Here is a 54,277-nt window from a genome sequence, read left to right on the forward strand (position 1 = left end):
GAGGGCAAGGCGCATTTTTCCGTCGGCTTCGGGTGTACCGGCGGGCAACACCGTTCGGTCGCGGTGACCGAACGGGTTGCGCGCACCCTTGCAGAGCGCGGCTGGCAGGTGTCAATTAGGCATCGCGAGCTGGATCGCCGCGGCCTTGCCGCGCCGCGACCGGCAGGCGGCGGCCCAGAGACAGAACCCGGAAAGGCCCCGGAGTGATCGGAATCGTGATTGTTGCCCATGGCGGACTGGCGCGGGAATACCTCGCGGCGGTCGAGCATGTGGTGGGTGCGCAGCCCGGCATGATGGCCATCTCGATCGATGCGGATTGCGACCGCGCGGCGAAGGAGGCCGAGATCTGCATCGCGGCGGACACCGTCGACAAGGGCGATGGCGTGGTGATCGTGACGGACATGTTCGGAGGGTCGCCGTCGAACCTGAGCCTGCTCGCCTGCCGGCCGGAAAACCGCCGCATCCTGTACGGCGCCAATCTGCCGATGCTGATCAAACTGGCGAAGTCCCGCCAGAAGCCGCTATCCGAGGCGGTTCGCAGCGCGCTGGAGGCGGGCCGCAAGTATATCGATTTCCAGAACGTCGCGCCCGAGAAGGCCGCGCGACCCTGACTCATTCGCTCAGAAAGACCGTTTCGCCATGACGACATCCGTGCACCGCGTATTGAAGATCATCAACGAAAAGGGCCTGCACGCCCGCGCCTCGGCCAAGCTGGTGGAAGTGGTCGAGGGGTTCGACGCGACGGCAGAGGTGTCGCGCGACGGTTTGTCGGCCTCGGGCGACAGCATCATGGGGCTTTTGATGTTGGCAGCTTCCAAAGGAACCTCTATTGAAGTGCAGACATCCGGACCGGACGCCGAGGCGCTGGCAGACGCTCTCGAGGCGCTGGTGGCCGACCGGTTCGGCGAGGGGTGTTGAACGCGCGCGCCGGGGAGGCGGCGGGCGCGTCGGGACACGAAGCGAGGAACCGGTTGGGATGGTGGACAGTTCCCGAGCCACGACGGGTGCGCCCGGTGTCACGGCGCCGCAACCGGTGCCTTATGACAAGCGCAAGCTGAGCTACGCCAACACCTTCACCAATCCATGGAAGTCGAACACGATCCGGGCGCTGGAATGGGCGACCGGCAAGCTGACGCTGCTGCGCATGGTGCGGCGCTTCGAGCGCATGGGACCGGCCGACGGCCAGGCGTTCTGGGCGCAGGCCCTGGACATCATGGGCATCACGCTGGAGACGCCGCCCGACCAGATCGCCCGCATCCCCGCGAAGGGGCCGGTGGTGATCGTGGCGAACCATCCGCACGGGCTGATCGACGGGATGGTTCTGGCCGAACTGATCGGCCGGGTGCGCACCGATTACAAGATCCTGACCCGGTCGCTGCTGACCGGTGTCGAGGAGATCGAGGAATTCATGATCCCGGTGCCGTTCCCGCACGAGGCGGACGCGCGCGAGCAGGGGCTGGAGATGCGCGCCCGCGCGATGGCGCATCTGAAAAAGGGCGGTGTGATCGTGCTGTTCCCGTCGGGTGTCGTGGCGTCGAGCGACACGCTGTTCGGCCCGGCCGTCGAGCGGGGATGGAACCCGTTCACCGCCAAGATGATCCTGCGCTCGGGCGCGACGGTGGTGCCGGTGTTCTTTCCCGGGCAGAATTCGCGCGCCTACCAGATCGCCAACCGGGTTTCGGCGACCGTGCGGCAGGGCTTGCTGCTGCACGAGGTGGTGCATGCCTGTCATCGTCCGCAGAGGCCCGTGGTGGGCGCGGCGATCACGCCGGACGAGGTGCGCAAGCGGGCCGAGAACCAGCGCGAATTCGTGGCCTGGCTGCGCGAGGTGACGCTGGGCCTGGGCAGGGGCTGAGCCGATCGAGCGCTGCCGCGCGCTTTATCCCGCCTGTGGCGCGGCGACGCGCCTGCCGGGCCGTTGCGCCCGAGGCGGTGCGGGGCAGCGTATTTTCGAAAGAGAAGAAGGGCGGACCTAGCGCGTCGGCACCGGGGTTTCGCCGCGGTAATCGTAGAAGCCGCGCTTGGTCTTGCGACCCAGCCAGCCGGCCTCGACATATTTGGTCAGCAGCGGGCAGGGACGGTACTTGGTGTCGGCCAGACCGTCATGCAGAACGTTCATGATGGCGAGGCAGGTGTCGAGCCCGATGAAATCGGCCAGTTCCAGCGGCCCCATCGGGTGGTTGGTGCCCAGTTTCATCGCCATGTCGATCGAGGTCACGTTGCCGACGCCTTCGTAGAGCGTGTAGACGGCTTCGTTGATCATCGGCATCAGGATGCGGTTGACGATGAAGGCGGGAAAATCCTCGGCGCTGGCGGCGGTCTTGCCCAGCCGCTGCACCACGGCAAGGCAGGTGTCGTAGGTGTCCTGGTCGGTGGCGATGCCGCGGATCAGTTCGACCAGCTGCATCACCGGCACCGGGTTCATGAAGTGGAAGCCCATGAACCGTTCCGGCCGGTCGGTGCGCGAGGCCAGCCGGGTGATCGAGATCGACGAGGTGTTCGAGGTCAGGATGGTGTGCGGCAGCAGGTCGGGCTGGAGGCTTTCGAAGATCTTGTTCTTGATGTCCTCGCGTTCGGTCGCGGCCTCGATCACGAGATCGGTCGCGGCGGTGTCGGCGATGGCGAGCGAGGTGGAGATGCGCGCCATGGCGGCGTCGCGGTCGTCGCCCGAGACCATGTCCCGCGCGACCTGTCGATCGATGTTCCGGGCGATCCGGGCGACGGCGTCGTCCAGCGCATCCTGGCTGATGTCGTTGAGCACGACTTCGTAGCCCGCCAGGGCCATGACATGGGCGATGCCGTTGCCCATCTGCCCCGCTCCGACAACGCCGATCCGTTTGATTTCCATGGCCGATCCCCTTGAACGCGCCGCCACTTTAGGCGCGGGCGAAGCCGGGCCGCAAGCGGGATAGATCGCATTTTCGCTTTAGCGAATTGGCAAGTGCTATGGGTCACGCTGTTCCCGGGTGAGTTTGAAACCGGATGGGTGAGATGACCTTTGCTGCCGCGGGCCGCATGGCCCTGGAATACTATCCGTGCCGGTATGGTGCCAGCCGCACGGATTTTCGTGGCCCGCGACGGCCGCTGGAGGGCACTTTCGTGGCCTGCATCGGCGGAACGGAAACCTATGGCCGCTTCATGCCCGAACCGTATCCGGTTCTGCTGGAGCGGGCGACGGGCAGGCCTTGCGTGAATTTCGGCGGGATCAATGCCGGGCTGGACCTGTACCTGAAGGATCCCGCGATCCTGGGCGTGCTTGCGGGGGCGCGGGTGGTGGTCATGCAGGTGATGGGCGCGCAGAACATGTCGAACCGGTTCTACGCGGTGCATCCGCGCCGCAACGACCGGTTCCTGCGCGCCTCGGAGCGTCTGCAGGAGCTGTTTCCGGAGGTGGACTTTACCGAGTTCCATTTCACCCGCCACATGCTGGTGCGGCTGCACGATCTGTGCCCGGCGCGGTTCGGCACGCTGGTGGAGGAGCTGCGCCTGTCCTGGGTGGCGCGGATGAAGCACCTGTTGGCGATGTTGCCCGGATCGGTGGTGCTGGTCTGGCTGGCCGATCACCTGCCGGGTTCCGGCGATGGCGTGGAAGCGGGCGATCCGCTGTTCGTGACGCCGGAGATGCTGGAGACGGTGCGGCCGCGGGTGAGCGACCTGGTGACGATCGTGCCGGCGGCGGAGAGCCGGCAGGCGAACCGGTCGGACCTTGTCTTTACCGAGTTCGAGGCAGCCGCCGCGGCCGAAATGCTGGGCAGCGCGGCGCATGCGCAGGCGACCGAAGCGCTGGCGGATGTGATCAGACCGCTGCTGACGATGCCGAAGACATGAAAAAGCCCGCCGGGGGGCGGGCTTTCACGAGGTCGTTTCGCGCCGGTCAGCCCAGCTTTTCGGTCAGTTCCGGCACCGCGGTGAACAGGTCGGCGACCAGGCCGAAATCGGCGACCTGAAAGATCGGCGCCTCTTCGTCCTTGTTGATCGCGACGATGATCTTGCTGTCCTTCATGCCGGCGAGGTGCTGGATCGCGCCCGAGATGCCGACCGCGATATAGAGGTCCGGCGCCACGACCTTGCCGGTCTGTCCGACCTGCCAGTCATTGGGCGCGAAACCGCTGTCGACCGCCGCACGCGAGGCGCCGACGGCGGCGCCCAGCTTGTCGGCCAGTTTCTCGATCAGGGCGAAATCCTCTTCCGAGCCCACGCCGCGGCCGCCGGACACGACGATGCCGGCCGAGGTCAGTTCGGGGCGGTCGGATTCGGCCACCTTGTCCTCGACCCATTCCGACAGCGCCGGGTTGTCGCCCGCGCCGATGGCCTCGACCGCGGCCGAGCCGCCGGTGGGCGCGGCGTCGAAGGTGGAGGTGCGGAAAGTGATGACCTTGGTCGCGTCGCGCGACTTGACCGTCTGGATCGCGTTGCCGGCATAGATCGGGCGTTCGAAGGTGTCGGCGTCGATCACGGCGCTCACATCGGTCAGCACCATGACGTCCAGAAGCGCGGCGACGCGCGGCAGGATGTTCTTGGCGTCGGTGGTGGCAGGCGCGACGATATGGCTGTAATCGCCCGCCAGCGAGGCGATCAGCGCCGCGACCGGTTCGGCCAGGCGGTGACCGTAAAGCGCGTCTTCGGCGACCAGCACCTTGGCGACGCCGTCGATCGTGGCGGCTTCGTCGGCGGCGGCCTTTGCGGATGCGCCGGCGGCCAGCACGGTCACGTCACCCAGGGCCTTGGCGGCGGTGACGGTCTTGGCGGTGGCGTCCATCGACAGCGCGCCATCGGTAATCTCGGCAATCAGAAGTACGGCCATCTTACACAGCTCCCGCTTCTTTCAGTTTCGCCACGAGCTCGTCGACCGAGCCCACCTTGATGCCGGCGGCGCGTTCGGCCGGTTCGGTCGTCTTGACGATTTCCAGCCGCGGCGCGACGTCGACGCCGTAATCGGCGGCAGTCTTTTCATCCAAAGGCTTTTTCTTGGCCTTCATGATGTTGGGCAGCGAGGCGTAGCGCGGTTCGTTCAGGCGCAGGTCGGTCGAGATGATCGTGGGCATCCTGACCTTGACGGTCTGCAACCCGCCATCGACCTCGCGGGTGACCACGGCGTGATCGCCCTCGACGTCGACCTTGTTGGCATACATGGCTTGCGACCAGCCCAGCAGCGCCGACAGCATCTGGCCGGTGGCGTTCATGTCGTTGTCGATCGCCTGCTTGCCGCAGAGCACCAGGCCCGGGTTTTCTTCCTTGACGACGGCGGCGAGGATCTTGGCCACGGCCAGCGGTTCGATGTCGGTGTGCACGTCATCGGCGGCCACCACCAGGATGGCGCGGTCGGCACCCATCGCCAGCGCGGTGCGCAGGGTTTCCTGGGATTGCTTCACGCCGATCGACACGACGACGATCTCTTCGGCCTTGCCGGCTTCCTTCAGGCGGATCGCCTCTTCGACGGCGATTTCGTCGAAGGGGTTCATCGACATCTTGACGTTGGCGAGATCGACCCCCGATCCGTCCGCCTTGACGCGAACCTTCACGTTGTAGTCGATCACGCGTTTGACGGGCACAAGCACCTTCATCTGCGTCTCTCTCCTCGTTTCCGGCGCGAAGAATGCCGCACCGCATCAATTCCTCTGGATGCTGGATAGCGGAGCATGGCCCGGCGCAACAGGCCAAAATCGTCGCGTCACGGTCTTTCGACGTCGCGTTTTTCGTTGAATGCCCGGGCCAGCTGCGGGTGTTCCAGCGGGAAATCAGTCGCAGACCCGTTTGAGCGCGCCCCATTGCGGGGCATCCAGCAACGGGCGCGTTGCGAATCCGTCGGGCGTTGCGGCGCGGGCTGCGGCGATCCTGTCACCAAGCGCGGGGTGGGCCATGAAATGCTGGACCATACCTTCGGCATCGCCGTCCATGTCGCGGAAGCGTTCGAACATCTCGGCCAGAGCGGCGGGCGACAGTCCGGCGTCCAGAAGCATGCGGTGCGAAAACGCGTCGGCGGCGGCCTCGGCTTCCTGGCTGTAGCGGGCATCGATCAGCCGTTCGGCCAGGAACAGCACCACGGTGCCGCCGGCGAAATCGCCGAACAGCAGCCCCAGCACGCCGATCGACCCGGCCGAGCGCAGGGCATGGCGGGTGGGATCGCGGCTGACGACATGCCCCACCTCGTGTGCCAGAACCGCGGCCAGTTCCTCGGGTGCACCGGCGGCATCGATCAGCCCGTCGAACAGCACGACATGGCCGCCGGGCAGGGCGAAGGCATTGACCATCTCGTGGTTCAGGATGTGCACGGTCAGCGGCGTTTCCAGATCGTGCCGTTCCAGCAGCCGGTCCTGCATCGCGGCCAGCGCCGCCAGCCCGTCGGGGTTTTCGCAGAACGGCACCGGTTGCAGACCGGTCTGGTCCAGCGCGTCGCGGATCTGGTTCAGCGTGACCTGGCCAAGGGCGCGTTCGCCTTCGGGCGGGATGTATTCGGCCAACTGGTCGGCCATGACCGGCACCAGGACGAAGACGATCAGCGCGACCGAGGCGACGGCGGCGGCGGCCCAGGCGAAAAGCCGTCCGCGCCGCGTGACGGGGGCGCGGCGGCGTGCATGGGGCAGGCGCGGGGCCAGCGCGCGGTCGAGCAGCATCAGGCGTTGCAGCGGATCGTCGGCGCGGCGCAGCATGTAAAGATCGCCGCCGGCCTGGTCGGGCAGTTCGCGGATCGCCGCCAGCGGCCAGGCCTGGCGGCCGTCGGGCGTGTCGATCAGCAGGGTCTGCAACGCCTCGTCGATCCACAGGCTGGCTTCTTGCGGGACGGGCGAGATGCCGTCGAGAAAGAAGCCGCGGGCCTCGAACGCGGGCGGCCGGGCGCCGACATGCAGAAGCGTGCTCATATCGAGGCCCCCACATCCAGCGCTTCGGCAAAGCCTTCGGCCTCGATATGTTCGTCGCGCGGGCGCTGGCGGATGGACCGCAGGCCTTCGGTGCCATCGATGCGCAGGGTTTCGGCGTAGTGCCGGGTGACGGGCATCGTGATCAACGCGTGGGTCAGCGCCGACCACAAAAGGAAGACGGCGAAGTAGACGGCGACGCTGAACGCGATGATGACCCAGCGGTCGATGCCGGACAGCACCGCGAGATCACCGTCGACCCCCATATGCGACAGCGTGTCGACCGATTGCGCGGCGACCAGCACCAGGCCGAGAGCGCCCAGCGGGATCGACGCGGCCAGACCGGCCAGCAGATAGCCGAAGACATGGATGAACAGGATGCGGCGCGGGCTGGGATCGACCGTCAGGCGCAGGTCGCCCAGCCGTTTCGTCGCGGTCAGCCTCCGCAGGGTTTCGACGCGGTAATAGACCAGGCCATAGGCCAGCACGGCGGCGGCGGCGAAACCCAGACCGAAGCTCATGCGGAGATTGCCGGATACCGCGGCGCCGGCGGTGGCCGCGGCGAGGGCGAAACCGAGGAACAGCCATTTGGTTGCCGGATAGAGCATCTGCCAGCGGCCGTCCTGCACCAAGCGCTCGGTGCCGTAGGAGGTGCGGTCCGTGCGGTATTTCTCGAGCCAGAAGGTCATCCGCGGCCAGAGCAGCCCGGCGGTCAGGATGGTCAGCGCCCAGTGCCACAGCGCCCGGGCCGCATAGCCCCAGGCACCCGGTTCCAGCCCGAAGCGCAGGCCGCGCCAGCGGGTGCGCGCCAGCACGTAGCGCCGGGCCCGGTATTGCGCGTAGAACCAGAGCGGAACGACCCCCGCGAGGCTGACCAGATAGGCGATGGTGTTGCCCTGGAACAGCGAGAAGCTGGCGAACATCAGAAGCAGGTTCACGATACCGATATAGAAAGCCAGGATCACCACCGCGATCAGGAAACCCAGCAGTTTTTCGATCGGGTCGCCCACGTATTCCAGCGGCGTGCCGCCGATGCGGATCGCCGACCAGTACCAGCGCCGCAGCCGGGTTTTCATCCAGAACCGGTAGAGACCGAGCGTGATGACGGTCAGGAACCCGGTGCGCAGAGCCAGGGCAAAGAGCGTGGCGCGCCGCCCGACGAACCGGCCCGCGCCGGGATCAGGTGAAGCGGTTGTCGCGGGGGAAGCCGCGGGGGGCCATGCGCCCGGCGCTGGCGCGCTTGCCGATCCATTCGTCGAGTTCGGTTTCGGTTCTTGTTCGTCCGGCCGGGTCGCGCCAGGAGAGGCCTTCGCCCAGGGTGAAGGTCGTCGCATCGCTCAGGCCTCCGTCCTTGTATTTCTGTAGCCGAACGCCCTTACCGCGCCCCATCTCGGGCAGTTCGTCAAGCATGAAGACCAGAACCTTGCGGTTTTCGCCGACCACTGCCACGGCATCGCCCTGAACCGGTGCGCAGACGCGCGCCTTGACGTCGTCGCGCACGTTCAGCACCTGCTTGCCGGCGCGGGTCTGGGCCACCACGTCATCCTCGGGCACGACGAACCCGTCGCCGGCGGACGAGGCCACCAGCAGCTTGCCGCCGGGGCGGTGGATGAACAGATCGACGATCTCGGCCTCGTTGGGCAGGTCGACCATCAGCCGCAGCGGTTCGCCCATGCCGCGCCCGCCGGGCAGGTTCGCGGCGGAGAGCGTGTAAAAGCGCCCGTTGCTGCCGAAGACCAGCAGCTTGTCGGTGGTTTCGGCGTGAAAGATGAAGCGCGGGCTGTCGCCGTCCTTGAATTTCAACTCGCGGGTCAGGTCGATATGGCCGGTCATGGCGCGGATCCAGCCCATCTGCGAGCAGACCACCGTGACCGGTTCGCGTTCGATCATCGCCTCGAGCGGCACGTCTTCGGCTTCGGCCGCCTCGGCGAAGGTGGTCAGCCGCTGACCGCGGTCGTAACCCTTGGTGAAGGTCTTTTTCACCGCGCGCAATTCATCGGTGATCGTGTCCCATTGCAGCCCGGGCTGTTCCAGCAGGTCCTCGAGCCCGGCGCGTTCCTCCATCAACGCGTCGCGTTCGGCGACCAGTTCCATTTCCTCGAGCCGCCGCAGCGACCGCAGGCGCATGTTCAGGATCGCCTCGGCCTGAACCTCGGTCAGGCCCATCGCGTCCTCGTCCGCGACCGGCGGGGGCGAGACGTAGTCGGATTCGTCGGTGGCGCGGGTGAAATCGCGGCCCCAATCCTCGCGCATGAGCGCCGCCTTGGGGTCATCGTCGTATCGGATGATGTCGATGACGCGGTCAAGGTTCAGAAAGGCGACGATGAGCCCTTCCAGCACCTCCAGCCGGTGGTCGATCTTTTCCATCCGGTGGGTCGAGCGCCGGATCAGCACGTCGCGGCGGAAGTCGAGGAAGGCGCGCAGCACTTCCTTGAGCGAGCAGACCTTGGGCGTGACGCCGTCGATCAGCACGTTCATGTTCAGCGAAAAGCGGATTTCGAGGTCCGAGTTCCTGAACAGCATGTTCATCAGGATGTCGGGATCGACATTCTTGGACTTGGGTTCCAGCACAAGGCGGATGTCGTCGGCGGATTCGTCGCGGACATCGGCGAGAATCGGCAGCTTTTTCGTCTGGATCAGTTCGGCGATCCGTTCGACCAGCTTGGATTTCTGCACCTGGTAGGGGATTTCCGTGACCACGACCTGCCAGGTGCCGCGGCCCAGGTCCTCGACCTGCCATTTCGCCCGCAGCCGGATCGAGCCGCGGCCGGTGCGATAGGCCTGGGCGATGTTCTCGGCCGGTTCGACGATAACACCGCCGGTCGGGAAATCCGGGCCGGGCACGTAGTTGAGCAGCGTGTCGTCGCGGGCGTCGGGTGTCTTGATGAGATGCAGGCAGGCATCGATCAGTTCGCCGATATTGTGCGGCGGGATGTTGGTGGCCATGCCCACGGCGATGCCCGCCGCGCCGTTGGCCAGCAGGTTGGGATAAGAGGCGGGCAGCACGACCGGTTCTTCCAGCCGGCCGTCGTAATTGGGGCGGAAATCGACGGCGTTCTCGTCCAGCCCGTTGAGCAGGGCTTCGGCCATCACCGTCATCCGGGCTTCGGTGTAGCGGCTGGCGGCGGGGTTGTCGCCGTCGATATTGCCGAAATTGCCCTGGCCGTCGACCAGCGGGTAGCGGATGGTGAAATCCTGCGCCAGCCGTGCCATCGCGTCATAGATCGCCGCGTCGCCGTGCGGATGGAAATCGCCCATCGTGTCGCCGCTGATCTTGGCCGACTTCAGGAATCCGCCGGTCGAGGACAGCCGCAGCCGTCGCATTGCATAGAGAATCCGCCGGTGCACCGGCTTGAGCCCGTCGCGCGCATCGGGCAGGGCGCGGTGCATGATCGTCGACAGCGCGTAGGTCAGATACCGTTCGCCGATCGCCCGCCGCAGCGGTTCCGCCAAGTTGCGGGGGTTCATGTTGGGGTCGACGACGGGATCATCCATAGATGCTGTGATACCGTTGCGCTTGCGCACCGGCAAGCGGCGGGCCGGGAAATTTTCCGGCAATTTCCCTTCGTGCAACACGGCGATTGGGTTAATGATGAATCCTGTCCGCATTTCTGCACGCGGACCAAGTCAAGATTTTCGGTGGGGGGAACAGCCATGTTTCGGCTGGTGGTCATTACTTTTGGTGTATTGGGGTGGTCCTGGTTCGAGTTGTCGGGCGGGACGGATTTCGAACCGGGCGAGAACGGTGTGACGTTGCTGGCGCGGGTCGACGCGCCGGAAATCGCCGACGAGGTGCCGCAGGTCGCACGCGCGACAGGAGCCGAGGGGCTGACCGCAATAGCCGGCGCGGCTCCGGCCAAGCTGGTTTTCCCGTCCAGTGTCAAGCATCTCAGTGCACAAACGCTGCCCGCCGCTTCCGCCGACAAGCTGGCGCCGCTGGCCGGCGAAGAGATCGAGATCGAGATCGTCGCGGCACGCGTCGTGACGTCGGCCGCGATTGCCGGGGTGACAAGCGCCGACGCCGAACCCGATCTGCGCCTGATCACCGGCAGCCGCGTCAACATGCGCAACGGCCCGGGTACGGATTATTCCGTTGTCGGGCGCCTGGTGCGTGGCGACCAGGTCGAGATCCTGCAGAATTCCGGGGACGGTTGGGTCAAGCTGCGCGCGCTCAAGGGCAACCGGGTGGGCTGGATGTCGGCGCGGTTCGTGACGGCGGCGAACTGATCTTTCCCTCGACCGCGCGACGCGCTATCTGCCGCGAATGACGGCGCGGTCCATCCTCATCACGGGTTGTTCCTCGGGCATCGGGCTGGATGCGGCCCGCGGGTTGCGCGACCGTGGCTGGCGGGTTTTCGCGGCCTGCCGCAAGCCGGGCGATTGCGCGGCGCGCAGCGCCGAAGGGTTCGAGGCGCCGCGGATGGACTACGCCGATCCGGGCAGCCTCGAGTCGGGACTGGCCGAGGTGCTGAACGCCACCGGCGGCAGGCTGGACGCGCTGTTCAACAATGGCGCCTTCGCCACCCCCGGCGCGGTCGAGGACCTGCCCGCCGACGCGCTGCGGGCGATCTTCGAGACTAATGTCTTCGGCTGGCACGACCTGACCTGCCGTGTCATCCCGGTGATGCGGGCGCAGGGGCATGGGCGGATCGTCAATCATTCCTCGGTCCTGGGGATGGTCACGATGCCCTGGCGCGGTGCCTACAACGCCACCAAGTTCGCCACCGAGGGTCTGACCGACACGCTGCGGATCGAGATGCGCGACACGCCGATCCGGGTCATCACGCTGAACACCGGCCCGGTCACGTCGATGATCCGGCAGAATTCGATCCCGCATTTCGAACGCTGGGTGAACTGGAAGGCGTCGGCCCGTGCCGCGCAATACGAGGCGCAGTTGCTGAAGCGGCTATACGAGGATCGCGGCCCGGACGCGTTCGAGCTTCCGCCCGGCGCGGTGACGAAAAAGCTGATCCATGCGCTGGAATCGCGTCGGCCCCGGGCGCGCTATTACATCACCACGCCCACCTACCTGATGGGCGCCGCGCGGCGATTGCTGCCGACACGCGGGCTGGACTGGCTGCTGTCCAGGGGCTGAAGCGCAATCGCCATTCGCTTTTGCGGCAAACCCCGCTATGTCGGCGTGGACGCACAGGAGGTGACATGGCCAAGGATCCGCTTTTCATCGTCATGGCGATTGCCATGTTCGTCGTCGTCGGCGTTTTGCTTTTCGGCATCGGGTCGTTTGCCAAGGGCGGCGAATTCAACAAGAAATATGCCAACAAGGCGATGCGCTGGCGCATCATCGCGCAATTCGTGGCGGTGATGCTGATCCTGCTGTTCGTCTGGCTGCGACGGGGGGCATGACATGGTCGTTCTGAACAAGATCTACACCAAGACCGGCGATGCCGGGGAAACCGCTTTGGGCAACGGTGCGCGGGTGGCGAAATTCGCCAAGCGGGTCGAGGCCTACGGCACCTCGGACGAGCTGAATTCGGTGGTCGGCCTGGCCCGGCTTCATGCGACCGGCGAGATGGACGCGCGTTTGTCGCGCATCCAGAACGACCTGTTCGATCTGGGCGCCGATCTCTGCGTGCCTGACATGGACAAGGATGCCGAGGCGGAATACCCGCCGCTGCGGATGGTGGCGGCCCAGGTAACGCGGCTGGAACGCGAGATCGACGCGATGAACGAGGTGCTCGAACCCCTGCGCAGTTTCATCCTGCCGGGCGGGTCGGTGCTTTCGGCGCATCTGCACCAGTGCCGGACGGTGGCGCGCCGGGCCGAGCGGCTCGCGGTGGAACTGGCGACGGTCGAGGCGGTGAACGCCGAAGCGGTGAAGTACCTCAACCGCCTCAGCGACTGGTTCTTCGTCGCCGCACGCATCGCCAACGACGACGGCAAGGCCGACGTGTTGTGGGTTCCGGGCGCGAACCGGTGAAACCGGCGGCGCGTCCAGCGGACGCGTCGGTGCCCGGAAGGGCGAAGCCCCGGCCCGAGAGGGCGGGCGCGAACCGGTGAAACCGGCGACGCGTCCAGCGGACGCGTCGGTGCCCGGAAGGGCGAAGCCCCGGCCCGAGAGGGCGGGCGCGAACCGGTGAAACCGGCGGCGCGTCCAGCGGACGCGTCGGTGCCCGGAAGGGCGAAGCCCCGGCCCGAGAGGGCGGGCGCGAACCGGTGAAACCGGCGGCGCGTCCAGCATTTCCGCCGACCAGAAACCGGCCAAGCTTCTGATCACCCTTCATCTTGCCCGATAAACTCCGGGGTGAATTGGCCGCTCGCGGCCAAGAGGGGCTGGCCCCTTACAGCGGTTTGGCTTCCAGCCAGACGCCGCCTTCGGGGCGCAGGGTCAGGATCATCACCGGTTCGGGGCTGCGGCCCGGGATCGCGTCAAAGCGGTGATTGGCCAGCAGCGAGGCGAGGATGATCACCGCTTCCTGGATGGCGAAGGACATGCCGATGCAGATCCGCGGCCCGTCGCCGAAGGGCAGGTAGGCATAGCGGTCGGGCCTGGTCTTGTCCCAGCGATCCGGCCGGAAGGCGTCCGGGGCGTCCCAAAGCAGATGATGGCGGTGCAGCGCGTAGATCGGAACGATCACCGTGTCGCCGGGGCGGATTTCGCGGCCGCAGAGTTCGTCCGCCTCTTGCGCGGTGCGCGAGATCATCCCCGCGGGCGGGTAGAGCCGCAGCGCCTCGTCGATGACGCGCCGCACCAGCGGCAGTTTCGCCACGTCCGCACCGGTGGCGATGCCGCCCTTTCCGACGACGCTCAGAACTTCGTCGCGGGCGGCAGACTGGATGTCCTGGTCGAAGGCCAGCAGATAGAGCGACCATGCCAGCGTCAGCGCCGTCGTCTCGTGCCCGGCCACGATGAAGGTCAGCAGGTTGTCGCGCAGCTCGGCGGTGTTCATGGTGCGCTTGGTTTCGGGGTCTTCGCCGGCCAGCAGCAGGTCGAGCAGGTCGGGCACGCCGTCATGGCCGCGCCTGGCACGGGCCTCGATGGCGCTGTCGGCGACCTTCTTCATCTCGGCTACCCCGCCCGCCGACAGGATGCGCCCGGGCCGCGGCACCCAGTCGGGAAAGCCCAGGATGTCGAACAGCGAGATCTTTCCGGCCTCCGCGATATAGGCGTCGATGGCGCCGTGTACCGCGTCGCGGTCAAAGCCTTCGTCGCCGGAGAAGGTCACGTCCGAGATGACGTCGAAGGTGGTGGTCACCATCTCGGCCAGGAAATCCACGGCGCGCGGCCCGGCCTGGGCGATCCGCGCAACCGACCGTTCGGCGGCGCCGGACATGACCGGCGCGAGGTTCATCACGTTGCGCTGCGAAAAGACCGGCGCAGCAGCGCGGCGCTGCCAGCGCCAATGCGCGCCTTCGGCGATGAAAAGCGATTCCCCGATCGCCGGTTTCAGCAGGTTCTTGGTGACGACGGATTTGGGGTAGTTGTCCAGTTTCTCGAGAAGCATGCGCCGCAAGGCACCGGGATCCATCACCATGTGCCAGCGCTTGCCGGTCTTGCCCGACACCATGGGTTGGCGCGTGGCGATGTCGGGGATGATCGACAGCACGTTGCGGCGGCTGGCCTGCAGGCTGGCCCAGATCCCCATCGGCTGCGTGACCAGAGGCACGCGGACGGGCAGGGCGGGGTCGATGGGGCGGTGTTCGGTCATGACGGCCTCGGTTCTCGGCTCGCTTCACCAAGATAGGTGTTTTGGCGGTCGCGGCAAAGCCCGCGCAGCCGATTGCACCGCACTGCACGCTGCGCTATCCCGGTCGGGCTGCCCAAGAGGACTTGTCATGCTGCGCGTGTTTGCCGTTCTGTCGCTGGTTCTGGCCCTGGCCAATTGCACCAACGCCACCGCCGATCTGGAGGGTCCGACCGAGCCGCTTGGGGATTTCAGGCTGGGCCATGTCGGGGTGGTGGCGCCGAACCTGCAAAAGCTGCTGGTCTCGCGCGATGCCACCCAAGAGGAATGGATCGCCGCCGTCGGGGGCGCGCTCGAGACCCGGTTCGAGCGGTTCGAAGGCGACAAGTTCTATCATCTCGGCGTCAGCGTCGAGGCCTATTCGCTGCCGCCGCCGGTGGTGCCGGGCAAGTCCGCGCTGTCGCTGCGCGTGACGGTCTGGGACGATGCGGCGCAGGCCAAGCTGAACGACGAAAGCGAGGTCATCAACGTGATCCGCGTCTTCGAATCCCGCCTGACGCAGACCCGTGAAACGCAGATGCAGGCACTGGTCGACGAGGCCGCCAAGGCGGTCGAGGACTGGCTGCGCGAAAGGCAGGCAGAACAGGGCTGGTTCGGTGGTGTGCCGGCCGACGCGCCCGCCGCCGAACCCGCCGCCGCGCCCGCCGCTGTTGCCGTCGAAGCGCCGCCTGCGCCGGATGCGGTTTTTTCCGGCGAATGACCCCTTGCAGCACCATGGCGGGCGTCAATCCGGCGCTTGATTTTCCCGGTCCAAGCCGATAATCGGCCCGCGATGTGGAACCGGGCCGGTTTGGTCCCATAACGCGAGGCATCTGGACGGATGGCAAAGGAAAAGTTTTCGCGGTCGAAGCCGCACTGCAACATCGGCACGATTGGTCACGTTGACCACGGCAAGACGACGCTGACGGCGGCGATCACGAAGTATTTCGGTGATTTCAAGGCGTATGACGCGATCGACTCGGCGCCCGAGGAGAAGGCGCGGGGGATCACGATCTCGACGGCGCATGTGGAATACGAGACCGACGCGCGGCACTATGCGCATGTCGATTGCCCGGGCCACGCGGACTATGTGAAGAACATGATCACGGGTGCGGCGCAGATGGACGGCGCGATCCTGGTGGTGAACGCCGCCGACGGCCCGATGCCGCAGACCCGCGAGCACATCCTGCTGGGCCGCCAGGTCGGCATCCCGGCGATGGTGGTGTTCCTCAACAAGGTCGACCAGGTCGACGACGAGGAGCTTCTGGAGCTGGTCGAGATGGAAGTGCGCGAGCTTCTTTCGGCCTACGACTTCCCGGGCGACGACATCCCGATCATCGCGGGTTCGGCGCTGGCGGCGCTGGAAGGCCGCGATCCGGAGATCGGCGAGAACAAGATCCGCGAGCTGATGCAGGCGGTTGACGATTACATCCCGCAGCCGGCGCGGGCGGTTGACCAGCCGTTCCTGATGCCGATCGAGGACGTGTTCTCGATCTCGGGGCGCGGCACGGTCGTGACCGGCCGTGTCGAGCGGGGCGTGATCAACGTGGGCGACGAGATCGAGATCGTCGGCATCCGCGACACCAAGAAGACGACCTGCACGGGTGTCGAGATGTTCCGCAAGCTGCTGGATCGCGGCGAGGCGGGCGACAATATCGGCGCGCTGCTGCGCGGCGTCGAGCGTGACGGTGTCGAGCGCGGCCAGGTGCTGTGCAAGCCGGGTTCGGTGACGCCGCACACCAAGTTCGAGGCCGAGGTCTACATCCTGACCAAGGAAGAGGGCGGCCGCCACACGCCGTTCTTCGCGAACTACCGCCCGCAATTCTACTTCCGCACGACGGACGTGACGGGGACGGTGGAACTGCCGTCGGGCACCGAGATGGTGATGCCGGGCGACAACCTGAAGTTCACCGTGGAACTGATCGCGCCGATCGCGATGGAAGACGGCCTGCGCTTCGCCATCCGCGAAGGCGGCCGCACCGTCGGCTCCGGCGTCGTCGCCAAGATCCTCGAGTAAGCCGACAGCGCGGTCCGTGCAGTTGCCGCGGACCACGGGATCACGGACAGTGGAGAAGGGCGTCCTTGCGGGCGCCCTTCTTGTATCGACGGTCGGACGAGGGGCCGACCCCGGCGTCAGTTGAGGATCGACCGGATCTGGCCGCTTTTCTCGCTGTTGGTGTCGCCGGAATGAACGATCGAATTGATCGTGGCGACTTGTGCGTTGCTCAGGCCGGAGAAGTCGGCGCTCGGCACCAGCAACTGCGCTTCGGGCGACACTTCGGTCTGGGTCATTGCCTGGGCTGCGCCGGTCAGGGTGGCAAGGGCGATCGCGGTGATTGCGAGGGTCTTTTTCATCTGGTGGTCCTTTCTGTGTGTGGTGCGGGCAGCGCCCGCCTTGTGATGTCTTGGCTGTCTGGCTGTTGCCGACACCAGACAAGCTAGGAAGGCGACCCGGCAGTTTGAAATCACGGAAACTCGCATCCGGCTCACACGGATTTGCCCTTGAATTTGAACGTTGAACGCCGGGAGTTGTGCGGAATTTCACAACCTTGGTGCGGCTCAAGCCGGCAAGCCGATTTCGCCGGCGGCGGCGGTCCGGCGTCCGTGCATCCGCGCGACCCGAACGCCGTCATTTCGCACGGTCAACAGTTTGTGACCCGGATTTTTCGGGCCGATGTTTCAGCGGCCTCGCCGGCGCGTGAACCGACCGGATGCGATCCGCGGGCGAAGGCGGCGCAAACTGTGCCGCGAACCGGGGGAAATACCCGTCGGGGATGGCGCGAAACGGCTCTTGATTTCACCGCGCCCATGGCTTAGGCCACGTCTCGGCCTTAGGGGTATAGCTCAGCTGGTAGAGCGACGGTCTCCAAAACCGTAGGTCGCGGGTTCGAGCCCTGCTGCCCCTGCCACCGACCTTCCGAAAGGAGGCGGACCATGCCGTTTCCACAGCCTGACGAAATGCATCCCGTTCAACTGGTCGGCGGCGGTCGCCACAAGGGCACGGTCTTTTTGAAAGCCGTTTTGAACCATCCCCGGATAGCCGTGGGCGACTACACGTACATGTCGGCCCATGACGATCTTTGCGACCCCGATCAGATCGCGGCGCGGCTGGCGCCTTATCTGTTTGCCTTTTCGCCCGAACGTCTCGTCATCGGCAAGTTCTGCCAGATCGCCGACGGCGTCCGGATCATCACCGCCAGCGCCAATCACCGGCGCGACGGGCTGTCGACCTTCCCTTTCGCCATCTTCGATGGCGGTGCCGCGGATGGGAGGCCCAGCATGCCGGCACCCGGTCCGGACACGATCATCGGCAACGATGTCTGGTTGGGGGCCGGCGCGACCGTGATGCCGGGTGCGCGGATCGGAGATGGGGTGATCGTCGCAGCGGGCGCCGTCGTGACGGGCAGTGCCGCGCCCTACACGGTCATCGGCGGAAACCCTGCGCAGGTAATCCGCCGCCGATTGCCAGCGACCGCGGCTGCGCGCATGCAGGCGCTGGCCTGGTGGGATTGGCCGATCGATCATATCCTCGAGCATGAAGCCCTGATCTGCGGCACCGATCTGGACGCCCTCGAAGCCGCCGCGCCCCGCCGCGCTTGAAATCCCGCGGTGCTCCGGTTATCTCGCTCGCAACACAACAGCGGAACCCAGACATGGCAACCACCAATCCCCTTCAGTTCATCCAGCAGGTTCGCGCCGAGGTTTCCAAGATCGTCTGGCCGACCCGCCGCGAGGTGGTGCTGACCACGGTCATGGTGTTCATCATGGCGACACTGACGGCGATCTTCTTTGCCCTGGTCGATCTGCTGATCCGCTCGGGGCTGCAGGGCCTGCTGACGATGTTCGGCTGATGCGCCCCGGCCTCTTGCAATGCGGGCGGGCCGGCTGTAAGACACCACCGATCATGACCGGGCGTGCAGCGTAAATGCTGCACGCCGGTTTTCTTTCAGGCGGGCGGAATCGGCGCCCCGGCACACGACAAGACAACAAGGGTGACGGCACCATGGCAAAGCGCTGGTATTCGGTGAGCGTGCTTTCGAACTTCGAAAAGAAGATCGCGGAGCAGATCCGGCAGGCGGTGGAAGAGCAGGGCTTGCAGGACCAGATCGACGAGGTCCTGGTGCCGACCGAGGAAGTCATCGAGGTGCGTCGCGGCAAGAAGGTCACGACCGAGCGCCGCTTCATGCCCGGCTATGTTCTGGTGCACATGGAGATGTCCGACCAGGGCTATCACCTGGTGAATTCGATCAACCGGGTCACCGGGTTCCTGGGGCCGCAGGGCCGCCCGATGCCGATGCGCGATGCCGAGGTCGAGGCGATCCTGGGCCGGGTTCAGGAAGGCGAAGAAGCGCCGCGCATGGAGATCCGCTTCGAGGTCGGCGAAAAGGTCAAGGTCACCGATGGCCCGTTCGAGGGTTTCGACGGCATGGTCGAAGGCGTCGACGATGCCAGCCAGCGCCTGCGCGTCAGCGTGTCGATCTTCGGCCGCGAAACGCCGGTGGAACTGGAATACACGCAGGTGTCCAAGGAAATCTGACGCCTTGCCCCGGTGCACGGCCGGGCCTTGCTGCAGCGCTGTGGTTGCCGAGAATATCGGCAGCCACTCGTGATCGGATGGTGTTCCGGGTAAACCTGCCCATGTGGGGGTGTTGCCCCGATCGAACCGGCTGCGCGTTACGCATCGCCGCGAATTCTGACCGGCATGGGCAAAATTGCTCAATCCGCCCGACGCTGCCTTCCCTAACGTTACCCCGTGACGAAGAAGGAAGGGAGATTTCCCAATGACCAGAGGTTTGAAAACACTTGCCGTGTCGGCGCTTGCGGCATCGATATGTGCCGGTTCCGCGGCATCCGCACAAGGGATCGACATCGTCTTGCCGGTTCTGACTTTCCCGGAGCAAGGCGCATTCACCGCGCAGGCCGAGAACGGTTGTACGCTGTGGCGTTGCGGCGCGGCCGTCGAGGTCACCCGGAACACGACGGTTTCTCCTTTGGCGACCAGTGGAGACGACCAGTGACGCGCCTGGTTCCCGCACTTCTCATGACGGTCGCGGCTACGGCCGCCGCTGCCGGCGGCACCTATGACATGGCGGCGACCGGCCAGGGCATGACCGAACGCGAGGTTTTCCCGATCGCCGACGGGTTCATGGCGGCTAGCCTGAAATCGACGATGCAGACCAGCAACCTGGGCGATGGTCACCCTTTCAGCGGCATGGACGGCCATTGTTCCGGCCATCTTGTCGTGCGGGTGCCCGCGGCATCCGGGTCGGGTGTGTGCCACTATGTCAATGCGGCCGGCGACACTGCGGTGATCCAGTATGTCGTGCATGGCCTGACACAGGACGGCGGTATGCACGGGGCCTGGCTGGCGCTTGGCGGCACCGGCGCGATGAGCGGTGTCCAGGGCGGAGGAAGCTGGATCAATTCCGCCGTCAGCGACGCCGGCGCATTCGACCAGTCCGTTTCCGGGGCCATCACCTTGCCTTGACAACGATAGCGCCTGTCGCGCCTCACTGTCGCGGCAGGCTTCTGGGGCGGAAAAGATAGGGATCGTCGCTGTCGAACATCGCGCCTACGGTGCGGAAGACCGAAAGAGCTTCGGCCAATTCGCGGTTCGAATTGACGCCGATCTTGTCGTAGACGGACTGGATCTGGTTGCGGATGGTCTTTTCGGCCCGACCGGAGCGATCGGCGATCTGCGCCGGGCTGCGTCCGGTCACCATCGCCGCGCAGATTTCTGCTTCGCGGTCCGTCAACTGGAAGACATCCCGCAAAAGCCCCGCGTTGAGCCGGAATGCGCCATGCGTTCCAGCAAAGATCGCCAAGAGCTGTTCACAGTCGAAGACATCCCGTTCCGACATCAGGTGGGTCGACATGGCGGGATGGAATGGCGCGACGCACAGCGAAACCTCGCCATCGTGATGATCGATGCGAAACCCATGCGGACCGTCGTCCTTTCGAACCGCCCGCAGCACGGAATAAAGGCCTTCGGAACCGTCCGGGTCCACCATGGACAAACGTCCATGCGCCGTCAGTTTCAGCAACTCGCCGCGTTCGAGAAGCCGCAGCCCCGCGGAATTCGCGGTTTGCAGAATGCCGTCGCGGTCGGTGATCATCAGTGGCAGTGCTATGGCGTCGAGAAATCCCTTGTAGGTCTCGGCGGCTTCTTTCGCCATGTGCAAGGCACGAGCGATCCGCGTTGCCCGGACGACATGGGGCGACAGTGTTTCCAACAGGGATCGCAGACCGGCGGCGTCCTTTTCGGCCGGGTCGTCGTCGATTTCGAAGAACAGGAACGCGGCCAGCCGCGCGCCGTTCAGGGCGAACAGCAGCGACGTCCAGTGGCCGGTTCCGCCCGGCTCCATGAAAATCCTGCTGAACTCGGATTGCCGGTATTCTTCGTCCGTGTACCAGTCGCGCGAGCTGCGGACGCGTCCGAGTGTCGGCGGATCGCGGCGCAGAATCTCGGCCCGCTCGGTGGCATAGTCGGCCTGGTCGCCGATGAAGTGCCCGTCATACCAGTTTTCGTCGTATTCGGCCTTGAACCGTTCGGTGACAAAGCCCGAAGGTGTATAGAGACCGACGAAATGCGGTCCGTCGAACGTGCCGGTAATCGCCATGTGGCCGGGGAACAGATCGCAGATACCTTCCAGCAGCCTGCGCCACTGGTCCGTCTCCAATGCCGAGTCGTAGACCAGCCCGATCAAGTCGCTGAGCACACGCGTATGGTCGAAATGCGGCTGCACCGGAAACCGGTCCTTTGGTGGTGAGCGGAAGAAATGGATTGAACTGAATACGCCCCCACCCTACGCCGCGCCGGGACGTCCCGGCAAGTTGCGGCGCCGAGAGGCGTCTGTTCGGCGGGGTCGACTTCGCGGCCAAGACAGCGAATGCCCGGTTTTCCGGGCCTGTGCGGGCCGCGCACTGGACCCTTGCATCGCGCTGCACTTCTCGTGTATCGCACCGCATCCGCGCAATGCGGATTCCCATGTGGGAGGCGAGGGTCACGCGTGATCCGGACCGCACCACATCCAAATCACGCCGCGGGGACGCGCCCTGCGGCCGGACAAAGGAGACAGCCGATGGCCAAGAAGCTTGCCGGCAAGATGAAGCTGCAGATCCCTGCAGGTAAAGCCAACCCGTCGCCGCCCGTGGGCCCCGCCCTGGGTCAGCGCGGCATCAACATCATGGAATTCTGCAAGGCGTTCAACGCCAAGACGCAGGACATGGAGCCCGGCGCGCCGTGCCCGACCGTGATCACCTACTACCAGGACAAGTCCTTTACCATGGACATCAAGACGCCGCCGGCGTCGTACTACCTGAAGAAGGCCGCAGGTCTGAAGCCGGTGGGCAAGCGCAACCGTCCCAAGGGCGCCGTGCTGCCGGGCCGTGAAACCGCGGGCACCGTGACGATCAAGCAGGTGCGCGAGATCGCCGAAGCGAAGATGAAGGACCTCTCGGCCAATGACGTCGAGGCGGCCATGCAGATCATCCTTGGCTCGGCCAAGTCCATGGGCATCGAGGTGAAGTAAGATGGCAAAGCTCGGAAAACGTACCCGCGCCGCGCGCGAAGCCTTCGCCGGCAAGGAAAACATCAGTGTCGAAGAGGCCGTGGCCCTGATCAAGGCAAACGCCAACGCCAAGTTCGACGAGACCGTCGAAATCGCGATGAACCTGGGCGTCGATCCGCGCCACGCCGACCAGATGGTTCGCGGCGTGGTCGGCCTGCCCAACGGCACTGGCAAGACGGTGCGCGTGGCGGTCTTTGCCCGCGGCGCCAAGGCCGAAGAAGCTCAGGCCGCAGGGGCCGACATTGTCGGTGCCGAAGACCTGATGGAGATCGTGCAAGGCGGCAAGATCGAGTTCGATCGCTGCATCGCGACCCCCGACATGATGCCGATCGTCGGCCGCCTGGGCAAGGTTCTGGGGCCGCGCAACCTGATGCCGAACCCCAAGGTCGGCACGGTGACGATGGACGTCAAGGAAGCCGTCGAGGCGGCCAAAGGCGGCCAGGTGCAGTTCAAGGCCGAAAAGGCAGGCGTGGTCCATGCCGGTGTCGGCAAGGCGTCGTTCGACGAGGCAAAGCTGGTGGAAAACATCCGCGCCTTCGTTTCGGCGGTGTCGGCGGCCAAGCCTTCGGGCGCCAAGGGCACCTACATGAAGAAAATCGCGCTCAGCTCGTCGATGGGCCCGGGCGTGTCGATCTCGGTCGAAAGCGCAACCGGCAACGCCTGAAGCGTACGGAATGCACATTCGGAAAGGGCGCCGTCACGGCGCCCTTTTTCGTTTCGCCACTGCATGGCGTCGCCATCCGTTCGTGCGAAGGCGCGCTTCGCAATCCCGCACGCTCAGCGCCTCGCGCGCCAGCGGGCCGTAGCCCCGACCGGGGTTCTGCACCAGCCGCGCCACGGTACGCATGAGATCGGCGCATTCGGCGTCGGGCAACATGTGCAGCGCCATGACGCCGGGATAGAAGGACTCGGCCGCCACGCCGTTGGCGATCAGGATACCGTGGCGGTCGAGCAGGACGTGGTGATAGGTGACGCGGCGTTTGCCGCGCATCCGGCGCACGCGGGGCAGCGCCAGCAAAGCCTTGGCCGGAGCCAGGACGCCCCTTTCGGCGACATGGCCGCGCAGCATCGGTGCCGGCAGCAAGATGCGGTGATTGGGCGACACCGCCAAGGGTAGCGTCGGTTGGCCGGGGCCCAGGGCGTCCACGCCGAAGCGGATCGGTTTGTCGGCGTCGCGCAGTTGGTTGCCCGTCAGTGTCTTGGCGCCGACCCAGCGGATGATCTGCGCGCCGCGGTCCAGCGTCATCACGGCGTCGCCGACACGCAGGGTTTCGACCGGACGGTCGCCCTGCGGCGTTCGGATCAGCGTGCCCGACGCATAGCAGACGATGCCGTTGTAGGATTGCGAGGACGATCCGTAGCCGGCCGAACTGTCGGCCGGATCGCCGTCCAGCCCGTGCGCCGGCGTGAAGGTCTGTCCGGTGCTGGGCGCATCGCCGAGGGCATAGGTGAAACCCACGTTGACCCCGTTGATGGCGACGACGAAAACCTGGTTGCCGGCAGCGTCGACCATCGAGAATTCGTTCTGCACCACCGATCCGGCGGTGTAGAGCGTGCCGTTGATGGTGACATCGCTGGTCAGCGTCTGGGCGGCGCCGGTTTCGACATAGCCGTCTTCGAACACGCCGTCGTCGTCGGTGATGTCGATTTGCGTGGGCGTGCCGCCGTTGAAGGTGAAGGTTTCACCGATCCAGGTGGGGTTGGCGGACTGATAGTCGGGCGCGTCCGGGGCATTGGCATGCGTGTCGCCCTCGATATTCGCGAAGGGAAGGCCGGCGGGCAGGGTGAACATCGACCAGTCGTATATGGCAATGAAGGGCATGCGATGCGCTGGTCCGGTTCCGCGGGCTGTCTTACTGATGCTCACTTATCAGCCGGCAAAGGTGGATTTTCGGCTAAAACGTGGAGATATTGTGCTATCCAGGCCCTGCGGTTCGGGAGCCGCAGGCCAAAAGCCGCGAGAAATCGGATTTCGTGAATTTGACGGTTGCCCCCACCGGCGATCCCACATAAACCGCAGTTCGCAGACCAGCGTGCGATTCGTCGTGCGCTGTTTTGCGTTCGTCCGAGACGGTGGGTGACCCTTGTGGTCATAAATCCTGCCCGAGACGGGAAGAGACATCTCTCCGGCGTGGCATTCACGGCGGTCTGGCGATGCGACGACCCGATCGGACCTTGTGGTTCAGGCCTGTGCCTGGGCCGGAAAGAGCCGGAGGGGTCGCCCCCTCCATCAACTGGAGTAAAACTGTGGATAGAGCCCAGAAAGAGAAAGTGGTCGAGGAACTCGGCCAGATCTTCGAAAGCTCTGGCGTCGTGGTGGTTTCCCGCTACGAAGGTCTCACGGTTGCCGAGATGCAGGACCTGCGTGGGCGCGCCCGCGCCAACAACACGTCGGTTCGCGTCGCCAAGAACAGGCTCGCCAAGATCGCGCTCGAGGGCAAGGAATGCGCCAGCATCGCCAAGTTCCTCGAGGGCATGACCGTTCTCACCTTCTCCGAAGACCCGGTGGCCGCGGCCAAGGTCGTCGAAGACTTCGCCAAGGACAACAAGAAGTTCGAAGTCCTGGGCGGGGCGATGGGTGGAACGTTCCTGGATCGGGCCGGTGTCGAGGCCGTGTCGAAAATGCCGTCGCGCGAGGAGCTCATCGCTTCGATCGTCGGCTGCATCGGCGCACCCGCTTCGAACATCGCCGGTGCGATTGGCGCCCCTGCTTCGAATATCGCCTCCATCCTGTCGACCATCGAGGAAAAGGCGGCGTAACGCGCAACCCGTGACCCGCGTGGGGTTGATCCCGCGACGTTGGAACACATCTAGAAAACGGAAAGAGTCTCAAAATGGCTGATCTGAAAGCACTTGCCGAGCAAATCGTCAACCTGACGCTGCTTGAAGCACAAGAACTGAAAACCATCCTCAAGGACGAATACGGCATCGAACCCGCCGCTGGTGGCGCGGTGATGATGGCCGGCCCCGCAGGCGGTGACGCCGGCGGCGCAGCCGAAGAGGAAAAGACCGAATTCGACGTGATCCTCAAGTCGGCTGGCGACAAGAAGATCAACGTGATCAAGGAAGTCCGCGGCATCACCGGCCTGGGCCTGAAAGAAGCCAAGGACCTCGTCGAGGCCGGCGGCAAGGCCGTGAAGGAAGGCGTCTCGAAGGACGAGGCCGAGGAAATCAAGAAGAAGCTCGAAGAGGCAGGCGCCGAAGTCGAGCTCAAGTAATCCGGCAGGCATTCCGGGTCGTCCGACCCGGAATGCCGTCGGCACTTGTCAGGCTGGACCGGAAAACCCGGTCCAGCCGAACCTGTCTCAGAGAGCCCCTTTGCGAAGGGGCTCCCTCGGACAAGGTTCGCGGATCGGGCGGTTTCCGGTGGGACGGAAACCAGGAATGGATCGCGGACAAGCCGTCACTGAGGGATGCACCGCCGACCCCCCGCGGAGGTCGTGTCCCGCCGAGATGTTCGAAAGGTGACAACTATCATGGCGCAAAGCTTCCTTGGCCAGAAACGTCTTCGTCGTTACTACGGCAAGATCCGCGAAGTGCTGGAAATGCCGAACCTCATCGAGGTTCAGAAATCCAGCTACGAACTGTTCCTGAAATCCGGCGACCAGCCCCAGCCCAGCGACGGCGAGGGCATCAAGGGCGTGTTCCAGTCGGTCTTCCCGATCAAGGATTTCAACGAGACCGCGGTTCTGGAGTTCGTCAACTACGAACTGGAGAAGCCGAAATACGACGTCGAAGAATGCATGCAGCGCGACATGACCTACAGCGCGCCGCTGAAGGTCACGCTGCGGCTGATCGTGTTCGACGTGGACGAGGATACCGGCGCCAAGTCGGTCAAGGACATCAAGGAACAGGACGTCTTCATGGGCGACATGCCCCTGATGACCCCGAACGGAACGTTCATCGTGAACGGCACCGAACGGGTTATCGTGTCCCAGATGCACCGTTCGCCCGGCGTGTTCTTCGACCATGACAAGGGCAAGACCCATTCCTCGGGCAAGCTGTTGTTCGCCTGCCGGATCATTCCCTATCGCGGGTCGTGGCTGGATTTCGAATTCGACGCCAAGGACATCGTGTTCGCCCGCATCGACCGGCGCCGGAAGCTGCCGGTGACGACGCTGCTTTATGCCCTGGGCCTGGACCAGGAAGGCATCATGGATGCCTATTACGAAACCGTCACCTATCGCCTGCGCAAGGGGGAAGGCTGGGCGACGAAGTTCTTCCCGGAACGGGTCCGCGGCACCCGCCCGGCCTTTGATCTGGTCGACGCCGACAGCGGCGAAGTGATCGGCGAGGCCGGCAAGAAGGTCACGCCGCGCGCCGTGAAGAAACTGATCGACGAAGGCAAGGTCAAGAACCTGCTGGTGCCTTTCGAACAGATCGTGGGCAAGTTCGCTGCCAAGGACATCATCAACGAAGAAAACGGCGCCATCTATGTCGAGGCGGGTGACGAACTGACCTGGACCGTCGACAAGGACGGCGACGTGACGGGCGGCAGCCTGAAGGAGCTGATCGACGCCGGCATCACCGAGATCCCGGTTCTGGACATCGACAACATCACCGTCGGCGCCTACATGCGCAACACGATGGCGCAGGACAAGAACATGAACCGCGACACCGCGCTCATGGATATCTACCGCGTCATGCGCCCCGGCGAACCGCCGACCGTCGAAGCGGCCTCGGCGCTGTTCGACACGCTGTTCTTCGACAGCGAACGCTATGACCTGTCCGCCGTGGGCCGGGTCAAGATGAACATGCGCCTGAATCTGGACAAGCCGGACACGCAGCGCACGCTCGACCGCGAGGATATCGTGGCCTGCATCAAGGCGCTGGTCGAACTGCGCGACGGCAAGGGCGATATCGACGACATCGACCACCTCGGCAACCGCCGGGTGCGGTCGGTCGGCGAACTGATGGAGAACCAGTATCGCGTCGGCCTGCTGCGCATGGAGCGCGCCATCAAGGAGCGGATGTCCTCGGTCGAGATCGACACGGTGATGCCGCAGGACCTGATCAACGCCAAGCCGGCGGCGGCCGCGGTGCGCGAATTCTTCGGCTCGTCGCAGCTGTCGCAGTTCATGGACCAGACCAACCCGCTGTCGGAAGTCACGCACAAGCGGCGCCTGTCGGCGCTTGGGCCGGGCGGCCTGACCCGCGAACGCGCGGGGTTCGAGGTGCGCGACGTGCACCCCACCCACTATGGCCGCATGTGCCCGATCGAGACGCCGGAAGGCCCGAATATCGGTCTCATCAACTCGCTGGCCACGTTTGCCCGCGTGAACAAGTACGGCTTTATCGAAACGCCGTATCGCGTGGTCAAGGAAGGCCAGGTCACGGACGAAGTGCACTACATGTCCGCGACCGAGGAAATGCGCCACACGGTGGCGCAGGCCAACGCCACGCTGGACGAGGCGGGCAAGTTCGTGAATGACCTGGTGTCGACCCGCCAGGCCGGCGACTACACCCTGGCGCCGCGCGAAAACGTCGACCTGATCGACGTGTCGCCGAAACAGCTGGTTTCGGTGGCGGCTTCGCTGATTCCGTTCCTGGAAAACGACGACGCCAACCGCGCCTTGATGGGCTCGAACATGCAGCGTCAGGCCGTGCCGACGCTGCGCTCCGAGGCGCCGCTGATCGGCACCGGCATCGAAGAGATCGTGGCGCGCGACTCCGGCGCTGCGGTGCTGGCCAACCGCGCCGGCATCATCGACCAGGTCGACGCCCAGCGGATCGTGATCCGGGCGACGGAGGATCTCGATCCCGGCGATCCGGGCGTCGATATCTACCGGATGCGCAAGTTCCAGCGATCCAACCAGAACACCTGCATCAACCAGAACCCGCTGGTGAAGGTGGGTCAGATGGTCGAGAAGGGCGAGGTCATCGCAGATGGCCCGTCGACGGATATGGGGGAACTGGCGCTCGGCAAGAACGTGGTCGTCGCGTTCATGCCGTGGAACGGCTACAACTACGAGGACTCGATCCTGATCTCGGAACGCATCGCCCGCGATGACGTTTTCACGAGCATTCACATCGAGGAATTCGAAGTGGCCGCCCGCGACACCAAGCTGGGGCCGGAAGAGATCACCCGCGACATCCCGAACGTCGGCGAGGAAGCGCTGCGCAACCTCGACGAGGCGGGCATCGTCTATATCGGCGCCGACGTGCAGCCGGGCGACATCCTGGTGGGCAAGATCACCCCCAAGGGCGAAAGCCCGATGACGCCGGAAGAAAAGCTGCTGCGCGCGATCTTCGGCGAAAAGGCCAGCGATGTGCGCGACACTTCGCTGCGCGTCAAGCCGGGCGATTACGGTACGGTGGTCGAGGTGCGCGTGTTCAACCGCCACGGTGTGGACAAGGACGAACGCGCCCTGCAGATCGAGCGCGAAGAGGTCGAAAGCCTGGCGCGTGACCGCGACGACGAGCTGGCGATCCTGGACCGCAACATCTATGCGCGTCTGAATTCGATGATCATGGGCAAGGTGGCCGTGAAGGGCCCCAAGGGCATCAAGCCGAATTCCGAGATCACCGAAGAACTGCTGCAATCGCTGACCCGCGGTCAGTGGTGGCAACTGGCACTGGAAGACGAGCAGGACGCCAAGAACGTCGAAGCGCTGCACGACCAGTACGAGGCGCAGAAGCGTGCGCTGGATGCGCGGTTCGAGGACAAGGTCGAAAAGGTCCGCCGTGGCGACGATCTGCCCCCGGGTGTCATGAAGATGGTCAAGGTCTTCATCGCGGTGAAGCGCAAGCTGCAGCCGGGTGACAAGATGGCCGGCCGTCACGGCAACAAGGGCGTGATTTCCAAGGTGGTGCCGATGGAGGACATGCCGTTCCTCGCGGATGGCACGCCGGTCGATTTCTGCCTCAACCCGCTGGGCGTGCCGTCGCGCATGAACGTCGGCCAGATCCTTGAAACCCACATGGGCTGGGCCGCGCGCGGCCTGGGTCTGAAGATCGACGAGGCGCTGAGCGAGTACCGCCGGTCGGGTGACCTGACCCCGGTGCGCGAGGCGATGAAGATCGCCTATGGCGACGAGGTCTACGAGGAAGGCATCAAGGGCATGTCCGAGGACCAGCTGGTCGAGGCGGCCGGCAACGTGGTCAACGGCGTGCCGATCGCGACGCCGGTCTTCGACGGCGCCAAGGAGGCCGATGTCAATGACGCGCTGACCCGCGCGGGCTTTGACACGTCGGGCCAGTCGATCCTGTTTGACGGCCGCACCGGCGAGCAATTCTCGCGCCCCGTGACCGTGGGTGTGAAATACCTGCTCAAGCTGCACCACCTGGTGGACGACAAGATCCACGCGCGGTCGACCGGGCCCTACAGCCTGGTGACGCAGCAGCCGCTGGGCGGCAAGGCGCAGTTCGGCGGTCAGCGCTTCGGCGAGATGGAGGTCTGGGCGCTGGAAGCCTACGGCGCCGCCTACACCCTGCAGGAAATGCTGACGGTGAAGTCGGACGACGTGGCGGGCCGGACCAAGGTCTACGAGTCGATCGTCAAGGGCGAGGACAATTTCGAGGCCGGGGTGCCGGAATCGTTCAACGTTCTCGTCAAGGAGGTCCGGGGTCTGGGCCTCAACATGGAACTCCTGGATGCGGAGGAGGATGAGTGACGGGGCAAGCTGTGCGTGCAAGCACGCACCCTACCCCGATGCCCGCAGGGTGCGTGCTTGCACGCACCTGCCTCCCCCGCTTCCCTCTGAATTCGTGAGGACAGAATGAACCAGGAACTGACCAACAACCCGTTCAACCCGCTGACCCCGCCCAAGGTGTTCGACGAGATCCGTGTGAGCCTCGCGAGCCCGGAGCGGATCCTGTCGTGGTCCTTCGGCGAGATCAAGAAGCCGGAAACCATCAACTACCGCACGTTCAAGCCCGAGCGTGACGGCCTGTTCTGCGCGCGCATCTTTGGTCCGATCAAGGATTACGAATGCCTGTGCGGCAAGTACAAGCGCATGAAGTATCGCGGCGTCGTCTGCGAGAAATGCGGCGTCGAAGTCACGCTGCAGAAGGTCCGCCGCGAGCGCATGGGCCATATCGAGCTGGCCGCGCCCTGCGCGCATATCTGGTTCCTCAAGTCGTTGCCCTCGCGCATCGGCCTGATGCTGGACATGACCCTGCGCGATCTGGAACGCATTCTCTATTTCGAGAACTACGTGGTGATCGAGCCGGGCCTGACCGACCTGACCTATGGCCAGCTGATGAGCGAAGAGGAATTTCTCGACGCGCAGGACCAGTTCGGCATGGACGCCTTTACCGCCAATATCGGCGCCGAGGCGATCCGTGAGATGCTGGCCAATATCGATCTCGAAGCCGAGGCCGAGCAGCTGCGCGCCGACCTCAAGGAAGCCACCGGCGAGCTGAAGCCCAAGAAGATCATCAAGCGGCTGAAAGTGGTCGAGTCGTTCCTGGAATCCGGCAACCGTCCGGAATGGATGGTGCTGACCGTAATCCCGGTCATCCCGCCGGAACTGCGCCCGCTGGTGCCGCTGGATGGCGGCCGGTTCGCGACGTCGGACCTGAACGACCTCTATCGCCGGGTCATCAACCGCAACAACCGCCTCAAGCGACTGATCGAGTTGCGCGCGCCGGACATCATCGTCCGCAACGAAAAGCGGATGCTGCAGGAAGCGGTGGATGCGCTGTTCGACAACGGTCGCCGCGGCCGCGTCATCACCGGCGCCAATAAGCGCCCGCTGAAATCGCTGTCGGACATGCTCAAGGGCAAGCAGGGCCGGTTCCGGCAGAACCTGCTGGGCAAGCGCGTCGACTTTTCCGGCCGCTCGGTCATCGTGACCGGGCCGGAGCTGAAGTTGCACCAGTGCGGCCTGCCCAAGAAGATGGCGCTCGAACTGTTCAAGCCGTTCATCTATTCGCGGCTGGAGGCCAAGGGTCTTTCGTCGACGGTGAAACAGGCCAAGAAGCTGGTCGAAAAGGAACGCCCCGAGGTCTGGGACATCCTGGACGAGGTGATCCGCGAGCACCCGGTTCTGCTGAACCGCGCGCCGACGCTGCACCGTCTGGGCATCCAGGCGTTCGAACCGATCCTGATCGAAGGCAAGGCGATCCAGCTGCATCCGCTGGTCTGTTCGGCCTTCAACGCCGATTTCGACGGCGACCAGATGGCCGTGCACGTCCCGCTGAGCCTCGAGGCGCAGCTGGAAGCGCGCGTGCTGATGATGTCGACGAACAACGTTCTGTCGCCCGCCAACGGCGCGCCGATCATCGTGCCGTCGCAGGACATGATCCTGGGGCTTTACTACACCTCGATCCAGCGTGACGGCATGAAGGGCGAGGGCATGAAATTCGCCTCGATCGAAGAGGTGGAACATGCGCTGACCGCCGGCGAAGTGCATCTGCACGCCAAGATCGAGGCGCGGATCAAGCAGATCGACGCCGAGGGCAACGAGGTGTTCAAGCGTTACGAGACGACGCCGGGCCGGGTGCGGCTGGGCGCGCTTCTGCCGCTGAACGCCAAGGCGCCGTTCGAGCTGGTCAACACGCTGCTGCGCAAGAAGGACGTGCAGCGCGTGATCGACACCGTCTACCGCTATTGCGGCCAGAAGGAATCGGTCATCTTCTGCGACCAGATCATGTCGATGGGTTTCAAGGAAGCGTTCAAGGCCGGCATCTCCTTCGGCAAGGACGACATGGTGATCCCCGACGACAAATGGGGCATCGTCGACGAGACCCGCGACCAGGTGAAGGATTTCGAACAGCAGTACATGGACGGCCTGATCACCCAGGGTGAAAAGTACAACAAGGTCGTCGATGCATGGTCGAAGTGCAACGACAAGGTCACCGATGCGATGATGGCCACGATCTCGGCCGCCCGCAAGGACGAGACCGGCGCCGAGATGGAGCCGAACTCGGTCTACATGATGGCGCATTCCGGTGCGCGGGGCTCGGTCACGCAGATGAAGCAGCTGGGCGGGATGCGCGGCCTGATGGCCAAGCCGAACGGCGACATCATCGAGACGCCGATCATCTCGAACTTCAAGGAAGGCCTGACCGTTCTCGAGTACTTCAACTCGACCCACGGCGCCCGCAAGGGTCTGTCGGACACCGCGCTCAAGACGGCGAATTCCGGCTACCTGACCCGCCGCCTTGTGGACGTGGCGCAGGATTGCATCATCCGCATGCTGGATTGCGGCACCGACAGGGCGATCACCGCGGAACCGGCGGTCAACGATGGTGAAGTCGTGGCATCGCTGGCCGAGCGTGTGCTGGGCCGCGTCGCGGCCGAGGACATCGTGCATCCGGGCACCGAAGAGGTGATCGTGCGCGAGGGCCAGCTGATCGATGAACGCATGTCGGACGCGATCGACGAGGCGGGTGTCGCCACGGCGCGCATCCGTTCGCCGCTGACCTGCGAGGCCGAAGAGGGCGTCTGCGCCAAGTGCTACGGCCGCGACCTGGCGCGCGGCACGATGGTGAACACCGGCGAGGCCGTGGGAATCATCGCGGCGCAGTCGATCGGCGAACCCGGCACCCAGCTGACGATGCGGACGTTCCACATCGGCGGCGTGGCCCAGGGCGGCCAGCAATCGTTCCTGGAATCCTCGCAAGAGGGCAAGGTGGTGTTCGACAGCGCCTCGACTCTGCAGAACGCAGCGGGCGAGATGCTGGTGATGGGCCGCAACATGAAGCTGCGGATCGTCGACGAGAATGGCAACGAGCGCGCCAGCCACAAGCTGGGTTACGGCTCCAAGCTGTTCGTGGCCGAGGGCGACATGGTCAAGCGCGGCCAGAAGCTGTTCGAGTGGGATCCCTACACCCTGCCGATCATCGCCGAGGCCGACGGTATCGCGCGGCATGTCGACCTGGTGAACGGCGTGGCCGTCCGGGACGAAACCGACGATGCCACCGGCATGACCCAGAAGATCGTGATCGACTGGCGTGCCGCGCCCAAGGGCAACGAGCTGAAACCGGAAATCATCCTGCAGGATGCCGATGGCGAGCCGGTCCGCAACGCGGCCGGCAACCCGATCACCTACCCGATGTCGGTTGACGCGATCCTGTCCTGCGAAGACGGGCAGGAGATCAAGGCCGGCGACGTCGTGGCGCGGATCCCGCGCGAAGGTGCCAAGACCAAGGACATCACCGGCGGTCTGCCGCGGGTGGCGGAACTGTTCGAGGCGCGCCGCCCCAAGGATCACGCGATCATCGCGGAAATCGATGGCTATGTGCGGTTCGGCAAGGACTACAAGAACAAGCGCCGCATCACCATCGAACCGGCCGACGACACGCTTGAGCCGCGGGAATACATGATCCCCAAGGGCAAGCACATCCCGGTGGCCGAAGGCGATTACGTCCAGAAGGGCGACTACATCATGGACGGCAACCCCGCACCCCACGACATCCTGTCGATCATGGGGATCGAGGCGCTGGCCAACTACATGATCGACGAGGTGCAGGACGTCTATCGTCTGCAGGGCGTGAAGATCAACGACAAGCATGTCGAGGTGATCGTGCGCCAGATGCTGCAGAAATGGGAGATCCTGGACAGCGGCGACACCACGTTGCTGAAGGGCGAACACGTGGACAAGGCCGAGTTCGACGCGGCGAACCAGAAGGTCGAAAAGAAGGGTGGCCGCCCGGCCAAGGGCGAACCGATCCTCTTGGGCATCACCAAGGCCTCGCTGCAGACCCGGTCGTTCATCTCGGCGGCGTCGTTCCAGGAAACCACCCGCGTGCTGACCGAAGCTTCGGTTCAGGGCAAGGTGGACCGCCTGGTCGGCCTCAAGGAGAACGTCATCGTCGGCCGCCTGATCCCGGCGGGTACCGGTGGCGCGACCCAGAAGGTGCGCCGCATCGCCCAGGATCGCGACAATGTCGTGATCGAGGCACGCCGCGAAGAAGCCGAGGCCGCCGCTGCCCTGGCCGCGCCCGAGGCCGACCCTTCGGCCAACGACGTGGTTGGCGGCGACGAGTTCGATACGCTGATCGTGGACACGCCGGAAAGCCGCGAATAACCGGCCAAAGATCGTGCAAGACAAGGGCCCCTGCGCAAGCGGGGGCCTTTTTCGTTTGGGGGCGGCTTCCGGCGCTCTCGGCGTCCATTCAGGATCGTTCGCGAACCGCATATGCGCATGGCAGCGGCCCTTTCCGGGGTCTGGCGCACGCCGCGATTGCCTGCTACGCGCGGCGCATGACACCGCTATCCGACAATACCAAAGGTGCGTTGCTGATGATCGCCAGCATGGCGGCGTTCACCTTTGGCGATGCCTGCGTCAAGGGGCTGGGCGGGGTGCTGCCGTTGTCGCAGATCCTGACGTTGCGGGGAATCGTCGCCAGCCTGTTCATCGCCGGGTTGGCGATCGCTCTTGGGCATGTCCGGTTCGACTTTCCGCGCAGTGACTGGCGGTTGATCGCGTTGCGGTCGCTGGCCGAACTGGGTGCGGCCATCACCTTTTTCTATGCGCTGTTCAACATGAAGCTGGCCAATGTCACGGCGCTGTTGCAGATGCTGCCGTTGACCGTGACGCTGGGTTCGGCGCTGTTCTTTCGCGAACCGGTGGGTTGGCGGCGCTGGCTGGCGATCGGAATCGGGTTCTGCGGGATGCTGCTGATCGTCAGGCCCGGCTCCGAAGGGTTCAACGCCTTCACGCTATCGGCACTTGGAACGGTGGTCTGTGTCACCGTGCGCGACCTGGTCACGCGGCGGATGTCGCGTGCGGTGCCGTCGCTTCTGGTGACGCTCTGTGCCTCGCTGACGGTGGTGGTGTTTGCCGCCACCTGGTCGCTTTGGCAGGACTGGCAGCCGCTGGAGAGCCGTTCGGCGCTGTTGCTGGGTGGGGCGAGCCTGTTCATCATCGGGGGCTACACGTTCAGCGTTCTGGTCATGCGCGTGGGCGAGGTGGGATTCGTCGCACCTTTCCGGTTTACCGGGCTGGTCTGGGCCCTGCTGCTGGGTTGGCTGTTCTTTGCCGAATGGCCCGAGACGCTGACCCTGGTCGGCGCGGTGACCATCGTCGCCACCGGCTTTTTCACCCTGTGGCGCGAAACCCGCGCGAAACGGCGTCAGGCAAAGACCTGACGCACGATTTCGTCGGTGATGCCGAACCTCTCGCGCAGCGCTGCCGCGGTTTCGGCGGACGGGCGCGGCAAGTGGATCGGTTTGACGTGTTTCTTCTGCCGCGAGTCGTTGAAGTCGTTGTGCCCGCGCACATACATCGGCGCATCGGTGAAGGTCACGGTCGGCATGAACTGCGCCACCTTGCCATGGGCGAAATTCATGATGCTCTGTCCGCATCCGCCCTGCACCACCATCGCCATGCCCATCGGGTAATAGGGCAGCACGCATTCCTCGGCGCGGATGCCATCTGCGCCGGGGCGCAGCAGGTAGCCGCGGTTGTAGTCGATCACCACCAGCTTGTTCTGTGCGCATAGCGGGGCGAGTGTTTCGGCGTCGTGTCGGACCCGCGCGACGAAATCGAAGGACACCGAGTCGTCGTCGTCCATGCGGAACTGGATGCAAGGCGAATCCGGATCGTGTCGCGCGGCGTTCAGCACCGACTTGCAGACCGGCCTGTGCGGGCCGGGCGGCCGGGCCACGATCACCGCCTGCGGCATTTCCGCCACCAGCGAAAAAAGCCGTTCCGCGAAAGGTTCGGGCAGGTCTTCGCCGATCAGGATCACGAAGGTGAAATCGGGGTCCGTCTGACCGCGCAGGCCGGGCAGGGTGATGGCCTCGAAGGTGCGAAACCGCTCTTCCATCCGTTCTGGCGCGTAGAGATAGGCGGCGCGCGCTTGGGCATCGGCATGTTCCACCTGGAAACCGCCCTCGGCGGGGTAAGAGAACCGGCACAAACCGATGACTTGCATGGGGCACCTGGTGCGGATACGTAGCTTGTTCCTGCTTGGCACCGCGAACCGCGACTGTCCAGCCGGAGCGGCTGTTGACAAGGTTTGCGACTCCCCATATACGCGCGACCAATTCGCAGGGTGCAGAGCCCCTGCCGGAGCTTAAAGAACTGAAGCGGTCACGATCCGGGCCCAGCCGCCCCGATCCTCTGGACACCCACCGCGTCGTCCCGGATTTGGGGCGCATGCGGTTTTTTGCGTCGTCCTGGTATGACGCCGAACCGGTTCGCAGCGGACGCGCCGCGGGCCAAATGACAGAACCTTAGGCATGAGGTGGCTCCTCGTGCACCACATATGTGAGAGAGACGGGGAAGATACCGGATGCCCACGATTCAACAGCTGATCCGCAAGCCGCGGCAGCCCAAAGTCAAGCGCTCGAAGTCGCAGCACCTCGAGCAGTGCCCCCAGAAGCGCGGCGTTTGCACCCGCGTCTACACCACCACCCCGAAAAAGCCGAACTCGGCCATGCGGAAGGTGGCCAAGGTGCGTCTGACCAACGGCTTCGAGGTGATCAGCTATATCCCCGGTGAAAGCCACAACCTTCAGGAACACTCGGTGGTCCTGATCCGTGGCGGCCGTGTGAAAGACCTTCCCGGTGTGCGCTACCACATCCTGCGCGGCGTGCTGGATACCCAGGGCGTCAAGGATCGCAAGCAGCGCCGTTCGAAATACGGCGCCAAGCGCCCGAAATAAGAGGATCAACAGATGTCCCGTCGTCACGCCGCCGAAAAACGCGAAGTCCTGCCCGACGCCAAGTATGGCGACCGGGTCCTGACGAAGTTCATGAACAACCTGATGGTCGACGGAAAGAAATCCGTCGCCGAGCGCATCGTCTACAACGCGCTGGACCGGGTTGAATCCAAGGTCAAGCGCGCACCCGTGGAACTGTTCCACGAGGCGCTGGACAACATCAAGCCGTCGGTCGAGGTCCGTTCGCGCCGGGTTGGTGGCGCCACCTACCAGGTGCCCGTCGAAGTGCGCCCCGAGCGCCGCGAAGCCCTGGCGATCCGCTGGCTGATCAACGCCTCGCGCGCCCGCAACGAGAACACGATGGAAGAGCGCCTCGCCGGCGAGCTTCTGGATGCCGTGCAGTCGCGCGGTGCCGCCGTGAAAAAGCGGGAAGACACCCACAAGATGGCCGACGCGAACAAAGCGTTCAGCCATTACCGCTGGTAAGAGGAACAGGCACAATGGCACGCGACTATCCGCTGACGCGCTACCGCAACTTCGGGATCATGGCGCATATCGACGCCGGCAAGACCACCACGACCGAGCGCATCCTCTACTACACCGGCAAGTCCCACAAGATCGGCGAAGTCCATGACGGCGCCGCAACGATGGACTGGATGGAGCAGGAGCAGGAGCGCGGCATCACGATCACGTCGGCCGCGACGACGACGTTCTGGCAGCGCCAGATCGACCCGACCGCTGACGGCACGTCGGACACCAAGTTCCGCTTCAACATCATCGACACCCCCGGCCACGTCGACTTCACCATCGAGGTCGAGCGTTCGCTGGCGGTTCTGGACGGCGCCGTCGCGCTGCTGGACGCCAATGCCGGCGTCGAGCCGCAGACCGAGACCGTCTGGCGCCAGGCAGACCGCTACAAGGTTCCGCGCCTGGTGTTCGTCAACAAGATGGACAAGATCGGCGCCGACTTCTTCAACTGCGTGAAGATGATCAAGGACCGCACCGGCGCGACGCCAGTTCCGGTCAACTTCCCGATCGGCGCCGAGGATCAGCTGGAAGGCATCGTCGACCTGGTCACCATGGAAGAGTGGACCTGGAAGGGCGAAGACCTGGGTGCATCCTGGACCCGCCAGCCGATCCGTGACGAACTCAAGGACCTGGCCGACGAATGGCGCGCCACGCTCATCGAGAATGCCGTCGAAATGGACGACGATGCGATGGAAGCGTATCTCGAAGGCGAAGAGCCCGACGTGGACACGCTGCGCAAGCTGATCCGCAAGGGCACGCTGTCGCTGTCCTTCGTTCCGGTCCTGGGCGGTTCGGCCTTCAAGAACAAGGGCGTGCAGCCGCTGCTGAACGCGGTGGTCGACTATCTGCCCGGTCCGCTCGACGTGCCGGCCTATGTCGGCTTTGCCCCGGGCGACGAAACCGAAACCCGGAACATCGAGCGTCACGCCAATGACGACGAGCCGTTCTCGGCGCTGGCGTTCAAGATCATGAACGACCCCTTCGTCGGTTCGCTGACCTTCACGCGCATCTATTCCGGCGTCATCAAGAAGGGTGACGCGATGCTGAACTCGACCAAGGGCAAGCGCGAGCGCGTCGGCCGGATGATGATGATGCACTCCAACAACCGCGAGGAAATCGAAGAGGCCTTCGCGGGCGACATCATCGCGCTGGCGGGTCTGAAGGAAACCACCACGGGCGACACGCTGTGCGACCCGCAGAAGTCGGTGGTTCTGGAAACCATGACCTTCCCCGATCCGGTGATCGAGATCGCGGTCGAGCCCAAGACCAAGGGCGACCAGGAAAAGATGAGCCAGGGTCTGGCGCGTCTGGCAGCCGAAGACCCGTCCTTCCGCGTCGAAACCGATCTGGAATCGGGTCAGACGATCATGAAGGGCATGGGCGAACTGCACCTCGACATCCTGGTCGACCGTCTCAAGCGCGAGTTCAAGGTCGAAGCCAATATCGGTGCGCCGCAGGTGGCCTATCGCGAAACCATCGGCCACGCGATCGAGCACACCTATACCCACAAGAAGCAGTCGGGTGGTTCGGGCCAATACGCCGAGGTCAAGCTGGAAATTTCCCCGACCGAACCGGGCGAGGGCTATTCGTTCGAAAGCCGCATCGTCGGCGGCGCGGTTCCGAAGGAATACATCCCCGGCGTCGAAAAGGGCATCAAGTCGGTGATGGACAGCGGTCCGCTGGCCGGCTTCCCGGTGATCGACTTCAAGGTCGCGCTGGTGGACGGCAAGTTCCACGACGTCGACTCGTCGGTCCTGGCCTTCGAGATCGCTTCGCGGATGTGCATGCGCGAAGGCCTCAAGAAGGCCGGCGCCAAGCTGCTCGAGCCGATCATGAAGGTCGAAGTGGTGACGCCCGAGGAATATACCGGCGGCATCATCGGCGACCTGACCTCTCGCCGGGGCCAGGTGACCGGACAGGAGCCGCGTGGCAACGCCGTCGCGATCAACGCCTTCGTGCCGCTGGCCAACATGTTCGGCTACATCAACAACCTGCGCTCGATGTCCTCGGGCCGCGCGCAGTTCACGATGCAGTTCGACCACTATGACCCGGTCCCGCAGAACATCAGCGACGAGATCCAGGCGAAATACGCATAACGGGATGGCGGGGTGAACCCCGCCCTACCCACCACCGTAGGGCGGGGTTCACCCCGCCGCCCACAAGAAAAGAGGGAGCCTTACCATGGCAAAGGAAAAGTTTTCGCGGTCGAAGCCGCACTGCAACATCGGCACGATTGGTCACGTTGACCACGGCAAGACGACGCTGACGGCGGCGATCACGAAGTATTTCGGTGATTTCAAGGCGTATGACGCGATCGACTCGGCGCCCGAGGAGAAGGCGCGGGGGATCACGATCTCGACGGCGCATGTGGAATACGAGACCGACGCGCGGCACTATGCGCATGTCGATTGCCCGGGCCACGCGGACTATGTGAAGAACATGATCACGGGTGCGGCGCAGATGGACGGCGCGATCCTGGTGGTGAACGCCGCCGACGGCCCGATGCCGCAGACCCGCGAGCACATCCTGCTGGGCCGCCAGGTCGGCATCCCGGCGATGGTGGTGTTCCTCAACAAGGTCGACCAGGTCGACGACGAGGAGCTTCTGGAGCTGGTCGAGATGGAAGTGCGCGAGCTTCTTTCGGCCTACGACTTCCCGGGCGACGACATCCCGATCATCGCGGGTTCGGCGCTGGCGGCGCTGGAAGGCCGCGATCCGGAGATCGGCGAGAACAAGATCCGCGAGCTGATGCAGGCGGTTGACGATTACATCCCGCAGCCGGCGCGGGCGGTTGACCAGCCGTTCCTGATGCCGATCGAGGACGTGTTCTCGATCTCGGGGCGCGGCACGGTCGTGACCGGCCGTGTCGAGCGGGGCGTGATCAACGTGGGCGACGAGATCGAGATCGTCGGCATCCGCGACACCAAGAAGACGACCTGCACGGGTGTCGAGATGTTCCGCAAGCTGCTGGATCGCGGCGAGGCGGGCGACAATATCGGCGCGCTGCTGCGCGGCGTCGAGCGTGACGGTGTCGAGCGCGGCCAGGTGCTGTGCAAGCCGGGTTCGGTGACGCCGCACACCAAGTTCGAGGCCGAGGTCTACATCCTGACCAAGGAAGAGGGCGGCCGCCACACGCCGTTCTTCGCGAACTACCGCCCGCAATTCTACTTCCGCACGACGGACGTGACGGGGACGGTGGAACTGCCGTCGGGCACCGAGATGGTGATGCCGGGCGACAACCTGAAGTTCACCGTGGAACTGATCGCGCCGATCGCGATGGAAGACGGCCTGCGCTTCGCCATCCGCGAAGGCGGCCGCACCGTCGGCTCCGGCGTCGTCGCCAAGATCCTCGAGTAAGCCGACAGCGCTCGACCAAGCCAATCACGGGTGGCCCCGGCCACCCGCACGGGTTCGACGAGGGGGCGGGACGGTCCCGCCTCCCTCCTCTCAACCCCAACGCCAATGAAGGCAAAGACCGATGCAAAGCCAGAACATCCGGATCCGGCTCAAGGCGTTCGATTACCGCGTGCTGGATGCCAGCACCCAGGAGATCGTGAACACCGCCAAGCGGACCGGCGCGCAGGTGCGCGGACCGATCCCGCTGCCGAACAAGATCGAGAAATTCACCGTTCTGCGTGGTCCCCACGTGAACAAGAAATCCCGCGACCAGTTCGAAATCCGCACGCACAAGCGGCTTTTGGACATCGTCGATCCGACCCCGCAGACCGTGGACGCGCTGATGAAGCTCGACCTCGCGGCCGGCGTGGATGTCGAGATCAAGGTGTAAGGGAGGGCTGTCCGATGCGTTCAGGAGTGATCGCAAAGAAGGTCGGCATGACCCGTCTTTTCATGGAAGACGGCAAGCAGATCCCCGTCACCGTGCTGCAACTGGACAACCTTCAGGTTGTTGCGCAGCGCACAGCGGACACGCATGGTTATTCGGCGGTTCAGCTGGGCTGCGGCACGGCCAAGGCCAAGCGCACGTCGAAGGCAATGCGCGGCCATTTCGCCGCCGCCAAGGTCGAACCCAAGCGCAAGGTGGCCGAATTCCGCGTCGCGCCGGAGAACATGATCGACGTGGGTGAGGAAATCACCGCCGATCATTACTTCGCCGGCCAGTACGTGGACGTGTCGGGCACGTCGATCGGCAAGGGTTTTGCCGGTGCGATGAAGCGGCACAATTTCGGTGGTCTGCGCGCCTCGCACGGCGTGTCGATCAGCCACCGTTCGCACGGCTCGACCGGCCAGTGCCAGGAACCCGGCAAGGTGTTCAAGGGCAAGAAGATGGCGGGCCACATGGGCGCCGTCCGCGTCACCACGCAGAACCTGCAGGTGGTCAAGACCGATGCCGATCGCGGCATCATCATGATCAAGGGCGCGGTTCCCGGTGCCAAGGGCGGCTGGGTCACGATCAAGGACGCGGTGAAAAAGCCGTTGCCCGAGAACGTCATCCTGCCCGCCGCGCTGCGTTCGGCCGCGGCCGAAGCCAAGCGTCTGGCCGAAGAAGCCGCCGCTGCCGCCGAAGCCGAAGCCAAGGCCGCCGAAGAGGCACGCCTGGCCGAGGAAGCCGCACAGCAGGCCGCCGCAGAAGCCGAAGCCGAAAAGGCGGGCGACGATGCATCGGATGCCCCCGAGAACAAGGAAGGTGAGTGAGATGAAATTCGACGTCATCAAGCTCGACGGCGGCAAGGCCGGGTCGGTCGACCTGACGGACGAGATCTTTGATCTCGAGCCGCGCGCCGACATCCTGCACCGCGTCGTGCGTTGGCAGCGCAACAAGGCGCAGGCCGGCACGCACAAGGTCAAGACCCGTTCGGAAGTCAGCTACTCGACCAAGAAGATCTATCGCCAGAAGGGCACCGGCGGCGCACGCCACGGATCGCGCAAGGCACCGATCTTCCGCAAGGGCGGCATCTACAAGGGTCCGACCCCGCGCAGCCACGCCCACGACCTGCCCAAGAAGGTCCGCGCGCTTGGCCTCAAGCACGCCCTGTCGGCCAAGGCCAAGTCGGGCGCTCTGGTGGTCATCGACATGGCGGAATCGGACGGCAAGACCGGCGCCTTGGCCAAGCAGATCGCCAAGCTGGGCTGGAAGCGCGCGTTGATCATCGATGGCGCTGCGGTGAACGAGGGCTTTGCCCAGGCCGCGCGCAACATCGAAGGTCTGGATGTGCTGCCCAGCATCGGCGCAAACGTCTATGACATCCTTCGCCGTGACACGCTTGTGCTCACCAAGGCGGGTGTCGAAGCACTGGAGGCTCGACTGAAATGAGCGCGAAGCCCGAACATTACGACGTGATCCGCAAGCCGCTGATCACCGAGAAAACCACCATGGCGTCGGAAAACGGCGCGGTGGTCTTCGAAGTGGCCATGGACGCCAACAAGCCGCAGATCAAGGAAGCGGTGGAAACGCTGTTCGGCGTCAAGGTGAAGGCGGTCAACACCGCCATCGCCAAGGGTAAGACCAAGCGGTTCAAGGGCACCAAGGGCAAGCGGGCCGACGTCAAGAAAGCCTATGTCACCCTTGAAGAGGGTAACACGATCGACGTGTCGACCGGTCTCTGACCGACGAGTACAAGGCGGGTCGAACCCGCCGAACGCAAACCCCGGCCCGGATCGCGGCCGGGGTTTTCGTTTTCGGGCCGGCCGACGCGTGCTGGTCAGAGCGGCACGTCGTCATAGCTGCGGGCCTGTCCGGTCTGCGCTTGTTTCAGCGCATCCCCGGTCGCTTCGGACATCATCTTGAACAGGTGCGCCGCTTCTTCCGAGTATTGCTTCATCGCGGTCTGGTAGAATTCGGACTGGATTTTCATCAGTTCCGCGGGGTTCTTGCAGCTGAGGATGGCGCGTTGCGTTTCCATGTCCTGCTGCAGCCGTTTCATCACGAATTCGGCGCTTTCGGCCATGATGTCGTACCAGGCATGCATCACCGTCGGGCTGACCGCCTTCATCGCGGCGGTCATCGCGGTGGCGCCGGTTTCGGTGTCGGTTTTCGGTTTGGTGGTCTTGTTCATGTCGGCATCTCCCTTGAAAGCCGTTTGCGGGCACGCGCGACAGCGCGACCGGAAACCGCGGGCATCATACTCCCCGAACGGGAACCGGGCCTTGATCTGGATCGTTCGGGCAGTGCACTTGACCGGGGCGAAACCCGGTCGGGTCGTGGTCTTTGCCCGAACCCCCGCGAAAGCCTTGACCCCTTGCGCCCATCCGACTACACGAGGCCATCCGTGAGGCCCCGGATTCGTCCGGGGCTTCGCTTTTGTTCGCAAGAACGCTTCTAACCGGGCACCTCCGGGGGCCTATACCACGGTCGCAAGACCCACACATAGCGGGGCAAAGGCCCTGCAAAGCTGACGGAAGACAGAAAGCATGGCACTCAAGTCGTACAAGCCGACGACGCCGGGCCAGCGCGGGCTGGTGCTGATCGACCGTTCGGAGCTGTACAAAGGACGCCCCGTCAAGGCCCTCACCGAGGGTCTGACGAAATCGGGCGGCCGGAACAACACCGGACGTATCACGGCACGCCGCCGCGGTGGCGGGGCGAAACGCCTCTACCGGATCGTCGATTTCAAGCGGAACAAGTTCGACGTGAACGGCATCGTCGTTCGTATCGAATATGACCCCAACCGCACCGCGTTCATCGCACTGGTTCAGTATGATGACGGCGAACAGGCCTATATCCTGGCCCCGCAGCGGCTGGGCATCGGAGACAAGGTCGTGGCCAGCGCCAAGGCCGACATCAAGCCGGGCAACGCGATGCCGTTCAGCGGCATGCCGATCGGCACGATCGTCCACAATATCGAACTGAAGCCCGGCAAGGGCGGCCAGATCGCACGCGCCGCGGGCACCTACGCCCAGTTCGTCGGCCGCGACGGTGGCTATGCCCAGATCCGTCTGAGTTCGGGCGAACTGCGCCTGGTGCGCCAGGAATGCATGGCCACGGTTGGCGCGGTGTCGAACCCCGACAACTCCAACCAGAACCTGGGCAAGGCCGGCCGCGTCCGCCACATGGGCAAGCGCCCGTCCGTCCGCGGTGTCGTGATGAACCCGATCGACCACCCGCATGGCGGTGGCGAAGGCCGTACCTCGGGTGGCCGTCACCCGGTGACGCCCTGGGGCAAGCCGACCAAGGGCAAGAAGACCCGCAACACCAACAAGGCCTCGCAAAAGCTGATCATCCGCTCGCGCCACGCCAAGAAGAAGGGGCGGTAATCCATGTCGCGCTCTGTTTGGAAAGGCCCCTTTGTCGATGCCTACGTCTTGAAGAAGGCGGAAAAGGCTCGCGAATCCGGCCGCAACGAAGTGATCAAGATCTGGTCGCGCCGTTCGACGATCCTGCCCCAGTTCGTGGGCCTGACGTTCGGCGTCTACAACGGCCAGAAGCACATCCCGGTCAACGTGACCGAGGACATGATCGGCCAGAAATTCGGTGAATACTCCCCCACGCGGACCTATTACGGCCACGCGGCGGACAAGAAAGCCAAGAGGAAGTAAGCCATGGGCAAGGATAAAAATCCCCGCCGCGTGGCGGACAACGAAGCGATGGCCAAGCTGCGCATGCTGCGCACCAGCCCGCAGAAGCTGAACCTTGTCGCCGCGCTGATCCGCGGCAAGAAGGTCGAACGCGCCTTGACCGATCTGACCTTCTCGAAGAAGCGGATCGCCGAGGACGTGAAGAAGTGCCTGCAATCCGCCATCGCCAACGCCGAGAACAACCACGGCCTGGACGTCGACGAACTGATCGTCGCCGAGGCCTATGTCGGCAAGAACCTGGTGATGAAGCGCGGCCGTCCGCGGGCGCGTGGCCGGTTCGGCCGGATCAACAAGCCGTTCTCGGAACTCACCATCAAGGTGCGCCAGATCGAGGAGCAAGCCTAATGGGTAACAAGACCAATCCGATCGGCATGCGCCTGCAGGTCAACCGCACCTGGGACAGCCGCTGGTACGCCGATACCAAGGATTACGGGAACCTTCTTCTCGAAGATCTCGCGATCCGCGACTTCATTCACAACGAATGCAAGCAGGCCGGTGTGGCCCGTATCATCATCGAACGCCCGCACAAGAAGTGCCGCGTGACGATCCACACGGCCCGTCCGGGTGTGATCATCGGCAAGAAGGGCGCCGATATCGAGGTGCTGCGCAAGAAGCTGGCGGCGATGACCGACAGCGAACTGCACCTCAACATCGTCGAAGTGCGCAAGCCGGAACTGGACGCGCGCCTGGTGGGTGAGTCGATCGCCCAGCAGCTCGAACGCCGGGTCAGCTTCCGTCGTGCGATGAAGCGGGCTGTGCAGAACGCCATGCGCATGGGTGCACTGGGTATCCGCGTGAACGTCGCCGGCCGTCTGGGCGGTGCCGAAATCGCACGGACCGAATGGTACCGCGAGGGCCGGGTGCCGCTGCACACGCTGCGGGCCGACATCGATTATGCCAACGTCGAGGCGACCACGCCTTACGGCATCATCGGCATCAAGGTCTGGATCTTCAAAGGCGAGATCATGGAGCACGATCCGTCGGCCCGTGACCGCAAGGCGCAAGAGCTGCAGGATGGTCCCGCCCCGCGCGGCCCCGGCGGCCCCCGCCGCGACCGCTGAGGAGTATTGAGAGATGCTGCAACCAAAGCGCACGAAATTCCGCAAGATGCACAAGGGCCGGATCCGCGGCGAAGCCAAGGGAGGGTCGGATCTGAACTTCGGCACCTACGGCCTCAAGGCGACCCAGCCCGAGCGCGTCACCGCGCGCCAGATCGAAGCCGCCCGCCGGGCCATGACGCGCCATATGAAGCGTCAGGGCCGGGTCTGGATCCGGATCTTCCCCGATACCCCGATCACGGCCAAGCCGATCGAGGTGCGGATGGGTAAGGGCAAGGGTTCAGTCGACCGCTGGGCCTGCAAGGTCAAGCCGGGCCGGATCATGTTCGAGATCGACGGCGTCGCCGAAGACATCGCCCGCGAGGCGCTGCGCCTGGCCGCGATGAAGCTGCCGATCAAGACCCGCGTCGTGGTCCGCGAAGACTGGTAACGGTCGAAAACGCGACAGCGTTTTCTGACTGGTGCGGTGTAGGCAAAATCGCAGATTTTGTCCGGGCCGCACAGAGTAGACAAAAGAACCCCCGGCCGCGCGCCGGGGGTTTTTCGTTGCGGCGCGGCGCGGTAAACCCGGCCTGACCCCCGTAAACAGGATCGCCCGGATGACCACGATGAAATCCCTCTTCGCCACCCGCCTCTACCACGCGCGCCTGAGCGATCACGGTGCGATCGACACGGCGGAATTGGAAGCCTCGTGCTATTCCATCGCCGAGGATGACGAGGCCGGGCAGGACTGGTGCGAAACCGAGGGCTATCCCGGCTATACCTCGTATGCCTCGCTGACCGATCTGCCCTGGCGGTTCCCGATCTTCGCCGATGTGGTCAAGGCGCTGGACAAGCACGTGGCCGCTTTCGCCGTGGATCTTGAATTCGACCTGGGCGACAAGGGGCTGGTTCTCGAGGATATCTGGATCAACATCCTGCCCGAGGGCGGCATGCATTCCAGCCACATCCACCCGCATTCGGTGATTTCGGGCACGACCTACGTGGCGATGCCCGACGGCGCGAGTGCGCTGAAGCTGGAAGACCCCCGCCTGCCGATGATGATGGCTGCGCCGACCCGCAACAAGGGCTGCCGCGAGGAGTTGCGCAGTTTCGTCTACGTCAAGCCGCAGGTGGGCGATGTATTGCTTTGGGAATCCTGGCTGCGCCACGAAGTGCCGATGAACATGTCCGAGGACGACCGGATCAGCGTCAGCTTCAACTACAGGTGGGACTAGACGCGTTCCTGTCTGGTCGCGGCACGCCCTTGTCTCTTTGCCACGGACAACGCGGGGATATCGACATTTCGGTGGTTCAGTCAGTCCGGCGGGCGTTCGAAGCCCAGGTCCCCCGCAAGGTGGTACGCGATTTGTACAACCGGGTTCGTTTCGGCGATCTGGCGCCGCTGTCGGACGCGGCGATTTTCGTCGATGCCGAAACCGTCGTCGACCGGTACGACCATGACCGGGCCGGTCGTCGTTTCCGGCGGCAGGACAGCGGAGCGGTGATCGGCGGCGACTGGGATCAATTCCGGTCCGATGTCGAGGCGGACACGAAGCTGGTCAGTTGCCGGATGCGGTACGAGGGCGGGGCGGAATGGGCAGACACGCCGGTCTACCAGCGCATGCTGGCCGAGATCGCGCGCGGCCATGACCCCGACGGCTGCGCGACCGAGACGGCGCTGCAGGCGCGTTATGCCGAACTGGACCGGATCTTCGAGGAAACCCGGAAACGCGGCCGCTTGTTGCGGGCAAGCGAAACACCCCAGGCGTATCGGCGGGAGCATGGCGGCATTTTCCTGCATGTCGCACGGGACGGCACCTGTTTGCGCGGCGGCGGCGGCGCACACCGCTTTGCTATCGCCAAGATCCTGCGCCTGACCGCGATGCCGGCGCAGATCGGCGTGGTCCATCCGCAGGCGGTGGTGGACGGCCAGGTCGCGCGCCTGATGGCTGCGGCGGCGTGAGCGCCGCGCCAGGCGGTGCTTTCTGCCGCGCGGGTTATTGGGGCTTGCTTTCGCCGGGTATCCGGACTAACAGGGCGCCTCATTCACGGACTCCACCGGAATTCTGGTGACCCTGCGATTCGTGGGCAGGGGCCAACCGGTGATGTTGACAGAAGGAAAAGGCGATGAACGCCAAGGAACTCCGTGACAAGACCCCGGACGAACTCCGGGACCAGCTTGTCGCTCTGAAGAAAGAGGCCTTCAACCTGCGCTTCCAGCAGGCCACCGGCCAGATGGAAAGCACCGCCCGCATGCGCTCGGTGAAGCGCGACGTGGCACGGGTCAAGACCATCCTGAACGAAAAGGCCGCAGCCGCGGCCGGCGAGAAGGCGTAAACACATGCCCAAGCGTATCCTGCAAGGCGTCGTGACCTCGACCGCCAACGCCCAGACCGTGACGGTCAGCGTCGAACGCCGCTTCAAGCACCCGGTTCTGCAAAAGACGATCCGGAAGTCCAAGAAGTACCGCGCCCATGACGAGGCCGAGAAATTCGCTGTCGGCGACACCGTGCGCATCATCGAATGCGCGCCCAAGTCGAAAACGAAACGCTGGGAGGTGATTGCCGAATAAGGCCGTCACCTTTCGGTTTGAACGAAACCCCCGGGTCAATGTCCTGAACAGGCGGTCCGGGAAGTCGGGAGAAACCAAATGATCCAGATGCAGACCAATCTGGATGTCGCTGACAACTCCGGCGCACGCCGGGTGCAGTGCATCAAGGTCCTCGGCGGCTCGCATCGCCGCTACGCATCGGTCGGCGATATCATCGTCGTCTCGGTGAAAGAGGCCATTCCGCGCGGCCGCGTGAAAAAAGGTGACGTCCGCAAGGCCGTCGTCGTGCGCACCGCCAAGGAAGTCCGCCGCGAAGACGGCACCACGATCCGCTTCGACCGCAATGCGGCCGTGATCCTGAACAATGCGGGCGAGCCGATCGGCACCCGGATCTTCGGGCCGGTCGTTCGCGAGCTGCGGGCCAAGAACTTCATGAAGATCATCTCGCTCGCCCCGGAGGTGCTGTAAGATGGCTGCAAAACTGAAAAAGGGTGACAAGGTCATCGTCCTGGCCGGCAAGGACAAGGGCAAGACCGGCGAGATCACCCAGGTCATGCCGAAAACCGGCAAGGCTATCGTCGATGGCGTCAACATCGCCATCCGCCACCAGCGCCAGACCCAGAACAGCCAGGGCGGCCGCATTCCCAAGGCGCAGCCGATCGACCTGTCGAACCTGGCCATCGTCGACAAGAACGGCAAGCCGACGCGCGTCGGGTTCAAGATGGACGGCGACAAGAAGGTTCGCTTTGCCAAGACCACGGGGGACGTGATCGATGCTTGATGCAGCCAGCTATACCCCGCGCCTCAAGGCCGATTTCCGAGGCCGTATCGCGCCTGCGCTGAAAGAAGAATTCGGCTACAAGAACGATCTGCAGATCCCCAAGCTGGACAAGATCGTGCTGAACATCGGCTGTGGCGCAGAAGCCGTGCGCGACAGCAAGAAGGCCAAGTCGGCCGTCGAAGACCTGACCAAGATCGCCGGCCAGCAGGCCGTCGGCACCAAGGCCAAGCAGTCGCACGCGCCGTTCCGCCTGCGCGAAGGCATGGTGATCGGCGCCAAGGTCACGCTGCGCGGCGACCGGATGTACGAATTCCTCGATCGTCTGATCACCGTGGCGATGCCCCGCATCCGCGACTTCCGTGGCGTGAAGCCGTCCTTTGACGGCCGCGGCAATTTCGCCATGGGTCTGAAGGAACACATCGTGTTCCCCGAGATCGATTTCGACAAGGTCGACGAAGTGTGGGGGATGGACATCGTCATCACCACCACCGCGAACACCGACGCAGAAGCCAAGGCGCTGTTGAAGCACTTCAACATGCCGTTCAACGCCTGAGAGGATCAGAACCCATGGCGAAGAAAGCAATGATTGAACGCGAGAAGAAGCGCCAGAAGCTGGTGGAGCAGTATGCCGCCAAGCGGGCCGCGCTCAAGGAAATCGCGAACGACGAAAGCAAACCGATGGAAGAGCGCTTCAAGGCCCGGCTCAAGCTGGCCAAGCTGCCGCGCAATTCCTCGCCCACCCGGCTGCACAACCGCTGCCAGTTGACGGGCCGTCCCCACGCCTATTACCGCAAGCTCAAGATCAGCCGGATCGCCCTGCGCGAACTGGGCTCGAACGGCCAGCTTCCGGGTATGGTCAAGTCGAGCTGGTAAGGAGGGTTAAGACATGAACGATCCTATCGGCGATATGCTGACCCGCATCCGCAACGCTTCGATGCGCGGAAAATCCACCGTCCTGACCCCGGCGTCGAAACTGCGCGCCCGCGTGCTCGACGTGATGGCGGACGAAGGCTACATCCGCGGCTACGAAGAAACCAAAGATGACCTCGGCCACCCGGCCTACGAGATCTCGCTCAAGTATTTCGACGGCACCCCGGTGATCCGCGAACTCAAGCGCGTCTCCAAGCCCGGCCGCCGCGTCTATCTGGGCGTCAAGGAAATCCCGCAGGTGCGTCAGGGCCTGGGCGTGTCGATCGTCTCGACCTCGCGCGGTGTCATGACCGATGCAAGTGCACGCGCTGCCAATGTTGGCGGCGAAGTGCTCTGCACGCTGTTCTGAGGAGGCCGACATGTCTCGTATTGGGAAAAAGCCGGTCGCGCTGCCCTCGGGGGTTTCGGCCTCTGTTTCGGGTCAGACGATCGAGGTGAAGGGGCCGAAAGGCACGCAGAGCTTCACCGCAACCGACGATGTGACCCTCACCGTCGGCGAAGGCCAGGTGCAGGTCGATCCGCGCGGCAAGTCCAAGCGCGCACGCCAGCAATGGGGCATGAGCCGCACCATCGTGGCCAACATGGTCCACGGCGTGACGGACGTGTTCAAGAAGGAACTGGAAATCCAGGGCGTGGGTTACCGAGCGCAGCTGCAGGGCAAGACCCTCAAGCTGAACCTCGGCTACAGCCATGATGTGGATTTCGAAATTCCCGATGGCATCACCGTGACCTGTCCGAAGCCGACGGAAATCATCGTCGAAGGCCACGATGCGCAGCAGGTGGGCCAGGTGGCGGCGAACATCCGCGACTGGCGGCGTCCCGAGCCCTACAAGGGCAAGGGCATCCGCTACAAGGGCGAATACATCTTCGCCAAAGAAGGCAAGAAGAAGTAAGGACGCAAGGATATGGCTAACAGCAAGAAAGTGTTGTTCCAGAAGCGCCGCCTGCGCGTCCGGAACAAGTTGCGGGCGGTCAATGCCGGCCGCGTGCGCCTGAGCGTGCACCGCAGCAACAAGACCATCAGCGCGCAGCTGATCGACGACGTGAAGGGTGTGACGCTTGCCGCGGCATCCTCGGCCGAAAAGGCCCTGGGCGTGGCGGGCAAGTGCAACATCGAGGCGGCCACCAAGGTGGGCGCGGCGATCGCCGAGCGCGCCAAGAAGGCCGGCGTGGCCGAGGCCTATTTCGACCGGGGCGGGTTCCTGTTCCACGGTCGGGTCAAGGCGCTGGCCGATGCCGCCCGCGAGGGCGGTCTCAAGATCTGACGGTTCGGTGCGTGCGATCACGCACCCTACGGAAAGACGAAAACAGTAGGGTGCGTGATGTCACGCACCCTCGATGATCCGGGCCCGGACCTGATCCGGCGCACCAGGATTGGACAACCGGCGCCCGGCGCCACATGAAAGGGAAAGCCTGATGGCAGACCGTGAAAACAGAGGACGCCGTGGCCGCGACCGCGAAGAAGCGGCTCCGGAATTTGCAGATCGCCTTGTCGCGATCAACCGCGTGTCGAAAACCGTGAAGGGCGGAAAGCGCTTCGGCTTTGCGGCGCTGGTCGTCGTGGGCGACCAGAAAGGCCGCGTCGGCTTCGGCAAGGGCAAGGCCAAGGAAGTTCCCGAGGCCATCCGCAAGGCGACCGAGCAGGCCAAGCGCAAGATGATGCGCGTGCCGCTGAAAGAGGGCCGCACCCTGCACCACGATATCGAGGGCCGCCATGGCGCGGGCCGCGTCGTGATGCGCACCGCCCCGCAGGGCACCGGGATCATCGCCGGTGGTCCGATGCGCGCCGTGTTCGAGATGCTGGGCGTTCAGGACGTTGTCGCCAAGTCGATCGGTTCGCAGAACCCCTACAACATGATCCGCGCCACGCTGGACGGTCTGAACCGCGAACAGAGCCCGCGTTCGGTCGCACAGCGCCGCGGCAAGAAGGTTGCCGACATTCTGCCCAAGCGCGACGACGCGTCGGCGGAAGCCGCGACCGAGGAGGCCTGAGACCCATGGCAAAGACCATCGTCGTCAAGCAGATCGGCAGTCCGATCCGCCGCCCCGCCGTTCAGCGCCAGACGCTGATCGGCCTGGGGCTCAACAAGATGCACAAGACCCGCGAGCTTGAGGATACCCCCTCGGTCCGCGGCATGATCCGCAAGATTCCGCATCTGGTCGAGATCGTCGAAGAAAAAGGCTGACGCAGCGACATCGCAGCAATGCCTGAAAACGAAAGCGCCCCGCGGCTGGACCGCCGGGCGCTTTTTTCATGTGCCGCCCGCGATGCCGAGGGCGCGGCAGATATGCGCCGGGCAACCGGGCGAGATGGCCACGTAGTCGTGCATGGGGTGTTCGGGCCGGTCGGAAAGCGCAAGCAATCGGACCGCCAGAAATGTCTTCGGCAGCCCGAACAGGCGATAACCCCGTTCGGCCAGAAATCGAAGGCTGTCGGGATAGTGCGGCGATACGGGGCGGTGCTCTTCCAGCAGCACGACATGCGGCGGCGTGGTTTCCAGCACCGTCCGCGCGCCTTTGAGCACCTCGCCTTCGAACCCTTCGACGTCGATCTTGACCAGCGTTGCCGGAGTTGGCCCGAAAGCCGCAGCCAGCCGGTCCAGGGTTTCGACGGGCACGCGCTGTCCGGCGCCTTCCGTGCCGGCCAGGCTGGCGGCCCCGGCATTGTCGGGCGGCACGTGCAGCACCAGTTCGCCGGGTTCGGCCGCAAGGGCAACCGCATGCAACACGACATGCTCCAGGCCGTTGCGTGTCAGGGACTGCAACAGGTAGCGCCTCAGACGATCTTGCGGTTCAAAGGCATGGACCCGCCCGCCGCTGCCCACGCGGTCTGCCATGCGCAGCGTCACAAGGCCGAGATTGGCGCCGATATCCAGCGCTGTGTCGCCCGGGCGCAGGCACCGATCCACCACCCACGACACCTTGCGGTCCAGATCGCCCACGTATTTCATCGCCCGCGCCACATAGTCGTTTGCGGGGACAAGCGCCGGACCGCCGATCACCCGCGCCCAGACATCGCGGCCATGACCCGCATCGATCGTCCGAAACACGACAGTGTTCGCGAAAGTTCCGCATCCGGACACAAAGGGATAAAGGCGGCCGGCCCTTTGGGCGAGGCTATCAATCAACGGCGTCATGAAAAAAACTCGACGAAAAGCGGCTTCACCCTGCCTGTCTACTCCAGCCGAACCCTCAACACCAAGTCTTGATCAGCGTATCAGACAAAGCTATACGCGCCCGGTGGCCTTCGGGCCCGATTCACAACGATCAAGAAATGCCGCGTTTGCCCCATTCGCTTCGGGGGGCATATCCGGCTTAGGAGAAGCGACATGAAACTGCATGAACTGCGCGACAATGACGGCGCAACCAAGCGCAAGAAACGCATCGGCCGCGGCCCGGGCTCGGGCATGGGCAAGACCGGCGGACGCGGCATCAAGGGCCAGAAATCCCGCTCGGGTGTGGCCATCAATGGTTATGAAGGCGGCCAGATGCCGCTGTATCAGCGCCTTCCCAAGCGCGGCTTCAACAAGCCGAACCGCAAGAGCTTTGCCGTCGTCAACCTGGGCCTGATCCAGAAATTCGTCGATGCCGGCAAACTGGACGCCAAGGGCACGATCGACGAGGACGCGCTGGTCGCAAGCGGCCTGGTGCGCCGCAAGCTGGACGGCATCCGCGTCCTGGCCAAGGGCGACGTGACCGCCAAGCTGACCATCGCCGTGACCGGCGCATCCAAGTCCGCCGTCGAGGCGGTAGAGAAGGCCGGTGGTTCGCTCACGGTGACGGCACAGGCCGCGACCGAGTAAACGCTTGTGGGCGGCGCCTGCGCCGCTTACATCAAGCACGAGCTTTCGAACGCCGCCCGAGCCGGACACGCTCTGGCGGCGTCTCAGTTGACAGAGGACCCGCATGGTATCCGCAGCAGAGCAAATGGCCGCCAACACGTCGTGGGCGGCATTGGGCAAGGCAACCGACCTTCGTCACCGCATCTTTTTCACGCTGGGTCTTTTGATCGTCTACCGCCTGGGCACCTACATCCCGGTGCCTGGGATCGACGGCGCGGCGTTGCGCGACTTCATGGAACAGGCCAGCCAGGGCATCGGCGGCATCGTGTCGATGTTCACAGGCGGCGCGCTTGGCCGAATGGGCATCTTCGCGCTTGGCATCATGCCCTATATCTCGGCCTCGATCATCGTGCAGCTGCTGACGGCCATGGTGCCGGCGCTCGAGCAGCTCAAGAAAGAAGGCGAA

The 54,277-nt window shown here is 64.5% G+C and carries 62 protein-coding genes, 1 tRNA gene and 1 pseudogene (2 of these 64 cut by a window edge); 51 read left to right on the forward strand and 13 right to left on the reverse strand.

The window, feature by feature from the left end; genetic code table 11:
- The 4 genes in view from rapZ to KUH32_RS08455 are tightly spaced (at most 58 nt apart) and all read left to right on the forward strand, a layout consistent with a single transcriptional unit that may run on beyond the window.
- Window positions 1-207: the 3' end of an RNase adapter RapZ gene (gene rapZ, locus KUH32_RS08440; protein WP_217777595.1), read on the forward strand. It extends 732 nt beyond the left edge of the window; 207 of the gene's 939 nt are visible here — the last part of the coding sequence; the start codon falls outside the window, past its left edge; the stop codon is at window positions 205-207.
- Window positions 204-611: a PTS sugar transporter subunit IIA gene (locus KUH32_RS08445; protein WP_217777596.1), complete on the forward strand. Its 408-nt coding sequence runs from the start codon at window positions 204-206 to the stop codon at window positions 609-611. Before rapZ ends, KUH32_RS08445 begins: the two co-directional genes overlap by 4 nt.
- Before the next feature lie 28 nt (window positions 612-639).
- Window positions 640-918, forward strand: a complete 279-nt coding sequence (locus tag KUH32_RS08450) for an HPr family phosphocarrier protein (RefSeq protein ID WP_217777597.1) — start codon at window positions 640-642, stop codon at window positions 916-918.
- 58 nt (window positions 919-976) lie between these two features.
- Entirely contained in the window at window positions 977-1,855 is an 879-nt protein-coding gene (locus KUH32_RS08455; protein WP_217777598.1) for a lysophospholipid acyltransferase family protein, read from the forward strand.
- Between the two features lie 117 nt (window positions 1,856-1,972).
- Here KUH32_RS08455 and KUH32_RS08460 read toward each other — a convergent pair whose 3' ends face one another.
- Window positions 1,973-2,848: a 3-hydroxybutyryl-CoA dehydrogenase gene (locus KUH32_RS08460; protein ID WP_217777599.1), complete on the reverse strand. Its 876-nt coding sequence runs from the start codon at window positions 2,846-2,848 to the stop codon at window positions 1,973-1,975.
- 143 nt (window positions 2,849-2,991) lie between these two features.
- Between KUH32_RS08460 and KUH32_RS08465 the strand changes: the two genes are divergently transcribed.
- On the forward strand, window positions 2,992-3,828 hold the full coding sequence (locus KUH32_RS08465; protein WP_217777600.1) for a DUF6473 family protein: 837 nt from the start codon (window positions 2,992-2,994) through the stop codon (window positions 3,826-3,828).
- Between the two features lie 46 nt (window positions 3,829-3,874).
- Here the strand turns inward: KUH32_RS08465 and KUH32_RS08470 are convergent, their stop codons facing one another.
- From KUH32_RS08470 to KUH32_RS08490, 5 genes and pseudogenes are all read right to left on the reverse strand, one after another.
- Window positions 3,875-4,804: an electron transfer flavoprotein subunit alpha/FixB family protein gene (locus tag KUH32_RS08470; protein WP_217777601.1), complete on the reverse strand. Its 930-nt coding sequence runs from the start codon at window positions 4,802-4,804 to the stop codon at window positions 3,875-3,877.
- 1 nt (window position 4,805) lies between these two features.
- Window positions 4,806-5,564, reverse strand: a complete 759-nt coding sequence (locus KUH32_RS08475; RefSeq protein ID WP_217777602.1) for an electron transfer flavoprotein subunit beta/FixA family protein — start codon at window positions 5,562-5,564, stop codon at window positions 4,806-4,808.
- A gap of 174 nt (window positions 5,565-5,738) precedes the next feature.
- Window positions 5,739-6,860: a M48 family metalloprotease gene (locus KUH32_RS08480; RefSeq protein WP_217777603.1), complete on the reverse strand. Its 1,122-nt coding sequence runs from the start codon at window positions 6,858-6,860 to the stop codon at window positions 5,739-5,741.
- Window positions 6,857-8,014: pseudogene (locus KUH32_RS08485) on the reverse strand (DUF898 family protein); the annotation flags it as partial. The pseudogene KUH32_RS08485 and the gene KUH32_RS08480, both read right to left, overlap by 4 nt.
- A 22-nt stretch (window positions 8,015-8,036) precedes the next feature.
- On the reverse strand, window positions 8,037-10,352 hold the full coding sequence (locus tag KUH32_RS08490) for a DNA topoisomerase IV subunit A (RefSeq protein ID WP_217777604.1): 2,316 nt from the start codon (window positions 10,350-10,352) through the stop codon (window positions 8,037-8,039).
- A gap of 159 nt (window positions 10,353-10,511) precedes the next feature.
- Here KUH32_RS08490 and KUH32_RS08495 point away from each other — a divergent pair, with 159 nt between their 5' ends.
- The 4 genes from KUH32_RS08495 to KUH32_RS08510 all read left to right on the forward strand — a co-directional run bounded on the left by KUH32_RS08495 (window position 10,512) and on the right by KUH32_RS08510 (window position 12,795).
- Entirely contained in the window at window positions 10,512-11,084 is a 573-nt protein-coding gene (locus tag KUH32_RS08495; protein WP_217777605.1) for an SH3 domain-containing protein, read from the forward strand.
- Window positions 11,085-11,121: 37 nt separating this feature from the next.
- Entirely contained in the window at window positions 11,122-11,952 is an 831-nt protein-coding gene (locus KUH32_RS08500; protein WP_217777606.1) for an SDR family NAD(P)-dependent oxidoreductase, read from the forward strand.
- A 65-nt stretch (window positions 11,953-12,017) separates the two neighbouring features.
- On the forward strand, window positions 12,018-12,221 hold the full coding sequence (locus KUH32_RS08505) for a twin transmembrane helix small protein (RefSeq protein ID WP_217777607.1): 204 nt from the start codon (window positions 12,018-12,020) through the stop codon (window positions 12,219-12,221).
- Window position 12,222: 1 nt separating this feature from the next.
- The gene (locus KUH32_RS08510; RefSeq protein ID WP_217777608.1) at window positions 12,223-12,795 is read left to right on the forward strand and encodes a cob(I)yrinic acid a,c-diamide adenosyltransferase; all 573 of its coding nucleotides are present in this window, start codon (window positions 12,223-12,225) and stop codon (window positions 12,793-12,795) included.
- A gap of 361 nt (window positions 12,796-13,156) precedes the next feature.
- On the opposite strand, the gene KUH32_RS08515 is transcribed toward KUH32_RS08510, so the two are convergent.
- On the reverse strand, window positions 13,157-14,524 hold the full coding sequence (locus KUH32_RS08515) for a cytochrome P450 (RefSeq protein ID WP_217777609.1): 1,368 nt from the start codon (window positions 14,522-14,524) through the stop codon (window positions 13,157-13,159).
- A gap of 127 nt (window positions 14,525-14,651) precedes the next feature.
- On the opposite strand from KUH32_RS08515, the gene KUH32_RS08520 reads away from it, so the two are divergent.
- Window positions 14,652-15,260, forward strand: coding sequence for a hypothetical protein (locus KUH32_RS08520; protein ID WP_217777610.1), 609 nt, complete (start codon window positions 14,652-14,654; stop codon window positions 15,258-15,260).
- A 120-nt stretch (window positions 15,261-15,380) separates the two neighbouring features.
- A complete protein-coding gene (gene tuf, locus KUH32_RS08525) occupies window positions 15,381-16,556 on the forward strand; it encodes an elongation factor Tu (protein WP_217777611.1) in 1,176 nt (391 codons plus the stop codon).
- Window positions 16,557-16,672: 116 nt separating this feature from the next.
- Here tuf (KUH32_RS08525) and KUH32_RS08530 read toward each other — a convergent pair whose 3' ends face one another.
- Entirely contained in the window at window positions 16,673-16,894 is a 222-nt protein-coding gene (locus tag KUH32_RS08530; RefSeq protein WP_217777612.1) for a hypothetical protein, read from the reverse strand.
- A gap of 478 nt (window positions 16,895-17,372) precedes the next feature.
- Here KUH32_RS08530 and KUH32_RS08535 point away from each other — a divergent pair.
- The 5 genes from KUH32_RS08535 to KUH32_RS08555 all read left to right on the forward strand — a co-directional run bounded on the left by KUH32_RS08535 (window position 17,373) and on the right by KUH32_RS08555 (window position 20,027).
- Window positions 17,373-17,448 (forward strand) — tRNA-Trp (locus KUH32_RS08535).
- A 25-nt stretch (window positions 17,449-17,473) separates the two neighbouring features.
- On the forward strand, window positions 17,474-18,139 hold the full coding sequence (locus KUH32_RS08540) for a CatB-related O-acetyltransferase (RefSeq protein ID WP_217777613.1): 666 nt from the start codon (window positions 17,474-17,476) through the stop codon (window positions 18,137-18,139).
- 53 nt (window positions 18,140-18,192) lie between these two features.
- Window positions 18,193-18,390, forward strand: coding sequence for a preprotein translocase subunit SecE (gene secE, locus KUH32_RS08545; protein ID WP_217777614.1), 198 nt, complete (start codon window positions 18,193-18,195; stop codon window positions 18,388-18,390).
- Between the two features lie 152 nt (window positions 18,391-18,542).
- Window positions 18,543-19,076, forward strand: a complete 534-nt coding sequence (nusG, locus tag KUH32_RS08550; RefSeq protein WP_217777615.1) for a transcription termination/antitermination protein NusG — start codon at window positions 18,543-18,545, stop codon at window positions 19,074-19,076.
- Window positions 19,077-19,553: 477 nt separating this feature from the next.
- Complete coding sequence (locus tag KUH32_RS08555) at window positions 19,554-20,027, forward strand: hypothetical protein (protein WP_217777616.1); 474 nt, start codon at window positions 19,554-19,556, stop codon at window positions 20,025-20,027.
- A 22-nt stretch (window positions 20,028-20,049) separates the two neighbouring features.
- Here the strand turns inward: KUH32_RS08555 and KUH32_RS18630 are convergent, their stop codons facing one another.
- Window positions 20,050-21,285: a helix-turn-helix transcriptional regulator gene (locus KUH32_RS18630; protein WP_217777617.1), complete on the reverse strand. Its 1,236-nt coding sequence runs from the start codon at window positions 21,283-21,285 to the stop codon at window positions 20,050-20,052.
- Window positions 21,286-21,621: 336 nt separating this feature from the next.
- Between KUH32_RS18630 and rplK the strand changes: the two genes are divergently transcribed.
- Complete coding sequence (rplK, locus tag KUH32_RS08565) at window positions 21,622-22,071, forward strand: 50S ribosomal protein L11 (protein WP_217777618.1); 450 nt, start codon at window positions 21,622-21,624, stop codon at window positions 22,069-22,071.
- 1 nt (window position 22,072) lies between these two features.
- Window positions 22,073-22,774, forward strand: coding sequence for a 50S ribosomal protein L1 (gene rplA, locus KUH32_RS08570; protein ID WP_217777619.1), 702 nt, complete (start codon window positions 22,073-22,075; stop codon window positions 22,772-22,774).
- Between the two features lie 33 nt (window positions 22,775-22,807).
- Here the strand turns inward: rplA and KUH32_RS08575 are convergent, their stop codons facing one another.
- Entirely contained in the window at window positions 22,808-23,932 is a 1,125-nt protein-coding gene (locus KUH32_RS08575) for a Hint domain-containing protein (RefSeq protein WP_217777620.1), read from the reverse strand.
- Window positions 23,933-24,357: 425 nt separating this feature from the next.
- Between KUH32_RS08575 and rplJ the strand changes: the two genes are divergently transcribed.
- The 5 genes from rplJ (at window position 24,358) to KUH32_RS08600 (ending at window position 35,149) form a co-directional block, all read left to right on the forward strand.
- Window positions 24,358-24,870 carry a 50S ribosomal protein L10 gene (gene rplJ / locus KUH32_RS08580; RefSeq protein ID WP_217777621.1) on the forward strand — a complete coding sequence of 171 codons (513 nt, stop codon included), beginning with the start codon at window positions 24,358-24,360 and terminating at the stop codon, window positions 24,868-24,870.
- A 74-nt stretch (window positions 24,871-24,944) separates the two neighbouring features.
- Window positions 24,945-25,328: a 50S ribosomal protein L7/L12 gene (gene rplL / locus KUH32_RS08585; protein ID WP_217777622.1), complete on the forward strand. Its 384-nt coding sequence runs from the start codon at window positions 24,945-24,947 to the stop codon at window positions 25,326-25,328.
- A gap of 258 nt (window positions 25,329-25,586) precedes the next feature.
- On the forward strand, window positions 25,587-29,723 hold the full coding sequence (rpoB, locus tag KUH32_RS08590) for a DNA-directed RNA polymerase subunit beta (protein ID WP_217777623.1): 4,137 nt from the start codon (window positions 25,587-25,589) through the stop codon (window positions 29,721-29,723).
- Window positions 29,724-29,828: 105 nt separating this feature from the next.
- Window positions 29,829-34,085, forward strand: coding sequence for a DNA-directed RNA polymerase subunit beta' (rpoC, locus tag KUH32_RS08595; RefSeq protein WP_217777624.1), 4,257 nt, complete (start codon window positions 29,829-29,831; stop codon window positions 34,083-34,085).
- Between the two features lie 176 nt (window positions 34,086-34,261).
- Complete coding sequence (locus tag KUH32_RS08600) at window positions 34,262-35,149, forward strand: DMT family transporter (protein WP_217777625.1); 888 nt, start codon at window positions 34,262-34,264, stop codon at window positions 35,147-35,149.
- Here KUH32_RS08600 and KUH32_RS08605 read toward each other — a convergent pair.
- Complete coding sequence (locus KUH32_RS08605) at window positions 35,134-35,937, reverse strand: putative rhamnosyl transferase (RefSeq protein ID WP_217777626.1); 804 nt, start codon at window positions 35,935-35,937, stop codon at window positions 35,134-35,136. The two genes, KUH32_RS08600 and KUH32_RS08605, sit on opposite strands and share 16 nt — an antisense overlap.
- 360 nt (window positions 35,938-36,297) lie before the next feature.
- Between KUH32_RS08605 and rpsL the strand changes: the two genes are divergently transcribed.
- The 8 genes from rpsL to KUH32_RS08645 all read left to right on the forward strand — a co-directional run bounded on the left by rpsL (window position 36,298) and on the right by KUH32_RS08645 (window position 42,759).
- Window positions 36,298-36,669, forward strand: coding sequence for a 30S ribosomal protein S12 (gene rpsL, locus KUH32_RS08610; protein ID WP_008883423.1), 372 nt, complete (start codon window positions 36,298-36,300; stop codon window positions 36,667-36,669).
- A gap of 12 nt (window positions 36,670-36,681) precedes the next feature.
- A complete protein-coding gene (rpsG, locus tag KUH32_RS08615; RefSeq protein WP_217777627.1) occupies window positions 36,682-37,152 on the forward strand; it encodes a 30S ribosomal protein S7 in 471 nt (156 codons plus the stop codon).
- A 14-nt stretch (window positions 37,153-37,166) separates the two neighbouring features.
- The gene (gene fusA, locus KUH32_RS08620; RefSeq protein ID WP_217777628.1) at window positions 37,167-39,290 is read left to right on the forward strand and encodes an elongation factor G; all 2,124 of its coding nucleotides are present in this window, start codon (window positions 37,167-37,169) and stop codon (window positions 39,288-39,290) included.
- An 85-nt stretch (window positions 39,291-39,375) separates the two neighbouring features.
- The gene (tuf, locus tag KUH32_RS08625; protein ID WP_217777611.1) at window positions 39,376-40,551 is read left to right on the forward strand and encodes an elongation factor Tu; all 1,176 of its coding nucleotides are present in this window, start codon (window positions 39,376-39,378) and stop codon (window positions 40,549-40,551) included.
- A gap of 121 nt (window positions 40,552-40,672) precedes the next feature.
- A complete protein-coding gene (gene rpsJ, locus KUH32_RS08630; protein WP_007792792.1) occupies window positions 40,673-40,981 on the forward strand; it encodes a 30S ribosomal protein S10 in 309 nt (102 codons plus the stop codon).
- A 14-nt stretch (window positions 40,982-40,995) separates the two neighbouring features.
- On the forward strand, window positions 40,996-41,847 hold the full coding sequence (gene rplC, locus KUH32_RS08635) for a 50S ribosomal protein L3 (protein WP_217777629.1): 852 nt from the start codon (window positions 40,996-40,998) through the stop codon (window positions 41,845-41,847).
- A gap of 1 nt (window position 41,848) precedes the next feature.
- Complete coding sequence (rplD, locus tag KUH32_RS08640; protein ID WP_217777630.1) at window positions 41,849-42,466, forward strand: 50S ribosomal protein L4; 618 nt, start codon at window positions 41,849-41,851, stop codon at window positions 42,464-42,466.
- Window positions 42,463-42,759 (forward strand): 50S ribosomal protein L23, encoded by a 297-nt coding sequence (locus tag KUH32_RS08645; protein ID WP_217777631.1) that lies wholly within the window; start codon window positions 42,463-42,465, stop codon window positions 42,757-42,759. Before rplD ends, KUH32_RS08645 begins: the two co-directional genes overlap by 4 nt.
- Window positions 42,760-42,854: 95 nt before the next feature.
- Here the strand turns inward: KUH32_RS08645 and KUH32_RS08650 are convergent, their stop codons facing one another.
- Entirely contained in the window at window positions 42,855-43,208 is a 354-nt protein-coding gene (locus KUH32_RS08650; RefSeq protein WP_217777632.1) for a phasin family protein, read from the reverse strand.
- A 355-nt stretch (window positions 43,209-43,563) separates the two neighbouring features.
- Between KUH32_RS08650 and rplB the strand changes: the two genes are divergently transcribed.
- The 18 genes from rplB (at window position 43,564) to rpmD (ending at window position 52,215) form a co-directional block, all read left to right on the forward strand.
- A complete protein-coding gene (rplB, locus tag KUH32_RS08655) occupies window positions 43,564-44,406 on the forward strand; it encodes a 50S ribosomal protein L2 (RefSeq protein ID WP_217777633.1) in 843 nt (280 codons plus the stop codon).
- Window positions 44,407-44,409: 3 nt separating this feature from the next.
- A complete protein-coding gene (gene rpsS, locus KUH32_RS08660; RefSeq protein WP_217777634.1) occupies window positions 44,410-44,688 on the forward strand; it encodes a 30S ribosomal protein S19 in 279 nt (92 codons plus the stop codon).
- A 3-nt stretch (window positions 44,689-44,691) separates the two neighbouring features.
- Window positions 44,692-45,072: a 50S ribosomal protein L22 gene (gene rplV, locus KUH32_RS08665; RefSeq protein ID WP_217777635.1), complete on the forward strand. Its 381-nt coding sequence runs from the start codon at window positions 44,692-44,694 to the stop codon at window positions 45,070-45,072.
- Entirely contained in the window at window positions 45,072-45,788 is a 717-nt protein-coding gene (gene rpsC / locus KUH32_RS08670) for a 30S ribosomal protein S3 (protein WP_217777636.1), read from the forward strand. The genes rplV and rpsC overlap by 1 nt, the downstream gene beginning before the upstream one ends.
- Window positions 45,789-45,801: 13 nt before the next feature.
- Window positions 45,802-46,215, forward strand: a complete 414-nt coding sequence (gene rplP, locus KUH32_RS08675) for a 50S ribosomal protein L16 (protein ID WP_217777637.1) — start codon at window positions 45,802-45,804, stop codon at window positions 46,213-46,215.
- A 169-nt stretch (window positions 46,216-46,384) separates the two neighbouring features.
- A complete protein-coding gene (locus tag KUH32_RS08680) occupies window positions 46,385-47,002 on the forward strand; it encodes a 2OG-Fe(II) oxygenase family protein (protein ID WP_217777638.1) in 618 nt (205 codons plus the stop codon).
- A 119-nt stretch (window positions 47,003-47,121) separates the two neighbouring features.
- A complete protein-coding gene (locus tag KUH32_RS08685) occupies window positions 47,122-47,730 on the forward strand; it encodes a hypothetical protein (protein WP_348541098.1) in 609 nt (202 codons plus the stop codon).
- Window positions 47,731-47,894: 164 nt separating this feature from the next.
- Window positions 47,895-48,104 (forward strand): 50S ribosomal protein L29, encoded by a 210-nt coding sequence (rpmC, locus tag KUH32_RS08690; RefSeq protein ID WP_217777639.1) that lies wholly within the window; start codon window positions 47,895-47,897, stop codon window positions 48,102-48,104.
- Window positions 48,105-48,108: 4 nt separating this feature from the next.
- Window positions 48,109-48,339: a 30S ribosomal protein S17 gene (gene rpsQ, locus KUH32_RS08695; protein ID WP_217777640.1), complete on the forward strand. Its 231-nt coding sequence runs from the start codon at window positions 48,109-48,111 to the stop codon at window positions 48,337-48,339.
- Window positions 48,340-48,417: 78 nt separating this feature from the next.
- Window positions 48,418-48,786, forward strand: a complete 369-nt coding sequence (rplN, locus tag KUH32_RS08700; RefSeq protein WP_217777641.1) for a 50S ribosomal protein L14 — start codon at window positions 48,418-48,420, stop codon at window positions 48,784-48,786.
- Between the two features lies 1 nt (window position 48,787).
- Window positions 48,788-49,099 carry a 50S ribosomal protein L24 gene (gene rplX, locus KUH32_RS08705; protein ID WP_217777642.1) on the forward strand — a complete coding sequence of 104 codons (312 nt, stop codon included), beginning with the start codon at window positions 48,788-48,790 and terminating at the stop codon, window positions 49,097-49,099.
- Entirely contained in the window at window positions 49,092-49,652 is a 561-nt protein-coding gene (rplE, locus tag KUH32_RS08710) for a 50S ribosomal protein L5 (protein WP_217777643.1), read from the forward strand. The genes rplX and rplE overlap by 8 nt, the downstream gene beginning before the upstream one ends.
- A gap of 14 nt (window positions 49,653-49,666) precedes the next feature.
- Entirely contained in the window at window positions 49,667-49,972 is a 306-nt protein-coding gene (gene rpsN / locus KUH32_RS08715; RefSeq protein WP_217777644.1) for a 30S ribosomal protein S14, read from the forward strand.
- A gap of 13 nt (window positions 49,973-49,985) precedes the next feature.
- Entirely contained in the window at window positions 49,986-50,378 is a 393-nt protein-coding gene (rpsH, locus tag KUH32_RS08720; RefSeq protein WP_217777645.1) for a 30S ribosomal protein S8, read from the forward strand.
- Between the two features lie 10 nt (window positions 50,379-50,388).
- Entirely contained in the window at window positions 50,389-50,922 is a 534-nt protein-coding gene (gene rplF / locus KUH32_RS08725) for a 50S ribosomal protein L6 (RefSeq protein WP_217777646.1), read from the forward strand.
- A gap of 12 nt (window positions 50,923-50,934) precedes the next feature.
- On the forward strand, window positions 50,935-51,294 hold the full coding sequence (rplR, locus tag KUH32_RS08730; protein WP_217777647.1) for a 50S ribosomal protein L18: 360 nt from the start codon (window positions 50,935-50,937) through the stop codon (window positions 51,292-51,294).
- A 151-nt stretch (window positions 51,295-51,445) separates the two neighbouring features.
- The gene (rpsE, locus tag KUH32_RS08735) at window positions 51,446-52,021 is read left to right on the forward strand and encodes a 30S ribosomal protein S5 (RefSeq protein ID WP_217777648.1); all 576 of its coding nucleotides are present in this window, start codon (window positions 51,446-51,448) and stop codon (window positions 52,019-52,021) included.
- Window positions 52,022-52,026: 5 nt separating this feature from the next.
- The gene (gene rpmD / locus KUH32_RS08740) at window positions 52,027-52,215 is read left to right on the forward strand and encodes a 50S ribosomal protein L30 (protein WP_217777649.1); all 189 of its coding nucleotides are present in this window, start codon (window positions 52,027-52,029) and stop codon (window positions 52,213-52,215) included.
- 66 nt (window positions 52,216-52,281) lie between these two features.
- On the opposite strand, the gene KUH32_RS08745 is transcribed toward rpmD, so the two are convergent.
- Entirely contained in the window at window positions 52,282-53,079 is a 798-nt protein-coding gene (locus KUH32_RS08745) for an FkbM family methyltransferase (protein WP_217777650.1), read from the reverse strand.
- Window positions 53,080-53,358: 279 nt separating this feature from the next.
- On the opposite strand from KUH32_RS08745, the gene rplO reads away from it, so the two are divergent.
- Together rplO and secY are read left to right on the forward strand one after the other, a co-directional pair.
- Entirely contained in the window at window positions 53,359-53,832 is a 474-nt protein-coding gene (gene rplO / locus KUH32_RS08750) for a 50S ribosomal protein L15 (RefSeq protein WP_217777651.1), read from the forward strand.
- Between the two features lie 103 nt (window positions 53,833-53,935).
- Window positions 53,936-54,277 carry the 5' end (the start) of a preprotein translocase subunit SecY gene (gene secY, locus KUH32_RS08755; RefSeq protein WP_217777652.1) on the forward strand. The gene runs 1,026 nt beyond the window's last position, so 342 of the gene's 1,368 nt are visible here — the first part of the coding sequence; its start codon is at window positions 53,936-53,938; its stop codon lies beyond the right edge, outside the window.

Source organism: Thalassococcus arenae (assembly GCF_019104745.1).
Taxonomy (GTDB): domain Bacteria; phylum Pseudomonadota; class Alphaproteobacteria; order Rhodobacterales; family Rhodobacteraceae; genus Thalassococcus_B; species Thalassococcus_B arenae.

Excerpts from the sequence above, each read along its gene's own strand:
- KUH32_RS08530 (WP_217777612.1), bottom strand. The coding sequence starts at position 16,894 with ATGAAAAAGACCCTCGCAATCACCGCGATCGCCCTTGCCACCCTGACC.
- rplX (WP_217777642.1), top strand. The coding sequence starts at position 48,788 with ATGGCTGCAAAACTGAAAAAGGGTGACAAGGTCATCGTCCTGGCCGGC.
- KUH32_RS08455 (WP_217777598.1), top strand. The coding sequence starts at position 977 with ATGGTGGACAGTTCCCGAGCCACGACGGGTGCGCCCGGTGTCACGGCG.
- rplV (WP_217777635.1), top strand. The coding sequence starts at position 44,692 with ATGGGCAAGGATAAAAATCCCCGCCGCGTGGCGGACAACGAAGCGATG.
- tuf (WP_217777611.1), top strand. The coding sequence starts at position 39,376 with ATGGCAAAGGAAAAGTTTTCGCGGTCGAAGCCGCACTGCAACATCGGC.
- rpsE (WP_217777648.1), top strand. The coding sequence starts at position 51,446 with ATGGCAGACCGTGAAAACAGAGGACGCCGTGGCCGCGACCGCGAAGAA.
- rplN (WP_217777641.1), top strand. The coding sequence starts at position 48,418 with ATGATCCAGATGCAGACCAATCTGGATGTCGCTGACAACTCCGGCGCA.
- KUH32_RS08510 (WP_217777608.1), top strand. The coding sequence starts at position 12,223 with ATGGTCGTTCTGAACAAGATCTACACCAAGACCGGCGATGCCGGGGAA.
- rpsS (WP_217777634.1), top strand. The coding sequence starts at position 44,410 with ATGTCGCGCTCTGTTTGGAAAGGCCCCTTTGTCGATGCCTACGTCTTG.
- rpsG (WP_217777627.1), top strand. The coding sequence starts at position 36,682 with ATGTCCCGTCGTCACGCCGCCGAAAAACGCGAAGTCCTGCCCGACGCC.
- rplR (WP_217777647.1), top strand. The coding sequence starts at position 50,935 with ATGGCTAACAGCAAGAAAGTGTTGTTCCAGAAGCGCCGCCTGCGCGTC.
- KUH32_RS08520 (WP_217777610.1), top strand. The coding sequence starts at position 14,652 with ATGCTGCGCGTGTTTGCCGTTCTGTCGCTGGTTCTGGCCCTGGCCAAT.
- KUH32_RS08500 (WP_217777606.1), top strand. The coding sequence starts at position 11,122 with ATGACGGCGCGGTCCATCCTCATCACGGGTTGTTCCTCGGGCATCGGG.
- rplB (WP_217777633.1), top strand. The coding sequence starts at position 43,564 with ATGGCACTCAAGTCGTACAAGCCGACGACGCCGGGCCAGCGCGGGCTG.
- secE (WP_217777614.1), top strand. The coding sequence starts at position 18,193 with ATGGCAACCACCAATCCCCTTCAGTTCATCCAGCAGGTTCGCGCCGAG.
- rpsJ (WP_007792792.1), top strand. The coding sequence starts at position 40,673 with ATGCAAAGCCAGAACATCCGGATCCGGCTCAAGGCGTTCGATTACCGC.
- rpsQ (WP_217777640.1), top strand. The coding sequence starts at position 48,109 with ATGCCCAAGCGTATCCTGCAAGGCGTCGTGACCTCGACCGCCAACGCC.
- KUH32_RS08605 (WP_217777626.1), bottom strand. The coding sequence starts at position 35,937 with ATGCAAGTCATCGGTTTGTGCCGGTTCTCTTACCCCGCCGAGGGCGGT.
- rplC (WP_217777629.1), top strand. The coding sequence starts at position 40,996 with ATGCGTTCAGGAGTGATCGCAAAGAAGGTCGGCATGACCCGTCTTTTC.
- rplD (WP_217777630.1), top strand. The coding sequence starts at position 41,849 with ATGAAATTCGACGTCATCAAGCTCGACGGCGGCAAGGCCGGGTCGGTC.
- KUH32_RS08460 (WP_217777599.1), bottom strand. The coding sequence starts at position 2,848 with ATGGAAATCAAACGGATCGGCGTTGTCGGAGCGGGGCAGATGGGCAAC.
- KUH32_RS08645 (WP_217777631.1), top strand. The coding sequence starts at position 42,463 with ATGAGCGCGAAGCCCGAACATTACGACGTGATCCGCAAGCCGCTGATC.
- rplF (WP_217777646.1), top strand. The coding sequence starts at position 50,389 with ATGTCTCGTATTGGGAAAAAGCCGGTCGCGCTGCCCTCGGGGGTTTCG.
- rplE (WP_217777643.1), top strand. The coding sequence starts at position 49,092 with ATGCTTGATGCAGCCAGCTATACCCCGCGCCTCAAGGCCGATTTCCGA.
- rplK (WP_217777618.1), top strand. The coding sequence starts at position 21,622 with ATGGCCAAGAAGCTTGCCGGCAAGATGAAGCTGCAGATCCCTGCAGGT.
- KUH32_RS08470 (WP_217777601.1), bottom strand. The coding sequence starts at position 4,804 with ATGGCCGTACTTCTGATTGCCGAGATTACCGATGGCGCGCTGTCGATG.
- fusA (WP_217777628.1), top strand. The coding sequence starts at position 37,167 with ATGGCACGCGACTATCCGCTGACGCGCTACCGCAACTTCGGGATCATG.
- KUH32_RS08600 (WP_217777625.1), top strand. The coding sequence starts at position 34,262 with ATGACACCGCTATCCGACAATACCAAAGGTGCGTTGCTGATGATCGCC.
- KUH32_RS08465 (WP_217777600.1), top strand. The coding sequence starts at position 2,992 with ATGACCTTTGCTGCCGCGGGCCGCATGGCCCTGGAATACTATCCGTGC.
- rpmC (WP_217777639.1), top strand. The coding sequence starts at position 47,895 with ATGAACGCCAAGGAACTCCGTGACAAGACCCCGGACGAACTCCGGGAC.
- KUH32_RS08490 (WP_217777604.1), bottom strand. The coding sequence starts at position 10,352 with ATGGATGATCCCGTCGTCGACCCCAACATGAACCCCCGCAACTTGGCG.
- rplP (WP_217777637.1), top strand. The coding sequence starts at position 45,802 with ATGCTGCAACCAAAGCGCACGAAATTCCGCAAGATGCACAAGGGCCGG.
- KUH32_RS08540 (WP_217777613.1), top strand. The coding sequence starts at position 17,474 with ATGCCGTTTCCACAGCCTGACGAAATGCATCCCGTTCAACTGGTCGGC.
- rpsC (WP_217777636.1), top strand. The coding sequence starts at position 45,072 with ATGGGTAACAAGACCAATCCGATCGGCATGCGCCTGCAGGTCAACCGC.
- rplO (WP_217777651.1), top strand. The coding sequence starts at position 53,359 with ATGAAACTGCATGAACTGCGCGACAATGACGGCGCAACCAAGCGCAAG.
- KUH32_RS08450 (WP_217777597.1), top strand. The coding sequence starts at position 640 with ATGACGACATCCGTGCACCGCGTATTGAAGATCATCAACGAAAAGGGC.
- KUH32_RS08680 (WP_217777638.1), top strand. The coding sequence starts at position 46,385 with ATGACCACGATGAAATCCCTCTTCGCCACCCGCCTCTACCACGCGCGC.
- KUH32_RS08495 (WP_217777605.1), top strand. The coding sequence starts at position 10,512 with ATGTTTCGGCTGGTGGTCATTACTTTTGGTGTATTGGGGTGGTCCTGG.
- nusG (WP_217777615.1), top strand. The coding sequence starts at position 18,543 with ATGGCAAAGCGCTGGTATTCGGTGAGCGTGCTTTCGAACTTCGAAAAG.
- rplL (WP_217777622.1), top strand. The coding sequence starts at position 24,945 with ATGGCTGATCTGAAAGCACTTGCCGAGCAAATCGTCAACCTGACGCTG.
- rpoC (WP_217777624.1), top strand. The coding sequence starts at position 29,829 with ATGAACCAGGAACTGACCAACAACCCGTTCAACCCGCTGACCCCGCCC.
- rpoB (WP_217777623.1), top strand. The coding sequence starts at position 25,587 with ATGGCGCAAAGCTTCCTTGGCCAGAAACGTCTTCGTCGTTACTACGGC.
- KUH32_RS08650 (WP_217777632.1), bottom strand. The coding sequence starts at position 43,208 with ATGAACAAGACCACCAAACCGAAAACCGACACCGAAACCGGCGCCACC.
- KUH32_RS08515 (WP_217777609.1), bottom strand. The coding sequence starts at position 14,524 with ATGACCGAACACCGCCCCATCGACCCCGCCCTGCCCGTCCGCGTGCCT.
- rpmD (WP_217777649.1), top strand. The coding sequence starts at position 52,027 with ATGGCAAAGACCATCGTCGTCAAGCAGATCGGCAGTCCGATCCGCCGC.
- rplA (WP_217777619.1), top strand. The coding sequence starts at position 22,073 with ATGGCAAAGCTCGGAAAACGTACCCGCGCCGCGCGCGAAGCCTTCGCC.
- rpsH (WP_217777645.1), top strand. The coding sequence starts at position 49,986 with ATGAACGATCCTATCGGCGATATGCTGACCCGCATCCGCAACGCTTCG.
- KUH32_RS08480 (WP_217777603.1), bottom strand. The coding sequence starts at position 6,860 with ATGAGCACGCTTCTGCATGTCGGCGCCCGGCCGCCCGCGTTCGAGGCC.
- tuf (WP_217777611.1), top strand. The coding sequence starts at position 15,381 with ATGGCAAAGGAAAAGTTTTCGCGGTCGAAGCCGCACTGCAACATCGGC.
- rpsL (WP_008883423.1), top strand. The coding sequence starts at position 36,298 with ATGCCCACGATTCAACAGCTGATCCGCAAGCCGCGGCAGCCCAAAGTC.
- KUH32_RS08475 (WP_217777602.1), bottom strand. The coding sequence starts at position 5,564 with ATGAAGGTGCTTGTGCCCGTCAAACGCGTGATCGACTACAACGTGAAG.
- KUH32_RS08575 (WP_217777620.1), bottom strand. The coding sequence starts at position 23,932 with ATGCCCTTCATTGCCATATACGACTGGTCGATGTTCACCCTGCCCGCC.
- rpsN (WP_217777644.1), top strand. The coding sequence starts at position 49,667 with ATGGCGAAGAAAGCAATGATTGAACGCGAGAAGAAGCGCCAGAAGCTG.
- KUH32_RS08505 (WP_217777607.1), top strand. The coding sequence starts at position 12,018 with ATGGCCAAGGATCCGCTTTTCATCGTCATGGCGATTGCCATGTTCGTC.